Consider the following 57671-nt stretch of genomic DNA (forward strand, 5'->3'; position numbering starts at 1 on the left):
CTTGGCCCATCTGTTGGGCTACACCAAGGAGATTTCACCCCGGCTGCTGAAGAACCTCGGCGACTATTATCAACCCGGCGATATCGTCGGTTTCAACGGCATCGAAGCGGCGTACGAAGATGAACTCCGGGGACACAAGGGCTACGGCTATCACACAGTCAATGCGCTCGGCAAGGTGGTCGAGAGTTTCGATCATGGCAGATCGGACATTCCGGCTGAGGAAGGAAGCGACCTCTACCTCACCGTCGACATGGATCTCCAGGCCTACGGGGAGCAGCTCATGCGCGGCAAACGCGGCGCCATCGTCGCGCTCGATCCGCGCAACGGCGAAGTTCTGGCCTTCGTCAGCGCGCCGGATTATGATCTCCAGGATTTTTCTGGCCGCATTCCCGTCGATGTCTGGAATCAGCTGCGTGACGACCCTGCATCACCACTGTACAACCGCTGTTCGATGGCGGCGTATCCCCCGGGATCCACCTTCAAAATGCTCGTCGCCGCCGCTGCCCTGCAGGAGCATATCATTGATCTCGATACGCGTATCAGCTGTCCCGGCTCGTATATGCTCGCGGGACAGGAATTCGGCTGCCACGGAGCGCACGGCGATATCAACGTCGTTTCCGCCATCGAACATTCGTGCAACGTCTTCTTCTACAAACTGATCTTCAAACTCGGGTTCGACAATCTCAAGAAATACGGTGCGATGTTCCATTTCGGCAGGACGACGGGAATGGACATCAGCAATGAGAACAGCGGGATTCTCCCATCCGAGGAATATTACAACAAGAGATACGGCACGAAATGGAACATTGGCTATCTCGTCAACCTCGGTATCGGACAGGGTGAAATCAATACGACCCCCCTGCAGATGGCCGCGTATACCGCGACGATTGCCAATGGCGGCACCTATTACACGCCGCATGCCGTGCGCGCTACCCGCGCCCGCATGGACGATGAACCGGTAGAGCTTCCTATACACGGAGAGAAGCTGCCCATTCGCAAGGACGTGCTCGACATCATTCACCGAGGCATGTATCGCGCCGTCAATGGGTCCGGTACGGGATACGCCGCACAGGTTGGTGGTACGCGTGTTGCGGGCAAAACCGGCACCGCCGAGAATCCCCCCAATCCGGACCATGCCTGGTTCGTCGGCTACGCCCCGTTTGACGATCCGCGCATCGCGGTCGCCGTAATCGTGGAAAATGGAGGGTTCGGAGGTACGGCAGCTGCCCCACTTGCTGGTGCAATGATTCGGCGCTTTCTCTTTGGTGCACCGGTGTACAACGCTCCCGCATCCGATTCAATCCGCGTATCAGCATCCCATGCTGCCGCGAATCCGTCTCCTGCCACCAACCCGTCTGCCGCGGCGGGGCCGGAGGACTGATGCCAACCCGTTTTCTGACTGGGATCATCAAACGCATCGATCTCGGGATTCTGCTTCCCGTCCTGTTGCTCGTTGGTGCTGGACTGCTTTCGCTTTACAGCGCGACACATGATGCTGCGATTTTCATCAAGTTTCAGAAACAGGTATTCTGGTCGATCCTCGGATTTCTATCGATCATTCTCATCCTCTTTGCACCTCCGCGCTTCTTCCACTACAGCGCGTATCTGGTGTACGGCGTCTCCATCATCTTTCTTGTTCTTGTCCTCATCTTCGGCAAGACCATCGCCGGAAACGCCGGATGGTTCGGCATAGGCAGCTATGGGATTCAACCTTCTGAATTCGCGAAACTGGCCGCCATCCTCGCGCTGGCACGTTTCCTGAGCGACAGTACCACCAGCATGAGTTCGTTCGCGGATCTGATCAAGGCGATCGGTATCGTTGCCCTCCCCTGGCTGCTCATCCTTCTGCAGCCGGATTTCGGAACGGGACTCGTGTACTGGGCCGTATTTCTCGCCATGATATTCTGGGCCGGGGCGGAAATGGTACTTCTCCTCACGCTGCTCTCGCCCGTCCTTGTCGTGGTGCTTTCCATCATCAACATCTGGTATTTCCTCGGGGCAGCAGTACTGGTCAGCGCGCTGTTTTATATTTTCAAGCGCAACCTCGGTATCGCGTTGATGTTCCTCGCCATCAATTTGAGTATCGGCTTCGGCGTGCAGTATTTCTACGATCACCTGCCCGCCTATCAGAAGGCGCGAATCGCCGTGTATTTTGATCCGACCGAAGCCCCGCTGAGCGCGGGGTACAACGTCATCCAGTCGAAAGTCGCCATCGGATCCGGGGGACTGACGGGCCGTGGGTATCTGCAGGGATCTCAGACACAGCTGCGTTTTGTGCCGGAACAGTGGACAGATTTCATCTTCTGCGTTCCCGCCGAGGAATTCGGATTTCTCGGGGGCGGACTCATCCTCCTGCTCTTCGCACTACTATTCCTGCGCGGTATTTTTCTTGCGCGCGCTATCGAATTCCGTTTCTCCAGCCTGCTTGTCATCGGCATTAATGCGATGTTCCTCTTCCACGTCTTCATCAATATCGGCATGACGCTGGGTCTGATCCCCGTCATCGGTATTCCCCTCCCCTTCATGAGCTACGGGGGCTCTTTCTTCCTGACGAGCATGTTCGCGGTCGGCGTGCTGCTTCATGCCAGTATGACACGCGGCGAATACACCTGAGATAAAACGAAAAACACATGCCGGAGGGAGATTAAAGGGTTGTTTATCCTCTGTCCCTTCGCTAATTTTACTACGATATGGAAATCGGGGAATCACCGATCATTACCAACGAAAGAAAGGCCCGCAGAGGCTGCCCGCCTTTGAACGCACATATCTTTCTTCCAATAATCCCATACTACGAATCACCATTCCACGCTGTCAACCGATCAGCCCGGTATGAAACGGAGTGAACAATGCCTGACCAACCGATCTCACTGAAAGATCTCGAACAGGAAATGACGATGATGCCGCAGAATTCGACGACCCGCATTGAATATGTGGGACTCGTCGGTGGCGGTGTCATGGGGCGCGGACTCGCCCAGACATTATCATCAAATGGCATCAACGTGCTTATCGTTGAAAAAGACCAGAATCGTGCAACCATGTGCCTCGATGGACTCAGTGAAAACATGGATCGTGAGATCCAGCGCTGGGCCATGACCGAAGGGGAAAAGCGCGCACTGCTCAGCCGCATCAAGGTCTCCACCGACATCAATGAAATCGCCGGTACCGACTTTGTCATGGAAGTCGTTGACGAACAGTTCGAGCTCAAGCAGGATCTACTGATTCGTCTCGACAAACTCTGCGCGAAAGAGACGATCATCGCTTCCAACACATCCACACTCAGCCTGACCAAGATTGCGCGTCCCGTGATGTCTCCCGGACGCATCATCGGGCTGCATTTCGCCAATCCCGTTCCGAAAACACCGCTTTGTGAAATCGTGCGTGCCTTCCACACGAGTGACGAGACCTTCCAGGCCACACGCGAGTTCATCCAGAGCATCGGAAAGACGACGGTGGAAGTCTATGAATACCCGGGCTTCATCACCACGCGCGTCATCATCCCGATGGTCAACGAAGCCATGTACATCCTCATGGAAGGGGTAGCATCCGCAGAGGATATCGACACTGCGATGCGCCTGGCCTATAACATGCCGATGGGGCCGCTCGAGCTCGCTGACAGCATGGGCCTCGAGGAATTACTGGCATGGATGGAGTCCATGTTCCAGGAACTCGGTGACTCCAAATATCGTCCCTGTCCCCTGCTCCGCCGCAAGGTTCGCGAGCAGAAGTACGGCAAGAAGGTCGGAGAAGGCTTCTTCCGCTACGACGAATCCGGAAAGCGCATCACAGTGAATCAAGCGGAAGGATAAGACATCATGATGAACATTCTCGTTGTCAATTGCGGCAGCTCATCCATCAAGTACCAGTTTATCGAGGCGGAGAGCAATACGCGCCTCGCAAAGGGACTCGTCGAACGCATCGGTATGAGCGGCGCAGTTCTTACCAACACCCGTCATGACGATGATACCATCAAGCTGACCGGGGAAATCCTGGACCACGGCATGGCGATCGAATACGTGCTCGCCGTGCTGCTCAGCAAAAACCACGGCGTTATCAAGGACAAATCCGAAATTCACGCCGTTGGACATCGTGTCGTGCATGGCGCTGAAGATTTCGCTGGTTCCGTGCTCATTACCGAGGAAGTGCTGCAGTCTCTGCGTGACAATATCGAGCTCGCGCCGCTGCACAATCCGCACAACATCCGTGGTATCATGGCGTGCCGGCAGCATCTGCCCGAGATCCCGCAGGTTGGCGTCTTCGATACCGCGTTCCACCAGTCCATGGATCCCCACTCTTTCCTCTACGGCATTCCGTACGTCTTTTACAAAAAGTACAAAATCCGCCGCTACGGCTTCCATGGCACATCGCATTTCTATGTCTCCAACCGCGTGGCGGATAAACTGGAGAAGCCGATCACCGATCTGAAGATCATCACCTGTCACCTCGGGAACGGCTGCAGTATGGCAGCAGTGAAGGATGGACAGTCGGTCGACACCACCATGGGATTCACACCGCTTGAGGGACTCCTGATGGGGACACGCTCGGGTGATCTCGATCCGCAGCTCATTCTCTACATCATGGGCAAGGAAGGCCTCTCTCTTGCCGAAGCGACGACCCTGCTCAACAAGCACAGCGGACTGATGGGCGTATCCGGTGTCAGCAGCGACATGCGTGAAATCGAGCAGGAAACCGAGAAGGATCATGATCGCGCGAAGATCGCATTTGAAATGTTCTGCTATCGCGTGACCAAGTACATCGGCGCCTATGCCGCGGCGATGAACGGTGTCGACGCAATCGTCTTCACCGGAGGTATCGGTGAAAACAGTACCCTGGTCCGTGAACGCGTCTGCCGCAACCTCACGTATCTCGGTGTGGATTTTGACGAAAAGAAAAATGAATCCGGTCCGAAAGAACGTTTCGTGACCACCGACAACTCTTCCGTTGCCGTGGGCGTGATACCCACCAACGAAGAACTTGTTATCGCACTCGATACCATGGCGATCGTCAACGGCGAAGTACCGCCCTCGATGCGCAACATGATCAGGAACCGGACGCTCGATCCGGTAGACTGAGAAAGGACATTTATGGGACGCTCAAGAACTGCAGAGATTTCGCAGCGCTACCCGGCACTGCTTGAGCGTCCCATACAGTCCCTCCTCGTCATCAAGCCCCGCGCTATCGGCGATGTGCTGCTCAGCACCATTGTCACGCCGAATCTCCGCAGCGCCTTCCCGGACGCCCGCATCGATTTCCTCACGGAAAAAGCTTCCGCCGACGTCATTCGCGACAACCCCTACATTGACAACGCCATTATCTTCGACAGCAAGCGCGATGCATTTACACGCCTGCTGTACGACCTTTACAGCACCGGGTATGACCTGGTCTTTGATCTGTTCTGCAATCCCCGCAGCGCGCAGATGACAGCGGCAACACGCGCTCCGCTGCGCGTGGGATACCCGTTTCGAGGCAGAGCGTGGGCCTACAATTTTCACCTCGAGACCCGCGCTGACCGCGTACACAACACGCAGTTCAATCTCGATGCGCTGCGACAGCTCGATATTCCCATCATCAGCGAAACCGTGGTGTTTCCCCTGCCGGAAGATGTACGTGATCAGATGGCTGAAACCGCACGGGGACTGCGAAAGCGCACGGGACCGCTGATCGCCCTCAATCCGAGCGGGACCTGGGAAACCAAACGCTGGCCTCTTTCGCAGTTTGCGCAGCTGGCAGACAGGTTAATCGCAGAGCAGAATGCCAACATCGTCATTCTCTGGGGTCCCGGTGAACAGCCTGACGCGGAACAGATCGCACGGGAAATGTCACAGGAAGCTTTGCTCGCTCCTCCCACGAGTATTCGTGAACTCGGGGCGTTTCTCTCGGTATGTGACTATACCATCAGTAACGACGCGGGCCCAATGCATATTTCGGCCGCTGTCGGCACTCCCACACTCGGGATTTTCGGTCCGACCAACCCGGAATTACAGGGTCCGTGGCATCCCGGCAGCAGCTGGGTCCGCCTGGAAGAACTCGACTGTCTTGGCTGCAACCTGACAAGTTGCGATATTGACAATATCTGCATGCGCAACCTTCCCGTCGAGCGTGTGTATGATGCCTTTACGGAATTACAGAAAAGGCCACGCGCATGAGACGATCTCACACCCCCCGCAGTATACATCAATTCATTCCCTTCGTTCTTTCCCTGAGCATTCTGGCCGGTGCGCTTTCGGCATGTGAAGAACCAAGTTCGCCTGATACGGTTATCAGTGTTCGCATCACACAGCCCACGGACAGCACTGTCATTCGTGACACTGTCCTTCGTATCCTCACGGAAACCAGCTCAAGTTGCGGTTGCCAGGCCTACGTAGAATTTCACGTCGACGGCAACCACCGCTACTCCGATTATCTCCCGTTCTTTTCGTATGACCTGGATATTCGCGACATGCACGGGTGGCATGTCATTGCAACACGCGTGGTGGTCGGTACCCGCGGTGATGCATGGGACACCGTTCATGTCCTCCTCAACCCCATCGACAGTCTGAAACAGGACAATCACACAGACCCCTTCTGAGAACAGGGTAATCCTATTTGGGCTATTCCCCAGTGGGGTATTCCCCTGTAACGCAATTCTTCACTTTTCCCCCGATCACACACTGCCGCCGCGAAAACCGTCCTGCGGCTGAAATTAATTCTGATTGACGTCTTCGAGCAGTACTTCCCTTCCGGCAGACTGGATTTTCTGCTGCAGCACCGGACCGTCACCGAGGACAACAGTTGTCAGACCATCATCGAAAAGCGCCTCTGCAGTGTGCTGGACCTGTGCACGTGTCACCGCCGCGATATGGGTATGGAGAAACAGTGCTTCATCAAGTGGAAGCGCGTAAACGAATGCTTCTTTCAGCAGTTTCAGCAGTGCCCGATTCGATGAGAATGTCAGATCCGCATCACGAAGCAGGGCGGATTTCGCTCTGCGCAGCTCTGCGTCGGAAACGCCGTCTGCGAGGAGCTTCGCGACCTCCTGCTGTGTAATGACAAGCACGCTGTCCACGAGTCCGTTCGAAACAGAAGCGGTCATCATCAGGTATCCGCAGTCGCGCGAAAACCCGAGTGCCGTGGTAAAATTCGGTGTAATGACATGGTGTCCCCAGAGAGCGGTCCCGATACGTGAGGTATCCATGTCACCGAGTATGCTGTTCAGCACCAGCAGCGCCGGCAGATCGACAGCATCGCGCGGAGGTGTGCGCACGCCCATGCGGACAAATGCGAGTCCGCTCTTCGCCGCGGTATCGTTCAGCACGACCACCCTGTCATCGATAGAGGGATACTCGGGTGCCAGCGGAGCCGGAGCGTTTCCCCGCTGCCAACGTCCGAAGACCTCCAGCAGCAACGTACGGACAAACCGGTAATCGAGATCCCCGCTGATGATGATGGCACTGCGTTCCGGTGTGTAATACAGGTCATGAAAGCGGGCGAGGTCGTCGCGTCCGAACTTTTCGAGGTCGGCTGGATCAGGCATCAGGGGACGCGTGAGAGGATGCATGCTGCCACACAGCAGCTGTACTTCCCGCACCGAGGCTTTTTCCGCCGTCGATGACGGCAGCTTTGGGATTGCCGTGGGAGCGGCCTCCTGGTATTTCTTCAACTCCATCGAAGGGAATCGCGGGCTCACGAAAGCATCAGCCATAATTTCAAGCGTACTGCGGAAGTTCCTGGCAAGCGTTTTGCCGTAGAGCTGTGCGAAGTCATAGTGTGCGTACGGGAGAATCACGCTCCCGAGTTCATCGAGCCGCCGTGAAATCATCCCGGCATCCCTGTCGGAGCTTCCTTTCAGGAGCTGGTTGGCGACGAGATGCGAGAGTCCGTGTTCATGTTCCTTTTCCCGCGACGTCCCTGCGTCGACAAGAATACTGACTTCCGCCAGCGGAATGTCGTTGACGTGCGTAAAGTAAATGCGCAGTCCGTTTCGCAGCGTATCCGTTATCACATCCGGTGACCATTCCCCCTGCGCGCTTCCCTGCGCGTGTAGCTGCGATGGTGGGAAGAGCGAGAGCGTCAGGAAGAGAATGAAGGAATACGGTACGGCTTGAGTATGCATGAATTTCACGTGTGTCTTGCGAATGTGAGGGTTGGGAGATTATTCCGCTGCCAGGGGTGCATCCCTTACGCTCAGCTCGAGGAAACGTTCCTTGTCTGCAATATCACTGAGCAGCTCGAGCGTCTCTTCGCCAGCGGAAAATTGAAAGCTGTTCGCGATCTCACCGGGTTTGACGATTTCGACATCATAGCGTCCTTCAAGGTCGAAAAGATCGACAATCCCTTCGGCGACACCGACGCCGGGAAGGAGTCCCTTTGCTTTGAGTCCTTTCAGTGCGAAAGCCAGTTTCCCATCGCCCGCCGTTTCTTCAATGGCGATATGGTACTGAAAGTGGCTGAATTCTTCAGCGGTGCGGAAGTGGAAGCGAATACAGTCACGCTGCTGTTCCGTGTTATAGGCCCGGTAGATTTCGAGTGAATACTCGATGGGGCCTTTATCGATTCTGGGAAACATCAGCTGTTCTCCTGCTTGTCTGAATTATGCAGAATCTGCATAAAGTAATCTGTCAGTTTTTCAAACTCAACGCCCTCCTGCGTTCCCTCCGCCATGTCTTTCACCTGTGCGGTGGAAGCAGCCATTTCCTCTTCTCCAACGAGCACGACGTAACGGCTGTTGAGACGATTGGCCTCACGCATCTGCGCTTTCACGCTGCGTGCAGCGTAATCGAGCTCTGCCGGAATGCCCTTGCCACGCAGCTGCACGGCGGTCTGAAAGGCCCAGGCCCGACTGTTGTCGTCCATTCCGACGAGATACACCAGAGGGACGCTTTCGGGAAAGTCGTAGCCGTTTTTCTCCAGCACCATGAGCAGACGCTCCATGCCGGCCGCGAAGCCGACGGCAGGTGTCTCCTTGCCCCCGAGCTGCGTGACCAGTCCGTCGTATCGTCCGCCTCCTCCCAGCGCATCCTGCGAACCGAGATCCGTGCTGACGAATTCAAAGGCGGTCATGGTGTAATAGTCGAGTCCACGCACGAGTCGCGGATCCACCTCATACGGGATGCCCATGCCATCGAGCAGTGCAAGAGTTTCCTCGAAATGCGTGCGGCAGCTGTCGGACAGGTAGTCGAGAATGACAGGTGCATCCGCGGTCAACTCCCGGTCACGCTCGTCTTTCGAATCGAGAACGCGCATGGGATTTGTTTCTGCGCGGCGCTGACTCTCGGGAGAGAGTTTGTCGTGCACGCCGTGAAGAAATGCCTGCAGCGCTTCCCGGTACTGCGGGCGGCAGGACGGATCGCCGACCGAGTTGATTTTGAGAGTGAAATGCACGCCCAGGCGGCGATAAATCTCTGCCGCCATCATGATGATTTCAGCGTCGCAGATCGGGGACTGCTGTCCGATGCTTTCAAAGCCGAACTGATGAAACTGACGGAATCTTCCCGCCTGGGGACGTTCCTGCCGGAACATCGGTCCGATATAGTACAGCTTATTGAGCGATGTCTGCTCGCCCATGCTGTGTTGAATGAATGCGCGGATCACCGGCGCCGTCATCTCCGGGCGCAGTGTGAGGCTGCTGCCTCCCTTGTCCTCGAAGGTATACATCTCCTTGCCGACGATGTCGGTTTCCTCACCGATACCGCGGGCAAAGACGGAAGTGTCTTCGAACATGGGCGTGCGGATTTCTCCGTAGCGGTACTGCTGCATGACGTCGCGGATGACCGCTTCGACATGCAGCCATGCGGCGGTGTCGCCGGGCAGCAGATCTTTCGTGCCTTTGACCGATTTAAATGCCATGGCTTTCCCCTGTCATTCTGGTGCATGCATGGAAAAGGCACGCCGCGGCATGCCTTTTTCCACAATGATCAATGCGTGAAATGTCCCTGTCAGACATCCAGATAATTCATCTCCTCTTCCTTGAGGATCTGAAGAATCTCGGCCGAGCTGCCCGCCTGCAGAAGCCTGCTGCGCAGGTCTTCCTTGTTCATCAGTCGCGAGATTCGGCTGAGCAGCTTGATATGCGCTCCAACGAGGCTGTCTTTCCCGATGAGGAGAAAGAGCAGACGCACGGGCTCATGATCGAGAGACTGGTAGTCGATGGGTTGTTCTGTCACGCCGAACGCGGCCACGATATCAGTGACGGCGTCGGTTTTTCCATGCGGTATGGCAAAGCCTTTGCCGACACCGGTGGACATGATTTTTTCACGTTCAAAAATGGCCTGGCGAACTTTCTCAACATCCTTGATCTTCTGCGAGCTGGCAGCGAGATCAATGATGGCGTTGATGACATCGTCTTTCGTTCCGCCTGGAATATTGACCTTGATCAGGTCTTCTGTAAGAATGCTTGTAATTTTCATTATCGCGTTTGCTATGGACAGCCTTCGTTATACGTCCGCTAAAGTTACGCATTGTCACGCCATTGAACAACTTTTTGCTCGTATTCAGCAAGCAGCTGCATGGCGCCATCCGGGGTCTCCGCTTCCACCATTACGGTGAACAATTCATGTTCTTTGCTGGGCAGAAGCAGTACCCAGCTGTTCTCGCTGAAAATGATCTTGATGCCGTCGACAAGCTGACGCTGCTTCCCTTCGCTTTCGTTCATGGCGAGGCGCATGACGCGGCCTTTTGCCTGCCAGGGACAGGGGATGTCTTTCTGCAGACGGTGCAGGCGTGGCAGCTGGGCGTCGACCTCACCGAGTTTCCACCCCGTCACCGCCATCATTTCGAGGATTTTCGCGACACTGTACATTGCGTCGGTGGCAAAAAGGAAGGCGGGGAAAATAAATCCGCCGCGCGTGCCTACAACGTATTCAATGCTGTCATCGGCAAGGACGGCCTGCATCATTCCTCCATGCGTATTCTGCGTGCGCAGGAGTTCCACACCGTATTCGCGCGCAACGTGGTCCATTTCAGAGGAGGCTGAAATGGGACAGGCCATTTTGCTGATGGGTTCACCCATGCGCTTCCGGGCCTCGAGATACATCTTGCTTACGACGGCGGGGACACGCTCCTCAGGGATGAAATTCCCCTGTTCGTCGGCGATGAACACTTTTTCCGCACCGGCGTCGAGCAGGATCCCTATGTTGGACGAAAGGCTGCGTACGATGCTCGAAACATGCTGACAGGCGAACTGGAATTCCTCCTTGTCCCTCGTCAGCCTCGTGCGATCGATATACGCATTGAGCGAGACAACCTGCGCTCCCATTTTCCCGAGAATATTCGGAAAGATCGAGGATGCGATCCCGTAGCTGTAATCGACCACCACGTTGAAGCTTTTCGTGGAAATCAGCTCATGATCGACGGTGGAAAGAAAACGCTCGCGGTAGGCTTCCGTCGTGCGTTCCGGGAAATACATCGAACCGATGCTGTCATAGTTGGCGCGGCGGAAATCTTCGGAGAAGAACTGCCGCTCGATGGATTTCGTCCGTTTCGTGGGAAGATCCTGGCCGTCGGCGTCGAAGAAAATGATATCCATCGCCTTCTTGTCAAGCGGCGATTTCCTGACATGGAAACCGGCGGCATATTTCCCGCTGCGCAGAATCTGACGGACGAGAGGAATGGACGTCGACTGCATGTCATGCACATTGACACCCGCCGACATGAGTCCCGCTGCAATCGCGCGTTTGATCATGCGGGAAGCGTTGTCCGGATCCCTGCTCGAAAGCACCTGGCTTCCCTGTCCGAGCATGGCGCCGAGTGAGGTACCAAGCTTGGCACCGAACTCCGGGTTGATCTCAATATTGGCCGTTCCGCTGATACGCGCATCCGCAAATAACTCGCGCAGCCATTTATCCTCCCAGACCAGGCTTTTCGACAGGACGGCACCGTCCTGCACCACCTTCTCCGGCCAGAGCTTGATATTGGAAAGCAGCGAGGCCGATTGCCCAATGTTGCATCGGTCACTGATGAACACATTGTCGGCAACAGTGGCACCTGCATGGAGAATGCTCTCGAAACCGACCACGGAATTCGAGATGTGCACCTGCTCTTCGAGTGTGCAGCCGTCCCAGATCACCGAATTCAGCACCTGTGCGCCATCGTGGATGGTCACATTGTCGCCGATGACGGAATTGATGATTTTTGCCGAATCAGCAATACGTGAATTTTTCCCGACAACGACCGTCCCGCCCCAATCCTCACGTCGGGCAGGAACGATGCTCTCCTCGCCGAGTATGAGGTTGCCATCTTCCGTGCCATCGAAGACGACGTGAACCTGCCGGCCGAGGCAATCCATACTTGCTTCGTGGTATTCACCGAGATTCCCGACATCACGCCAGTACCCTTCCGCGATATAGCCGCAGAGCTTCTTTCCTTCCTGCATCATCATGGGGAAAAGATCCTTGCTGAAATCGAAATCCTCCTTGTACGGAATCATCTGGAGGATTTCGTTTTCGATGATGTAGATGCCGGTGTTGATGGTATCGCTGAATACCTCGCCCCAGCTCGGCTTTTCGAGAAAACGCGTGATGTTGCCGTCGTCGTCGACGATCACCACGCCGAACTGCAGGGGATTCGGAACGCGGGTCAGGACCAGCGTCGCGTCCGCCCCCTTCTCCTCATGAAAGCGAATGGCATCGGTCAGATCGAAATCCGTGAGTACATCCCCACTGATAATGAGGATGCGGTCATCGCCGATCTTCTCGTATGCGTTGCGCACGCTCCCGGCGGTACCGAAATCCGCTTCCGCCTGCATGTACTGCATGGAAATCCCGAACTCACTGCCATCGCCGAAGTGATTCCGAATGGCTTCGGGATGATAGTAGAGGAGCGAAATAATGTCATGAAAACCATGCTGCTTGAGCAGATCGACGATATGCTGCATCATGGGACGATTGACCATCGGCACCATGGGCTTGGGGATATTGCAGGTCAGGGGACGCAGACGCGTTCCGAAACCGCCTGCCATAATGACTGCTTTCATAGGGTCGTGGGAGGCTGATTGAGGAAAAGTTTCAGGACATCAACCTAAGAAAATGGCATGCAGGTTGCAACAAACACAGAGGTTAAATCTCTATTAGAAGGGTTGCGGGGGGAGGTTGTAAAAATCAACGGTGATGTCGATACCCTCGACAAAGGAGCCGCTGCCGAGGTCTACGGGAGATGGTTTACTGACGTCTCCTGTCAGCGTGTAAACACCGACGGCACGCCAGTCCTGGAACGGATCGTCTCCATAATTCTGTGCGACGACGATATACGCAAAGGCGCCGTCGAGTGCGGGATCCTGCACGGCGTACTGAATCTCCGCATCGCCATAAGGCAGCTCATCCGAAAACACGGCGCTGCCCAGGACGACTTCAGAGAGGATGTCTTTCGGCGGATAGTTGCGGAACGCGACCACACGGAAATCTTTCACACTGTCGACGGGAGCCCAGGGACCGCTGATGCGAAGGGTTCCCGAGAAACCGGGGTCCACTTCAGCGTCGTCGGGCGAGAGCCCGTGATCGCAGGCAGCAGCGACAAACAGAAACACGACGGAGAGGTAATATGTGGCGTATCGTCGCATCATCTGTCCTTATTTCACCACAGCGCCGTCGGATAGATCTGTCATCGGTGTGAGCAGCACGGGCCCCTCTTCCTCAGAAGAACCGGCAAGGAGCATGCCCTGCGACTCAATGCCGAACAGCTTCGCGGGTTTGAGATTGGCCACCATGATAATGTGCTTTCCGACCAGATCGGCCGGATTGTACTGTGTGGCAATCCCGGCGACGATCTGCCGTTTTTCGGAACCGATATCCACCTGCAGCTTGATGAGTTTCTTCGATTTCGGCACGCTCTCGGCTTCGATAATGGTACCGGTGCGCAAATCCACCTTCATGAAATCATCGATGGTGATCTGCGGCTTGAGTGGTGGATACTCCTTCTCCTGCCCCGCTTCCTGCAGATCGCCGAGCTTGGCCATCTCTGCTTCGATGGTGTCATCGTCGATTTTCTCGAACAACAATACTTTCTCGCCAAGCTGATGCCCCGCTTCAAGCAGTGCCTTTCCGGGTGCGGACCACCTCAGCAGCTTCTCATCACTGATATTGAGGTATTTACGAAGTTTTTCCGCCGTGAACGGCAGAATGGGCTCGATGAACACACTGAGAGCGTAGACCGCCTGCAGACTGCAATTGAGTGTCGTCGCGCACACCTCCCTGTCCGTCTTGATCGACTTCCACGGCTCACGATCATTGAAATACTTGTTGGCCGCCCTTGCGAGGTTCATTGTCGCCACGACCGCATCACGGAAACGAAAACGCTCATAGAAATCCGCAATCGTCGACGCGCTGCGTTCGAATTCCGCCAGGAATGTGCGATCAGCATCGTCAAGTGCGCTTGCCTCGGGAATTTTGCTCTCGAAATGCTTCTCAACGAAATGCGCCGTACGATTGACGAAATTCCCGAGAATATCTGCGAGTTCGTTGTTGTTGCGCGCCTGAAAATCCTTCCAGTAGAAGTCACTGTCCCTCGACTCCGGCATATTCATTGCCAGTGTATACCGCAAAGGATCGGCCGGATATGTATCGAGAAACTCGTTGAGTTCGATAGACCAGTTCTGGCTCTTTGAGAATTTCTTCCCTTCCAGGTTGAGGAATTCGTTGGCGGGGACATTGTCCGGGAGCACGAAATCACCACGGGCCATGAGCATCGCGGGAAACATCAGGCAATGAAACACGATATTATCCTTCCCGATGAAGGCGATATAGCGCGTATCGTCGCTTTTCCAGTACTTCTCCCACAGCGTTGGGTCGCCCTGTGCGCGCGCCCATTCCTTTGTCGAGGAAATGTACCCGAGAACGGCCTCGAACCAGACGTACAGAACCTTTCCCTCCTCCTCTTCCGGCACCTGCACGCCCCAGGTCAGATCCCTGGAAATGGGCCGGTCGCTGAGTCCCGCCTTCAGCCAGGATCGCACCTGCTGCAACACATTGTCTTTCCAGTCCCCTGCATGGGATTCCACATAGGCTTCCAGTTTCTCCTGGAACGCACCCAGCGGAAAATGCCAGTGCCGCGCCTCGCGCACAATGGGTTCGGCATCGCTGAGCAGGCTTTTCGGATTGATCAGTTCCGTCTGGTCATAGTACTTGCTGCAGTTTTCACATTGATCGCCGTAGGCGCGCTCGTACTGGCAATGGGGACAGGTGCCGATTACGAAGCGGTCGGGCAGAAACATTTTCACTTCGGGATCGAACAGCTGCTGTTCGGTGCTTTCCGTGAGGATGCCCTTCTTCTTGAAGTCGAGAAACCAGTCCTGCGCGGTTTCGTGATGCACAGGGAGCGAAGTACGGGAATAGTTGTCGAAACTCATACCGACACGTTCGAACGCTCGTTTGTTCAGTTCATGATAGCGATCGATGATGGCCTGGGGTTCGACGCCTTCTTTTTTCGACGAAATGAGAATGCTGACGCCATGCTCATCGGAACCGCAGATAAACAGCACATCCTTTTCACGCAGGCGCTGGTAACGCACATACATGTCCGCCGGCAGATATGCACCGGCAAGGTGACCGAAATGAATTGCGCCATTGGCGTAAGGAAGAGCAGATGTGACGAGAATGCGGTTGGGTTCCATGTGCGTGTGAAGCTGCAATTGATGATGTCTGACTGTGCTGCCTTACGGCAGCGGGAAAAGCATTATAGGAAATTCACTGTGTATGAACAATACGGACGCCATGGGATAGGGATTAAACCTGCCACCTTCCCTCGCTGTCCAATCCCTGTATGCGTAGCAGGACAGTTTCACACTGCATCCCTGATCCCTTACGCAGCAAGACATGAATCATGAAACCAGAAAGCCGCTACCGTTGAGTACCCACGCTGAAGCCATAGCGACTGATCGCGGTGGATTTCGTACATTTTCGAAAGCAATGCCGCAACGAAGCGAAGCAGATATCGTCGCATCATGCCGTGCGGGTGACCGCAGCGCTTTCAACCAGATCGTGCGAACCTACGAAGAACGCGTGTACTGGGTCATCCGGCGCATGATTCGTGATCACGATGAAGCACTCGATCTGACGCAGGATGTTTTCATCAAGGCGTATGAGAAGCTCGACGCCTTCCGAGGGGACGCGCAGATATACACCTGGCTGTATCGCATTGCGGTCAACCTCAGTCTCAATCACGTGCGAAAGAGCAAACTGCGTCATGTGCTTTCTCTCACCTCACATGAAGAGATGATAGAGGACGAATCCGCGACGACGGAGGACAATCTTGAACGCCAGGAAATGCGCAGGCTTATCGAGGCCGCCATTGCCACGCTTCCCGATAAACAGCGCGCAGTGTTCGTGCTCCGGTATTTTGAAGAATTACCATACGAAGAGATTTCAACGATTTTAAAAACCACGGCAGGAGGCCTGAAAGCGAATTACCATCACGCAGTCAGGAAAATTGAACGCTATGTCAAAGCACACATGTAATTCCATGCGCGAGAATATCCCGGATTATCTCGACGGGAAACTTTCGCCAGCGCAGTCAAGCGAACTGCAGAAGCACTGCGCTCAGTGTTCGGCATGCGCCGAAGAACTCGAGCGCCTGCGTCCCTTCATGCAGCATGCACTACAGGAATTGCGTGAGCAGCCGGAGAATGTCGACTGGGCGCGTTTCTCGGTCGAACTCAATGAGAAAATCGATCAGAAAGCGCAACGAAAACGCAGCCTGACACCGATACTCACGCTCGTCCCCGCCGCCGCTCTCGTCCTCCTCGTCCTGACGGTGTGGATGTTCAACCCGTCGTCGAAACAGGACGACAATACGGGCGAGTACGCACTGACACTTTCCCCGGGTGAGATCAGCGACATTGCCGATGACGGCGTGAGCGCCCTGATTCTGAACCAGCCCACCGTGATCGAAGGCATGGAGCCAGGTCTGACCGCAATCACTTCAACGGAAGAGCCCGTTTTCATTGAAAACGACGATGTCACATCCGAGTTGCAGGCTGCACTTGCGGAAAGTCTCGGGGTCGGTGATATCGTGGAAGCCTCCCTCGATTATTTCAGCACTGATGTCGTGTTGGAAGCGATCAGCGAGGATGACGCTGCACTGCTTGCATCCGCGCTGGAAATTCAGGATTTTGAGCTTCGTTAGAGGTCATCATGAAACACACTGGCATCACCATACTGCTCCTGCTCCTGCTCGGCACCCTTCCGGCGGCAGCGCAATTCGGTCCCCCGGACGATGATGAGGGTCCCCGTGGCCGTCTCGAAGAACTGAGGCGGTTGAAAATGATCGAAGCGCTCGATCTGAACGAAGAACAGGCTGTGCGTCTTACGGTCAGAGAGAAAAAATTTCGTGAACAGGAAGAAAAGGAACGCGGAAAGCGTGACGAAGTTCTTGAAGAACTGCGCTCTCTGGTGAAGGACAAAGCGTCTGACGCCGAAATCATGAAGACTGTGGAAAAGCTCGAAGAACTGGGCATGGGTTTCGTGAAACGGCGACAGGACTATCTGCGTTCACTCACTGATTTTCTCAGTGCCGAACAGATTGCCAGGCTCGTTCTCTTCGAACATCATTTCGCAAAGGAAATCAAGCGAATACTGGGAAAGGCGCGGCGGCCACACCCCCCGAAACGCTAGCCGAATTCGATTATATTTCTCACGACAGCCCCTTCGAGGGGCTGTTTTCGTATAGGAAAAAAAGCCCCAGAATCGTAAGTTTTGGCAATGAAACAGATCGCACAGCATATCAAATCAGGGGCCATGAAAGTGGCCGATGTGCCGCCTCCCTCGCCGGGTCGCGGCATGATACTCGTCAAGAATTATTTCTCTGTCATCAGCGCCGGCACGGAAAAAACTTCCGTCGATTCGCGTAAATCCTCGCTCGTGCAGCGCGCACGCAGCCAGCCCGATGAGGTACGGAAAGTCGTCGAGGAAGTTCGTCGAAACGGCCTGCAGCGCACGTACAAGCGCATTATGAGCAAGCTCGATTCCTTCGCAGGACTCGGCTACAGCAGTGCAGGCGTCGTGCTCGCGGTCGATGACAGCGTGCGAGACATCGAGGTCGGTGACCGTGTGGCCTGCGGCGGTGCCGATTATGCCCTGCATGCCGATGTTATCGCCGTCCCCCGTAACCTGGTCGCCAAAATACCGGACGGGGTGTCGATGGAGTCTGCCGCCTACACCACCGTGGCAGCCATCGCTCTGCAGGGGGTCAGGCAAACGGCGCCCAGTCTCGGTGAAACCGTGGTCGTGATCGGACTCGGCCTGCTCGGCCAGTTCACCGTCCAGTTTCTGAAAGCCAACGGATGCAGGGTTATCGGCGTTGATCTCGATCCCGGTGCTGTTGCGCTTGCCCGCAAATCCGGCGCGGATTATGCCCTCGAGCGCAAAAACGACCCGGTGGAATCCGTCGTGCAGTCCGTCAGTGGCGGCCATGGTGCCGATGCCGTGATCATCACGGCAGGAACCAGCAGTAACGACCCCATTGAACTTGCGGGTCGCATCACACGCGAACGCGGTCGCGTTGTCGTGGTCGGTGCCGCCGCGATGAACATTCCCCGCGGACCGTTTTACATGAAGGAAATCGACATCCGCATGTCGCGCAGCTACGGTCCGGGACGCTACGACAGCGACTACGAGGAGGAGGGGCTCGACTACCCCATCGGATTCGTACGCTGGACCGAGAATCGCAATATGATCGCCTATCTCACCCTGCTTGCACAGGGCCGCGTGAACACCGATATCCTCACGACGCATCGCTTTACGGCGGATGAGTCGCTGAAAGCCTATGAGATGATCGGCGGGGAAAAGACGGAACCCTATGTGGGCATCGTCATTTCCTATGACGATCTCGACGAGGAGGAACTCAAGCAGATTTCGCATGCAGAAAACAGGGTATCCACTCCTGTCATTTCTCCGGAACGCAGTTCACTCACGCTGGGCTTCATCGGTGCGGGCAGCTTCGCATCCGGTTTCCTCCTCCCCCATCTCAAGGAAATGGAGGATGTCACGCTCGATACGGTCTGCAACCGCAGCGGACTGACAGGGGCGGACATGCGCAACAAATTCGGCTTCAAGAAGTCGTCGACAAATGTTGACGACGTATTGCAGGATAAGACCATCGGCACGGTATTCGTTGCGACGCGTCACGGACAACATGCCCCTTACACCTTCGAAGCGCTCAGGCATGGGAAGCATGTCTTCGTCGAGAAGCCTCTCGCGATGAGTGAAGAGGAGCTCTCTCCCATTGCCTCTCTCCTGCTCGATAACCCCGAAATGCGCGGCAAACTGCAGCTGATGGTAGGGTTCAACCGCCGCTTCGCCCCTCTGGTCAAAGACATGCAGGCGTTTTTCGCGACGATGGAAGAACCTTCGATTGTGCACTATTACGTCAATGCCGGTTTCCTTCCGAAAGATCACTGGACTCAGCATCCGGAAGACGGCGGCGGCAGAATTGTCGGCGAGGTCTGCCATTTCATCGATACCATTCAATTCCTCACCGGAGCGCATCCGCAGCGCATCAGCGCAGAATGCATCTCTTCCGACAACGAGGCAGTCACCAATTACGACAATGTCAATATCACGATGCGCATGTCGGATGGTTCGGTAGGCATCATCACATATGCCTCCAACGGCGACAGCTCGATTCCCAAGGAACGCATCACCATGTCCGCGGGAAACAGCACCGCGGTGATGGACAACTTTCAGTCCCTCACCCTCGCGCGTGGTGGAAAGCTGAACCGGAAAAAAGGCAGCGGCGATAAAGGGCATCGCAACGAGGTCATCGCCTTCATGCAGGCGATTCGGAAGAAAAGCGACCCCGTCATTCCACTGGAAAGCCTTCTGATTACGACGCGTGCAACATTCCGCGTCCTTGAGGCGCTCAACAGCAAGCGCACGATCGAACTCGGGTCGCTCGGGGAGAACGCCGGCGATCTATGAGTCTTTTCCAAGCCATTGTTCTGGGAATCGTTCAGGGACTGACCGAGTTCCTCCCTATCAGCAGCACGGCGCATTTGCGCATCGTCCCTGCCCTGCTGGGCTGGAATGATCCGGGTGCAGCCTTTACCGCCGTGACTCAGATCGGAACATTGATCGCGGTGTTCATTTATTTCTGGCACGATATCACGAAACTCGCCGGCGCGTTCATGCGCTCACTGCTCCACCTGCGTCCCTTTGAAACCTCCGATTCCAAAATGGCGTGGTGGATCATGTTCGGCACCATTCCGATCGGCGTCTTCGGCCTGCTGTTCAAGGATTTCATTGAAACGGATTTCCGCTCCCTCCATGTCATCGCCGGCAGCCTCATCGCGCTTGCCGTCATCCTTGCCATCGCCGAACGGAGCGGAAAGCGCAATCGCGATCTTTCTTCGATGAAATGGTGGGATACGCAGATCATCGGGCTGTCGCAGGCGCTTGCGCTCATTCCAGGATCCTCTCGATCCGGGACCACGATCACGGCCGGACTCTTCCTGCACCTCAAGCGTGAGGATGCAGCACGATTTTCCTTTCTGCTCAGTATTCCCGCCATCACCCTGAGCGGACTGTTCGAACTGTATCAACTGCGCGACCAGCTTGCCGGCGACCTCGGGGTGGCGCTGTTCGTGGCGGTTGTGGTCTCGGGCATCGTAGGCTATCTTGCCATTGAATTCCTACTGCGATATCTGCGATCACACAGCACAATGCTGTTCATCGTCTATCGCATCGCACTCGGCATACTGATATTTATTCTGCTTGCAACAAACATGCTGTAACCATACAGGAGAAACCACATGAATCGCACTCGTTTTCTCATCTTCACCCTGCTCCTGAGCGTTGCCGCCGTGTTCACGGCCCGCGCACAGGCGAGCGACAACACTAACGCAAAGGAGGATGCTTCCGTGGATAAGGAAATCGCCGTCATCGAAACCAACTATGGTCCCATTGAAATAGAATTTTTCCGTGAAGCAGCACCGAAAACCGTGGAAAACTTTGTCGAACTGGCAAAGCGCGGATACTATAACGGCGTGCTCTTCCATCGCGTCGTCAAGGGTTTTGTCATCCAGGGCGGCGATCCCACCGGAACCGGCAGTGGCGGCGAAAGCATCTACGGCAAGACGTTCGAAGACGAAATCGACAAGAGCTCCCCACTTTATGAAGCAGGCTACAAGCGCGGAATCGTCGCCATGGCGAATCGCGGTCCCAACACGAACAGCAGCCAGTTCTTCATCATGCATCAGGACTACAATCTTCCGCCCAGCTATACGATCTTTGGCCGCGTGATCAAGGGAATGGACACGGTCGATAAGATTGCGGAAGTGCCTGTACTCGGTGGCGCCAACCGTCCCAAAGAAGACGTCATCATGGAAAAAGTCACGATCAAGTAAGCGGAATACACCTTACGTAAACGCCGCAATGTTTTGACTGACAACGAATTAGTAAAGCAAATCGAAAGCAGATCCTTCCTCCCCGTATATCTCCTCTACGGGGAGGAGGATTACCTCGTCGAGCAACGCGCGAAAGAAATTGCGCAGGCCGCTCTCGGGGATGGGGATGCCTCGTTCAATTACGACGTCTTCCGTGGTACGGATCATCAGGCGGAAGACGTTACCGTCGCCGCCAATGCCTTTCCGTTCATGTCGGACAAACGTGTTGTACTGGTGCGCGAAGCGGATGCATTCCTGAAAAAACCCGTTCTGGCTTCCTACGCCGAGCATCCATCCCCGGACACGGTACTCATACTCTGTGCAGGGGGACTCAAACCCTCTCGTCGCAAAAAGGCGCCGGCAAAGAAATCCGCGGCAGCCGACGTCCTTTTCACCCTGCAGCAGCTTTCGCGGGGGAAATCGCCCCTTGCCGCCGTCGTGGAATACAAGGCGCTGAAAGACCGTGAAGCGCAGCATTGGATCAGCCAGGAAATGCAGCGCCAGGGCAAACGCATCAGTCCTGAAGCCTGCACCATCATGCATGCGCTCCGTGGAAACAACAGTCGTGAACTGGCATCTGAAATCGAAAAGATCGTCACCGCGCTTCCGGAAAAGGATCACATTGAACCGGACGATGTGTATACACATCTCGGCGCCTCGCGTCAGTACAATATCTTCGCCCTGACCAACGCCATCATGGCACGTGATGCGCGACAGGCGCAGGAAATCGTCTCACATCTTCTTGGAAGCGAGGAACCGCTGATGATCGTCACCATGATCGCGCGGCAGATGACCTCCCTCTGGCGTGTGCGAGCACTGGGGATCACGGGACGTGCGACCGACGAAGACGCACGGTCTGCAGGGCTCATCTGGGCCTGGCAGGTAGATAATCTGCGCAAATACGCAAAAAACTTTCCCGATTCGACGTATTTTGAGCGCTGTTTTGAATATATTCTTGAAGCAGACCTCGCAATGAAATCCGCTCCGACAGACCCTTCAGTCGCTGTCATTCGCCTTGTCAGCGAATTGACGCAGGATTGACACCAAAGGAAAAACAATTTTTATGGCGGGAATGCAGGAACATTCTCTTGAAACGCGGGTAGAAGAACGTATTGAGGCTGGTAAACTGGACCGTGCCACCCTCGAGACGCTCTCTGATGAAGAGCTGATGCTTTTGTTTCAGCGCGATGTTCATGCCGCATTCGATATCCTGGTGGAGCGTTTTCAGGATCCCCTGATGAATTTCATCTTTCGTTTCACCGGCAGCATGGACGATGCCGCAGATGTGCTGCAGGACACGTTTGTACGCGTGTACAAGAAAAAGCACCTGTACAAAACAATCGCGAAGGTATCGACCTGGATTTACACCATCGCCGGTAACCTCGCAAAAAGTGAACTACGACGCGGACATCGAAAGTATACGACAAGGCTGGTACAGAAGCGCGATGAAAATGAGGAGTACACACTCCCGATTTCCGACGGCGACCCGCTCCCCGATCGCAGTGCTGACAGCAGCATCGTCTTCGAGCGCATACAGGAAGCCCTCACAAAACTACCCGAGGTATTTCGCGAAGCCGTCATTCTCCGCGATATCCAGGAACTCAGCTACGAGGAAATCGCAGAAATCATCGACATGCCGATCGGAACCGTGAAATCACGCATCAGCCGCGGCAGACTGCAGCTGCAGGAATTACTGAAAGACATTTATGACTAATTGCGCCAGCGACTCCCATGTCTGAAACTCAAGATCCCCGGAACCTGCACGAAGATGTGCCCGAGGAGCAGCAGCGACTGCTGAAGGATCTTCGTGCCATGCCACGAGTGAGTGCGCCGATGGATTTTTCCGCGCATCTCGCCCGTCGTATCGAAGATGAAACCCGAGTCGAGGCACTTCCCTGGTGGCGTCGTCTTTTTTTATCCCGTGCTGACGGTGGATTCCGCATTCCTGCTTACGCCTATGGCGCTGCAGCAGCATCCGTGGTGCTCATCGTTTCCGTCTACGTGTTTCAGACGACGGATGTTCAGCAGGAACTTCGTGAGGAAGGTCTTAAACAGCAGCAGGTACTTCCGCATGAACAGCGCCTCGACGATGCTGAAGAGACAGCACCTTCCACCAGACAGACAGACCAAGGCAGTGCAACGGCTGCTGGACGCTCGGAGACCGGCGCCGCCGTGGATGCACCTGCCGACGCAGTGAGGCGAGAAAAGGCAAGACAGGAAGCAGAGCAGGACGTCCTGCCCGCTTCTCCCGCACCCGCGCAGGTAGAGCGGAAGGATGTTGATTCAAAAATCCGCCTTCAGAAAGAAAACGTGCCTGCACCTTCGTTGCGGCGTGCAGGGTATCCTCCCGCCGAGAAATCCGAAGAAGTGCGCAGCGACAATGATTACGCCCCGATGACGAGAGGAATTCTCGACATGCAGCAGTCGCTGCAGCCTCTGGCGGTTGACAGTGCTGCGGTGAAGGATTCCCTGCGCAAGCTCGATTCCCTGCGCAAGTTGCGCCCGTCGCAGAATCTCGGGAGTCCCAAACGCTCCGAACAACAGCCGAAGCCCTCCCCACAGAACGATCCTCGCTGATCTTCATGGTCACTCCCCCGGAAATACCTCTCGCCGAGCGCATGCGTCCCCGCGAGCTGTCAGGCTATGTGGGTCAGCGCCACCTCGTCGGCAAGGGGAAACCGATCTTCCAGATGATCTCCCGTGGAACACTGTTCAGCATGATTTTCTGGGGTCCCCCAGGTTCAGGAAAAACCACGCTCGCCCGTCTTCTCTCGCATAACATCCGTGCACATTTCGATCAGCTCTCCGCCGTATCTTCGGGAGTAAAGGATGTTCGCAAGGTCATCGAACAGGCCCGCAGCCGGCGCTACGAGCTGGAAATGCTGCAGACCGTCCTTTTCATTGATGAGATTCATCGCTTTAACAAAGCCCAGCAAGATGCGCTCCTGCAGGCAGTTGAGCAGGGAGACATCACGCTGATCGGAGCAACGACGGAGAATCCTTCCTTTGAGGTCATTCCTCCCCTTCGTTCGCGGGCGAGGACGTATGTCCTCAATCCCCTGACGATTGAGGAACTCTCCCTGCTGCTCGACAGGGCCCTGGAAGAAGATGATTATCTGAAGAAACTCGAAGTCGCGTTTGATGACAGGGATATGCTCATCGCCTACAGCGGCGGTGATGCCCGGAGCATGCTGAACGGACTCGAGATGTGCTGCCTGCTGGCTGAGGAGGACGGAAAGGTCACCATAACACAGGAAATTCTCGAGGAGGCCTTCCAGCGCGCATTTGCCAAGTACGATAAAGGCGGCGAAGAGCACTACAACATCATTTCCGCTTTTATCAAGTCCGTCAGAGGCAGCGATCCGGATGCAGCGGTGTACTGGATGGCACGAATGCTCGAGGGTGGAGAAGACCCGTTGTTCATCGCGCGCCGCCTTATCATTCTCGCCTCCGAGGATATCGGCAACGCAGATCCCAACGCGCTGCTGCTGGCGACTGCATGTCATCAATCCGTCCACGCAATCGGCATGCCTGAAGCGCGTATCGTGCTCGCACAGACCGCTACATACCTCGCCAGCACGCAGAAAAGTAACGCGGCGTACCTGGCAATAGACGGCGCACTGAGCGATGTACGCAACTTCCCTCCCTACCCCGTGCCCCTGCATCTGCGCAATGCACCGACCAAGCTGATGAAGTCCGAAGGCTACGGCAAGGGTTACCGCTATGCGCATGACTTCCCCGGCCATTTCGTCGAACAGAATTATCTTCCCGAAGAACTCCAGCAGAAGCAGTATTACAAGCCGACGGATGAGGGACGCGAACAGCGCATCCGTGAACGACTGCGCCAGCTCTGGAAAAAACGGAACTACTGACCTTCCAGCCATCCGTTTTCAGCAAAACTGACGTATTTATTTCCGCAGATGATGATGTGGTCATGCACCGGGATATCCATCAGTTGTCCGGCCTCGACAAGCTGCCGCGTAACGAGATGATCCTCCCTGCTGGCTTCCCGCACACCGCTGGGATGATTGTGCAGGAGAATAACCGATGACGCCAGTTCGGTGACAGCGGCATGGAATACTTCACGGGGATGTACCAGGCTGGCGTTGACCGTTCCTTCCGATATCACGCATTCCTTGATGATATGTCCCGCATTGTCGAGCAAAAGCGCCATGAAGCGTTCCCGCTGCAGATCCCTCAATCGCGGGATATACAGCGACGCGATGTCTTCAGGACTCCCGATGACACCGTCGGGCTGATCCGGGACGGCAGCGTGGCGTCTGCCGAGTTCAAACGCGGCATGCAGTGTTACTGCTCGAGCATGACCGATGCCCGGTACTCCACAGAGTTCACGCACGGTGCGTCGTGCGAGCTGCCGCAGATTCTCATACCGATGCAGAAGATCGCGTGCGATGTCAAGGGCGGAACGTCCCCCGCTGCCGGAATTGAGAATGATGGCCAGCACTTCGGAGTCGCTGAGGACCTCAGCGCCCCGCGCCAGCATTTTTTCCCGTGGACGTTCGGTTTCAGGCCATTGTTTCATGGAAACGGTCGTTTGACCGTCGCCATGTTCGGCTGCATTCTTCATCACATCTCTCCCTTTGACGTGAATGTGAAACGAGATTGTTACTTCGCGAAAAAGCTTTCGAGCTGTCGTATGCGTCCGTTGGAACAGCACAGGATATTTATGGCCGTATTGATCCGGCTCTGCAGAAAATTCACCGGCGCACGCACGCCATGATGAATATTATGCAGTTTCTGCATAATCTGCGTCCGGTCCGTCGCACCGTCCTTCAAAAGGTTGAGCACGAGATGCATCGCATCGTAGCCGAAGAGAAATTCCGGACTCATCATCTGGTGACGTCTTCGCAGCGTTCTCCGCAGATTTCTCATCTCCACGGTGTTGCTGTCCGGCGCGACATCGGCCTCGAAATACACGGTGAGCCCGGCTGCTTCTCGCTGCAGCAGGTCTGGATGGTTCCAGTTTCCCGCGCCGATGATGGTCTGTACACAACCGCTGTGCCGCACTCCCTTCAGCACTCTGACAATATCATCCCTGCTGCGCACAGGTGCAAAGAGGATACGTTTTTTTGCCCCGGTCGGGCGTTCCAGTCGTTTGCAGGTCTGTTCGAGATCATTATCCGCCCGACTGTAATACACAGGGTCAGCGATGTGCAGTCCCAGTTTTATTCCCCGTTCGTAAAAGGCCTCCGCCATCTCCCGCGGCCATGAATCATCCGGTGCAAGGACGACAGCTTCGGCGGCATCAAGCTCGAGACAGGCGAAGTCGGCGAGCAATCGCGCCCGCTCCTCCATCGGTGTATTGAGCTGAAAAATGTTTCTCCCCATGCGTGTGAGTCCGTCCGATGTCGCTGTAGGCAGCAAAACGGGCACATCCCGCTCGGCTGCCACCTCGCAGACGCGTTTTGCATCGCTGCTGAAGGCGCCGGCGAGCAGCGCTACAACCTGCGGATTCTGGAACAATGCATCAAGGCTGGTCGCAAGCGTATCGCTGGCATCGGAATGCAGCACGCGAATGCGCACTGATGGCTGCTTCCCCTCAGCGTAAAGATCGCAGGCCGTACGCATACCACGGAGGAGATGCTCCACCATTGCGCGTTTGCGCTCATCCTTCTCGCGTCCCGGAACTGCAACGGCCACGATGACTTCCTCCACCGCTTTTTTGGCTGCGCGCTTTTCCTTTCCCTGAGGCTGCCCATCTGGTGTCGGGTCGACAGCTCCCCCGCGTTGCCGTCCGGCCTGCACCTGCGTCAGCTCGGGTCGTAATCCAAGTACTGCGGCCAGTTCCTCACCTGAGGGAATACTTTTGAGGAGGGTTTCCGTTTTGCGCGTGTCATACGGAGAGAGTACGGGCTTCTGCATCTCAGCCAGTTTCCGGCGCAGCAGCAACGTATCGGAAAAGCCGGTGATCCATGCACGCAGATAGCATTCTACTGCGCGCGCACTGCCCCCTGCCAACCGCGTGGCATCCCCGGAAATCAGCCAGCTCTCAGGGACATATGCACTTTCTGCATATCTGTCTCTGAACTCCTCGAGCAGACGCAAACCGGGTTTTGGATTCCCGGCGAACAGATACGCACGCGCTGCCATGATGTAGGATGCGGTGGTACGCTGATGCAGTGTCTGCTGCCTGGCGAGTTTCCGGAACGATTCGGCTGCCGCTGGATACTGCTCCGCGGTGAATTCCTCGAGTGCCTGCCTGAAGCGTGCCTCCTCTTCCTCCCCGTATGGAATGGGCACCTGTGCGCGCGCAGGCATTGCAAGGAAAACAAGGACAAGGAGGAAAAGACTACGGGGAAACAGGTTTATCCTGCGGTGTAAAATATCGAAGCTGTTCCAGTGCATCTTCATTATCTGCATCGATGTCGAGGACGTTGCGGAAATATTCTTCCGCGCGTTTTCGGTTGGATTTCAGCAGGGCGAGCTTGCCGAGTGAAAGCAGGGCGGGTACGGATTCCTGATCCTGGAGCAGCGCTTCCTTGAGCACGAGCTCGGCATTGTCGAAATCACGAAGTTTCATGTATGCACCGGCCATGGCGACGCGTGCATCATTGTGTTCCCGATCGGTGAGCAGCAGTGTGCGGAACGCGAGAACTGCTTCCTCCCACTGCTCTGCGGCCATGCGTGCGCGTCCGAGCACGAACTGCACCTGCACATCGCGTGGTGCGCGGGCAGCAGTATTTGCGAGCACGGTAACGGCGTCATGGGGTTTTCCGGAACGCAGCAGTGTTTCCCCGAGTGCCAGGGCTGTCCCGGTATTGTCAGGTTGAAACTCCAGGCTCAGCCGCAGGTGCCGTTCGGCGTGTGCCAGTTCGCCCTGCCGCCAGTATATGAGTCCGAGCGAATAATGCACCTTCGGCAATTTCTGTCCCGCAAGCTGCTGCATGTAAAACAGCGCACGATCGAGGTCATCACTCTGATAGCAGGCGATGCCGAGGGAGTAAAGGATATCGGGATTGTGTGCGTCGTGTCGCAGTGCCTGCAGCAGGATCACTTCCGCAGCCTGGAGATTCCCCATTTCGAGATACACGTTCCCGAGCCTGATGCGAAGATCGAGACGTTCGGGAAAGGTATCGATCAGGCGCTGATACACCTGCACGGCATGCAGCCACATGGCGTGATCCTCATAGTACCGGGCTTCGTCAAGAAGCTGACTGACACGGTGTTCGTTCACGCTTATTCCCACTCGATGGTTGCTGGCGGCTTGGAGCTGATATCGTAAACAACACGGTTGACACCGCGTACTTCGTTGATGACGCGGTTGGAAATCCGCTCGAGCACATTGTAGGGAACACGTGCCCAGTCGGCGGTCATGCCGTCGAGACTGGTGACCGCGCGCAGCGCGATCGTGAATTCATAGGTGCGCGCATCGCCCATGACACCAACGGATTTGACAGGCAGCAGCACGGAAAACGCCTGCCAGATATTATCATATTCCCCTGCCTTTCGGATTTCCTCGAGATAGATTTCATCCACCTCGCGAAGCAGGTCGAGCTGCTCGCGATCAATCGCGCCAAGGACGCGGATTGCGAGTCCGGGACCGGGGAACGGGTGCCGTTCGAGAATATGTGCAGGAATGCCGAGTTCTCTGCCGACACTGCGCACTTCATCCTTGAACAGTTCGCGGAAAGGCTCGATGAGCTTGAAGTTCATACGCTCGGGGAGTCCGCCGACATTGTGATGCGACTTGATCGTGGCTGAGGGACCCTTGAAATTCACGGATTCGATAACATCCGGGTACAGTGTACCCTGCGCGAGGAAGGCTGCATCGCGGAACTCGGCGGCTTCTTTCTCGAACACTTCTATGAAGGTGTTGCCGATGATCTTGCGCTTCTGTTCGGGATCGGTAACACCGGCGAGTTTATCGAGGAAGAGATCGGTGGCATCCACGAATTTCAACGGAATGTGGAATTCGTCGCGGAAGGTTTCAACGACCTGGGCGCTTTCGTTCTTCCGCATCACCCCGTTGTCGATGTGGATGCACTGCAGCTGATCGCCGATCGCTTCATGCAGCAGGACGGCGGCAACCGCGGAATCGACACCACCACTCAGCGCACAGATGACGCGCTGATCACCGACGGTGGATCGGATGTCTTCGATCGACTGTTCGATGAAGGACCGTGGGTTCCAGCCACCCTTCGCACCGGCGATCCCATAGACGAAGTTTTTCAGGATTGTTTTTCCTTCCGCCGAATGCACCACCTCGGGGTGAAACTGCACACCGTATTGTTTTTTTGCGGCGTTGCGGATCGCACAGATCGGTGCGTTCTCCGTATGCGCGATCACTTCGAAATCCGATGGAATCTTCGAGAGCGAATCGCCATGACTCATCCAGACCACACTGTCGGTTGCAACGCCCGAGAACAGGTCGTCCTGGTTGTCGAGCTTGAGTTCCGCCTTTCCGTATTCACGCCGCGCCGCGGGATCAACGGCACCATCATGATGCACCGCAATCAGCTGCAGTCCGTAGCAGATGCCAAGAACGGGAATATCGAGTTCGAAGATATCTTCGGAGACGCGCGGCGCGCCCTCCTCGTACACGCTGTTGGGTCCGCCACTGAGAATGATCCCGACGGGACGGTTTGCCTTGATGGCGTCCATCGCGAGATGAAAGGGGTGAATCTCACAGTACACACCGAGTTCCCGGATGCGGCGCGCGATGAGCTGGGTATACTGAGACCCGAAATCCAGAATACAGATCCATTCAGGGTGATGCATGACATTTCCGCGGGAGGTGAAAAAAACGCTGACCGGACGGAAGCTTCCTCCATCCGGTCAGCACAATTGTGAGGGTGTGACTACTGTCCGATCAGTGCCTTGTACTTCTCAACGTCAAGCAGTCCATCGAGATCACCTTCATTGTCGATGCTCATCTTCACCATCCAGCCGTTGCCGTAGGGATCCGAGTTGACGATTTCCGGGCTTCCCTCGAGCTCACTGTTGATTTCGGTAATCGTACCTGCGATGGGAGCGATCAGGTCGGATACAGTCTTCACTGCCTCGATGCTGCCGAAGCTTTCGCCTGCTGTCACAGCGCGTGCTTCGGGAATATCGACGAATACCACGTCTCCGAGCTCACCCTGTGCATACTCGGTGATTCCGATGGTGGCAACGCCGTCTTCGACCTTTACCCACTCATGAGAATCGGTGTACTTGAGATTTTCGGGGAAATTCATAGATCACTCCTTGAAAAAAACCGGTGATATTGCTTGTCTGAATTATTCGAACGATTCGAGGAAATGCGTATCGAAATCGCCTTCCCTGAATTTGCTGTTCAGCATGACTTTTTTGTGAAACGGAATGGTGGAGCTCACGCCTTCGATGATGAACTCCTCGAGCGCCTGCCGCATGCGGTCAATAGCCTCTTCCCGGTTGCTGCCGTAAACGATGAGCTTTGCGATCATCGAGTCGTAATACGGTGGGATGCGATACCCTTGGTACGCGTGGGATTCAACGCGCACACCGAGTCCGCTCGGCGAATGCCAGGTCACGATGCGGCCCGGAGAGGGACGAAAATCGTGATCCGGGTCCTCGGCATTGATACGGCATTCAATCGAGTGTCCCTTCGGTGGCGCGTAGCCTTCCTCCGGCAGCGCTTCCCCGGCGGCGATCCGTATCTGTTCACGAATAAGATCGACGCCCGTCACCTCTTCGGTTACGGGGTGTTCGACCTGAATACGTGTATTCATTTCCATGAAATAGAAACTGCCGCTGGCATCGAGCAGAAACTCGATGGTGCCGGCGCCTTCGTAGTTGATACTCTTTGCGGCGGCAACGGCGGCGTCTCCCATGCGCTGACGCAGCTCGGGCGTTACCGCGGGAGACGGTGATTCCTCGATCAGTTTCTGATGCCTGCGTTGAATCGAACAGTCACGTTCCCCGAGATGCACGACATTGCCGTGCTGATCACCGAGGATCTGCACCTCGACGTGACGGGGACGCTCGATGTATTTTTCGATGTACAGGTCGCCGTTGTTGAAGGAAGATTCCGCTTCCGCCTTAGCCATACGGAACTGACGGTCGAACTCCTCCTTATCACGCACGATGCGCATGCCTTTGCCTCCGCCTCCGGCCGATGCCTTGATGATGACCGGCATGTCCATTCCCTCGAGCACGGCATGCGCCGCGTCAAGGTCTTTCACCACACCGTCACTGCCGGGCACCGTCGGAACGTTGGCCTCCTGCACCGTGGCCTTGGCGAGGGATTTGTTTCCCATGCGGTTGATCATGTCTGGCGAAGGACCGATGAATTTGATCCCCGACTCCTGGCATATTTCTGAAAACTCGGCGTTTTCAGCGAGGAAACCGTACCCGGGATGAATGGCGTCGGCACCGGTAATTTCCGCAGCAGCGAGGATGCGGGGAATGTTGAGATAACTTTCGCGTCCCGCCGGGGGACCGATACAGACGGCTTCGTCCGCAAAACGCACGTGCAGGGAATCCTCGTCCGCCGTGGAATACACCGCGACGGTGGGCACACCCATGACTTTGCAGGTGCGGATAATACGGAGAGCTATTTCGCCTCTGTTGGCGATCAGAATTTTCGAAAACACGTGGGAACCTCGATTTCGGTTAGCGTCCCTCGAGGGAAGCGGTGTTAAGAAGGATCAATGACGAAAAGCGGCTGGTCGTATTCCACCGGCTGTCCGTTCTCGACGAGAATCTTCTTGAGGGTGCCAGAGACATCGGCTTCGATCTCGTTCATGATTTTCATCGCTTCGATGATGCAGATCGACTGTCCCTTGGTCACGCTCTGGCCGACTTCCACGAAGGGTGCGTCTTCCGGTGACGGTGCGCGGTAGAACGTACCAACGATGGGACTCCGCACCTCGTGTCCGCTTTCCGCTGCAGCCGGAGCAGCCTCCGCAGCCGCTTCCGTCGCCGGTGCAGGTGCTGCCGCGGGGACAGGTGCGGCCACAGGTGCTGCCGGGGCGGCGGCAATCTGTGCGACAGGCATTTCGCTGTAATGCGTACGCGTGACGCGCAGACGCATGCCTTCCTCTTCGACTTCAAGCTCGGCTATCTGGCTGTCTGTCACGATTTTTACGAGTTTCCGAATTAACTGTACGTCCATTTCGGCTCCGTGTATAATAGAATCATTAGCGTATTACTTGACGCGCTCGAGATACTCACCGGATCGTGTATCGATCTTGAGCACTTCACCTTCTTCAATGAAGAGTGGGACGTTCACCGTCGCACCGGTTTCCACAATGGCTTTCTTGCTGCCACCCTGTGCGGTGTCGCCACGCACGCCGGGTTCGGTCTCCGTCACCTCGAGCTCCACTGTGATCGGGAGTTCTCCGGAAATGGCGGTTTCACCATCCATCAGAATCTCGCACACTTCTCCTTCCTTGAGGAAACGCACGGAATCTCCGAAGTTTTCTGCAGAAACATGAATCTGGTCATAGGTTTCCTGATCCATGAAGCAGAGGTATTCGCCCTCGGGGTAGAGGTATTGAAACTTCCGGCGTTCGACGCGCACGACGTCCACGTTCTCACTGGGACGAAAACGCTGTTCGAAGCTTGCGCCCGTGCGCATGTTTCTGAGTTTGGTCTGTACCATGGCGCCGCCCTTTCCAGGCTTGTGATGGCGCCATTCAACGATTTGATGCAATTCGCCGTTGAAGCGGATGATCAATCCGTTCCGAAAATCCGTCGTTGAACCCATAAATTCCGTTTACTTATACTGATGTGGATGAGTGGAAATCAAAGTAAAATCAAAGTTAGGGCGGGTGTGAAATAAAGTCAAGGTCATGCGCAGGAGAGAAGAACTGAAAACGCATGTAAATGCTCTGTTTAGTATATCCCCTGCCGGACTGTCAGGTTTGCGTTTCCCGGCCCGCTCGAGGGATGTATTTCTCTGCTCAGGCCTTTTCACTATCTTTCAGGGATATGAAAAATCAGAACACAACAAACAGCTCAGCTCCGGAAAATCGCGATGCGCTGCATGGTGGGGTTGCCGTGGGAACGCGCATTCTCCTTCTTGTTCTGCTCCTTCTTCCCTTCGCTGGCTGCGGCAAGGGCGACAAGGCGATTCCAAAGGAGGAAACCGGAGAGCCCAATGCCATTTCTCCGGAATTGCAGCTGTATAAGGACGCCCGCAGCACGTTTCGCGACTGGGTGACGCTGTTCCAGCGTCCCAGGGAAACTGCTGGTCCTTTTAGGGACCTGTCCGCCGTGAGCCGCCGCCGTCTCGCGGCACGGGGCGTGAAGAATGCGAAGGAGTTCGCGGACTGGATGCAGCGCGAGGAGGATCGCGGCAGGGCTCCGTTCATATACGAATTTTCGCGTTTTGACATTCTTGACATCGATGTGCGCGACAGCAGCAAGGCGGTGATCACGGCGAGTTTTCTCGTACACCGGCACCAGAACACGTTTGAAAGCGTGAGTTCGTTTTTCCTCGTCCGCGAGAATGGCACATGGCGCGTACCGTTCGCGGAGTCCGGCAATTTCGAAACGTCATGGTGGCAAAAGGAAAAAAACTTCCTCTCACGGCTGCGGGAGGAAGGCATGGCCCATTATGTGGAAGATGATATAGGACTGAGTTTCGCCTACCCGATGACCTGGGATATCAACGACCACGTCTCCGTCGGTTTCCCCGGTGAAGGAACACATGAGGGATACGAGCTGCAGTACATCGACCCCACAACTCTTACTCCTGCCGCCATCGTGCGCATAGCGGTGCTCACACCTGATGGGACCATGATTACGGACACGCTTTCAGGCTCCGCTGAAGCTGATTCCAGCCGGGGTCTGATCATGGAGTCACGCCGGGTCGTGCAACCGGAACAAGCCTCCCCCATGGCAGGTACACTGCAGGTGCTGCGCTCGGCAGAAGATGGCCGGCGCGTGCTTTTCTACACGCTCTTCGCCGGCGAAGGCGAGAGCAGCCGTTTCGATCAGACCTTCAAGAGCATACGACAGTCCATCATTCTCCACAAGGAACAGATTCCCTGATGCGCATATTCCTCGTCTTCTCTCTCCTTTTCCTTGGCTTCATTACCGCCTGTGGTTCGGATACCCGCGATCACGAATCCGCCACCGATGGCGGCAATGCATCAGCTGCAGCGACGGACTCCACTCCCGCCGCTGAGCCGGCATCTGCCACACCTTCGAATCCCATGCAGCGCGCGGAACTGGGATATCATCCCGATCCCGCTCTCAAGAAGCAACTGCAGGCGGAACTGCTCGATATTGCAACCACGAGGAAGCAGAATGAAAGCGATGAGCAGATTCCTGCGATGATCAATGAGCTCACGAGTCTCTTCCGCTCCCTCTCCGTCACGGCCCGGGCGCTCGATCGTCACGGCGATTTCCAGAAGGAAATCAATACGGAAATCTCGCGGTTTCGACAGGCGGAAGTCGAGAAAACGGATGATGCGGCAAAAATCATGAACGCCATGAGCGGTGTGTACCAGATGTACGCCCTGCTTGCGAAGATGAAATTCCTCGGGCAGCCGGAGAAGCAGGAAGAAATTCAGAAGATCAACGATATCACCGTGCAGAATCTGCGTCCCGGCTCACAGGCGGTGGAAGCGGCTGCATCGATTGCGGATGCCTGCTACAACCTGACTTCGATGATCATGCAGGATATTGATTCTGAAAACCGTTTCGCGAAGGCATTCGAACAGATCGAACGGCAGTATCAGCAGGGAATACGCGTTGCGAAAAAGGAAGAAGACCATTACATCAACGGGATGTTCCGCACCTTCGAGGTCTCGCAGCTCTGGGCCCTGAGCCTGAATCCTGAGCGGGAGAAGGACGTGGCGAAAATGAACAAGGGTGTTTCCGACGAAAGTGCGGAAGCGGAAACCGTTGGCACACAGATGAATGTCGCCACACGGTATCTCTTTTTCATTTCGTATATCATTGCGGAAGATACTGTCGAACTCACGCTCTGAGCCCTGCTGACATGAGCACGTGCAGCGTACACACCATACAATTCGCCGAGCAGCCGGAACTGTGGCAGCAGTTGCATACGGATGCCGGGAACCGGACCGTATTTTCCTCGCTCCCCTGGCTGCGGATTCTCGCCGAGCTGTTCGAGAGGGAAGCGTCCGCCGTGCTCCTGCTCAGAGGAGATCGTCCCGTCGCCGGGATTCCTCTCATGATGAAACGCCGGGGTTTTCTTCGCGCCACACCGCCGCTTCCGATTACGATGTATACAGGTCTGCTGCTTGTGGAAGACAGCAGGTTGTGGATGGAAGATATTCCCCTGCTGCTTCGTGCTGTTGAACGCCGCTGTCATTTTGCTTCACTTTCGACCGTATTACCCGAGCAGCTCCGGCAGCAATTCGTGTCGAGGCAATGGGATGTGAGGCGCATGCAGAACAGGACCCTGCAGCTGCATGACAGCGATACGCTGTGGCAGGGATACAGCCAGTCTCTCCGCAGGAAAATCCGACGCACCTCGGAAACGGGACTGCGCATCGACAGTGAAGCAAATCCGCAGACGCTGGCCGAGTGTTACAACGAAAGCTACAATCGCCACGGCATACTCCCCCCCATTCCCCCTGTACGCATTCAGGAATGGCTCACGAAGCTGCGGCGGCAGGGACTCGTGGATATGTATGCGGCGACCCGGACGGATGGACGATGCGTCGCCACACGCGCAATGATACGGGATGGCGACACGCTGTATGACTGGCTTGCCGGTTCCAATCCCCCGCTCGCACCCTCCGGTTCGCACTGGCTGCTGCATCAGCTGCTTGAAAAATACCACGCCGAGGGATGCACGCGTTTTGATTTCATGGGCGCAAATACTCCGGGCGTCTCCGACTTCAAGCGAAGCTTCGGCGGCACAGTGCAGAATTATGAAGAACTCGAATGGTATCGTCCGGCACTGCTCAAACAGGTGAATGCACTGCGCGGTCGCCTTCGAATGCGGCAGAGGGGACTGACATGAAAATGACCTTCATCAGTGCCGCAGCTGTTGCTGTTGTCCTCCTTGCCGGATCGCTTTTCGCCCAGGAGCTTCCCGCCGACACCGTGTCCCACGGAGCCGACACATCGCAAACGGTTGCACCTCTGCCCCTCTCACACGCAGATAGTCTGTCAACCGACAGCCTGAGCACAGACAGCCTGAACGAAGGCTTGCACACGGCTGCCGCTTTCGACAGCACTGTGGTCAGCGCAAAGCCAGGAAGGATTCTTCCCACCCTGCATGATTTCGGATCCTGGCGATGGAGCAGGGATTCACTCACCCTGCTTCCCTACCAGCGTGCTGCGGATGTTTTTGCTCTGCATCCCTTTTCGCATCTGGCCGATCTCGGCAATTTTGGTCAGCCCCACGGCATTTCCTTCGCTTCCGGATTGCCTTCCGCCTCTTCGGTGTCGCTGAACGGTGCGCCTTTTGATGATATTCTCACCGGTATGACATCAACGGACATGCTGCCGCTGCAGGATCTGGCATCACTGACTGTCTATCCGCAGTACCAGGCGTTCTGGTACGGCGCACCGGGCGATGTCTTTGCCGCGGATCTCAAGCAGCGCAAGTGGGATGCGCCGCGTCCCATTACCCGCCTTCGCCATACGGAGGCTGCAAACGAGTACCTCTTCACCGATGCCATGTTCACACTCAATACGGGAGAGAAGAGCAATATCTATCTCGCCGGCACACGTGTGACCATCGGTGGGGCCTCCGGAACACGGGCAGCACGCTTTGTCAACACTGTCGCCGAGTCCTGGAATCTCCGGGGCAGGTACCGGGAACAGATCAGTGATATTTTTACCATGTCGCTTGCGGTCCGCTACAACGATGATCTGACATACCAGAATGGTGGGATTGCTGCAATCTACGACGCCACGCTCGGCAGCTACACCTATCCGGTCAAAGGCAGCACCGCGTTTTCTGATGATGCCTTCGATCCCCTCACCGCCGAAGTCGCGAATACGACAATCGAAGCACATCGTCAGCGGTACACCGCGACCGGCGCACTGGAGATGCTGTGGACAGAGGATTCCTCACAGGTGACCACCGTGCAGGTACAGGCGATATCCGACGTGCGGCATTTCGTAGACACGCTGGTTACACAGTTCTCGTACCCGGCGCTCGAGCCGCTGGGACACCTGACGGATCACTGGACGATGTACAGGGCGCAACTGGACCACGAAACCACGCTGCCCTGGGCGCGTCTGCGATTGCGGGGGCACCTCGCACGATTTGCCATCGACAAAGGCGGCGAGGCGCTGACGGAAACCGGACTTGAAAGCGGCGTCCGTGGACGCCTGGATCTGCTGCTCGGTCCGGTCGCACTGTCAGGATTCGGTGCACTCGACTATCGCTATGATCAGACGGCCATCAGTCTCGGTGCAGGCGGTGAGCTGCCTCTCGGACCGATCGCCCTCTGGGGCGGTGTCTCATTCTCGCCCCGCATTCGCTCCTTCCTGGCGACAGCTTATCAGCCGGCGTTGCTGACGACCGTTGGCGACAGAACGCCCGATCTCGACAAGGTCAGCATCGCGGAAGGCGGTCTCCGACTCTCCACAGACGTGCTTCATGCCGATCTGCGGGGATTCGTCCGACATGAAGACCGATATCTTCTGCTGCAGTCCGCTGCCTACAAGGATTCGCTTACCGGACGTTTTCCGCTGACGATTACCGAAATTGAAGGCGGTGCCACGCAGACGATAACTGGCGCATCCCTCAGCGCGGAACTCGCACTCTGGCGTTTCCGCATTGATCAGCAGGTGACCTGGCAGCGCACTGACGGTGCGATATCCGCTCTCGACCAGGCGCTTGCTCCCGAATTGCGCTATAACGGCTCGCTGTATTACCGGGGGTCGCTGATCGAAGGGACGCTCGACCTGAAGGTCGGCGGCCAGTTTACCTACAGTGACAGCTATCTGCCTCTGGTCTGGAATCCTGAAGCAGGTATATTCACTCTGCCGATCGACTTCAGCGACGGCGCTTCGAGTTATACCGACATGCAGCGCGTGGATCTTTTTCTTTTCGCAACCATCAAACAACGGGCGACGCTGTCAGTGGTGTTTTACAACGTGCTGAACAGCAATTACATTACCACTGCATTTTATCCGATGTACGACCGCGCCCTGCGCATCGGAGTAGATTGGATTTTCTTTGACTGAACGCGGGAGTGCTTACGTTCCCTGCCAGCACCATACAACGTTTTCCTCGTTCCCGCCGAGGGAATTCTTACCTGGAGGTTTTCCTGTGAAAGACATTCGTAAAGCATCAATTGAAACGCAGACTGTACATGCCGGTATCGACGAAAACGAATACGGCGCAGTCGTACCACCTATTTACCAGACCTCGACCTTCAAGTTCCAGAACGTCGAACACGGTGCCGACCTGTTCGCGGGACGCGGCGACGGCTTCATTTACACCCGCATGCGCAATCCAACCGTGGAAGCAATGGAAAATGCCATTGCCGTGCTCGAAGGCGGAGCGAAAGGACTCGGATGCGGCAGCGGTATGGCAGCCATTCACACAGCGTTTGCTGCCACCGTCAAGGCAGGAGATCACGTCATCTCGAGTGAGTCGGTGTACGGTCCGACCAGCACCCTGCTCAAAACCATCATGCACAACTTCGGTGTCGAGAGCTCCCTGGTCGACACCTCTGACCTCGACGCCATCCGCAACGCCTTGCAGCCCAACACGAAGGTGATTTACGTTGAGACACCGGGAAATCCGACGCTCGTGATCAGCGACCTCGACGCCATCGCCAAAATCGCGCATGATGCGAATGCTTTGCTGATCGTCGATAATACGTTTATGGGACCCGTGATGCAGCGTCCCATCGAACTCGGGGCGGATGTTGTCGTCCACAGTCTCACCAAGTCCCTCAACGGACATGCAGACGTGGTCGGCGGTGTCATCGTCGTCAAGGATGAGGAAATGTACCCCACCTTCCGGAAAACGCTCAACCAGATTGGCGGCGTCATTGATCCATTCAATTCCTTCCTGGTGCATCGCGGACTGAAAACACTCGCATTGCGTGTGCAGCGCGCATCGGAAAATGCAGCGAAGGTCGCCACGTTTCTCGAAAATCACCCGAAGGTCGCGTGGGTGCGCTATCCCGGACTCCCCTCCCATCCGCAATATGAAATCGGTCAGAAGCAGATGAGCGGCGGCGGCATGATGATTTCGTTTGAGCTGACGGGCGGACTGGAAGCCGGCAAGAAACTGATGGACAACGTCAAGCTGGCGCTTCTTGCAGTCAGTCTCGGAGGCGTGGAATCCCTCATTCAGCATCCGGCAAGCATGACGCATGCCGGCATGGGCAAGGAACAGCGCGAAGCGGCAAAAATCACTGACGGACTCGTACGTTTTTCTGTCGGGATCGAACATGTCGATGAAATCATTGCAGACCTCGAACACGCGCTCGAGCAGTGCTGACAGTTCTGCTCCTGTAAACCATGAAAGCGGGCCAGGGCCCGCTTTTTTTTATGTGTCAAAGGCTGTTTGATCAGGAAGCGGCCGGTGAGGCCACACTGCTGTTTCTGCGGGAAAGGAAACGCATGACGAACGGCCAGGCGATGAGTACGCAGAGGAATTCCGTGACACCGGCCGAAATGAATGCGACCTGGTAACTGAAAAGATCACTGATCACTGCACCAGCGAGTGGTCCGAGTGCAAACCCCAGCGACCCCGCTGCATTGAACCCACCCATGGCGGAAGCGCGAGACTCGACCGGAGCCACATGCGCAACGAACCATAGACTCGGCGCATACATCGCCGCGGCAAAAATCCCGCACAGCACCATGACCGGGAAAAACCACCCCGGGGAAAGGAGTCCGACGCCCAGTACTGCCACACCGTAGAGCAGCGACGCGCCCAGAATCAGACGCGCACCGCCCCATCGGTCAGACAGGCGGCCAAATGGGTAGATCAAAAGTGAGAACGGCAGCAGGTAGCCAGTCAGCAGCATTCCCGAGGCACGTGCATCCATTCCGAAAGCCGTGGCCACATAGAGCGGAAATGTAACGGCGAAAAAACCGACGGTAAAACGGTCGACAAATGTGAACGCGTACGGAATCGCGAGAGACGGACTGCGCCGCAATGCCTTTGTCGCTTCCCGCAGGGAGCGCACGGTCTCGAACCGACCCTCCTCAAGCTGTTGCCAGGCCAGCAGAGCACAGAGCAGCAGTATCACTGCCCCGATCGAACAGAGCAGCACCATTGAGGAAGCCCCGATTGCGCCCCCGATGGGAAACGCCAGCGTGGTGCCGAGCGACACTGCGGCACCGACTGCCCCCATGACGCGACCGTAATTACCCTCCCGTGCCCTGTCAACGGCCATGGTCATGACCATGGAGAAGCCCAGAATCGAAAACGCGCCCTCACCGAAACGCACGATCAGCAGCATGGGATACGTGGATATGAATGGCAGGGCGAAGTGGAACGCGGCAGTGATAACATACCCTATAATGAGCAATCCCTTCCTTCTCCCGATTCTGTCCGATACCGCACCCCACACGAAGGCAAACACCACGTGAGGAATCAGGTAGGATACCGCAAAAAGCGAAGCCTGGGTATCGTTCAGTACAAATCGGTCCCGCACGAAACTGCCGATGTTCGGGAACACCACAGCAGTGGAGAAGGTACTGGCGAACGCCAGTACCGCCAGAATCAGTATCTGACGCTGCTGCTTCCGCGTATCGATATGCTGCTCTCGCTTTTCTGCTGATGTTGCGGGTGTCGATGGCATACGTGTTTAACATCCGGGCACCGCAAAGTAGTTCTGTTGTGAAGCAAGTTTTCCGAAAATCTGCTATTCCCTTTCATGCGCTTTCCCCGGATGGGCGTCGTAATCCCCTGCACTTCCGCATCCCCGGCTTGACTTACTCGACACTTCGTGTTATTTTGGAAATCTGAATTCTAATTGATTGACTTACAACCAGTTAACAGGAGATATACTTGATCGGCATTATTGTTCAGGAAAATGAACCCATCGACCGCGCTATCAAGCGTTTTAAGAAGAAATACGAACGTTCCGGCATTCTGAAAGAATTCAAAAAGCGTACGTATTACACGAAACCTTCCGTCAAGAAGCGCATGAAAAAGCAGAAGGCCGTCCGCCGCGCAAAGCGTACGTCCGACGATTCCTGAGAGACCGTCTATTCTGCTGGGAGTAACACGGCGTCCATCGTCGTTCGTTCGTAACCCAACAACGTCTTATCTCACAGCCGGAACTGGATGCGGTTTTGGATTATCATTTCTACTACCACACCATGGCCGACGGCACGGTCAAACAGGTCAACCCGTTTTCGGGGGTTGAGGTATGGTCGGTACCAGGTCGGGGAAGCAAACCGCTCAGTGAAAGCTTGAAAGGCTACGCACCGGCACCTGTAGAGAAACAGGAGCCTGAGGCGTATTGTGCTTTTTGCAAAGGACGCATGTTCGAGACAGCACCCGAGAAAGCGCGCGTCATCAGGGAGAAGCAGAACTTTCGCACACTTCATCGCATTCCCCCCTCATCGTACCATGAAACCGAGCCGCTGTTTCGCCGCGTCTCGAATCTCTTTGAAATCCTCTCCGTTGATTATTGGCGGCAGAATTACAATTACAAAATGTCCTCTCGCAACCTGCAGTGGAAGGAAGACTATCTTTCCGACCCCGTAGGCTTGAATCATGTGATGGACATTCTGGATTACAAACTGCGGCGCAGTGGCCGATCAGACGAGGAGATCGCACGCATTTCGATGGAAGAAAAATTTGTAATGGCCGATGCGTTCTTCGGCGGCGGTCATGAAATGGTCATCGTTCAGCCGCATTACAGGCAGAATGCGCGGAACGCGCGCGACCTGTTTTCCACCAGCGAACTCAACGAGGAAGAACATTTCCAGTATTACAACTTCATCATCGACGCGATGAAGGATATCACCGCGAACAACCGGTATGTCCGTTCGCTGAGCGTGTTCAAAAACTGGCTGCCACCCGCGGGGGCCACCTTTGATCATCTGCATACGCAGATCGTCGCCATAGATGAATGGGGTGAGGCGATGGAGCGGAAAATCAAGATGGTGGTGCAGGACAAGAACGTCTGGAACACATACGGGCCGAACTTTGCAGGGTACCAGAATCTCGTTTTCGCTGAAAACGATTATGCGCTTGCGTACGTCGGCATCGGACACCGTTTCCCCACGGTTGAGATTTTTTCGAAATCCGTCAATGCACGTCCGGGTGATCACAACGAAGATGAAATTCGCGGCATGAGCGACCTCGTGCGCGCGGTGCATGCCGCTGTCGGGGGCGAGATCTCCCTGAACGAGGAATGGCATCACACGCCCATCGATTCAATTTTCAAAATACCCTGGCACGTTTTCATCAAGCTGCGGATCAACACGCCTGCAGGATTTGAAGGTGGAACCAACATCTTCATCAATCCCCTCACCCCCACGGATCTGCGCGACAAGCTCGTCCCGAAACTCTATACCCTGCGAGCTGACGGCAATATTGCTTCGAGCATCCGCGTCGCGGAAGAATGCAACCTCGTCCCCAATCCCCTTCAGTATTACAAAACGACGTGACCCCGGTGACAGTGCTCGGCATAGAATCTTCCTGTGACGAGACTTCCGCTGCTGTGGTACGCAACGGGACGCTGTGCTCGAATATCATTTCCTCGCAGCTCTTCCACAGCGAGTACGGCGGTGTGGTACCGGAACTGGCCTCACGCGCACATCTGCGCGCCATTCTCCCCATCATACGCAAGGCACTCGATGACGCGCAGGTGTCGATAGAAGATGTGGATGCTGTGGCGGCAACACAGGGACCGGGTCTGATCGGATCGCTGCTCGTCGGACTCAATACGGGGAAAGGCATTGCCATCGCTCGTGATATCCCTTTCCTGCCGGTGCATCATATCGAGGCGCATCTGTTTTCTCCCTATCTGCATGATCCGCACCCGGAACCTCCGTTCCTGGGCCTCGTGGTGTCGGGCGGACATACGCTCCTCATTCTCGTGCGCAACGTCGGGAAGTACGAATTGCTCGGAACCACTATTGACGATGCAGCCGGGGAGGCTTTCGACAAAGTGGCCAAAATGCTGGATCTCGGCTACCCGGGTGGACCGGTCATCGACGCCCGTGCTGCCAGGGGAAACCCCAATGCCGTAACCTTTGCGCGTCCCCTCCTCGACAGCAAGGACTATCGTTTCAGTTTTTCCGGCCTGAAGACATCCGTGCTTTATCATTTGCGTGACAGAGCGGAAAACGGTGTGCTGCGCCTGAACGAAGACGAGGTCGATGACATCTGTGCGTCCTTCCAACGGGCGGCGACAGACGTTCTCGCGAGCAAGGTGCTGCGCGCAGCAAAGGAATATGACATCAGGGATATTGCTGTGGCAGGCGGGGTTTCAGCGAACAGCGGACTCAAGCACGCGCTGCACACTGGTGCAGAGCGCATCGGACGAAAAGTGTTCATTCCCGATATTGCGTATTCCACGGACAACGCCGCGATGATTGCCATGCTCGCCTCACTGCAGCTTCAACAAGGAGCGCAGGGCGGTTTGCAGTCCCCGGCATTCGCCAGAATCGCAGACAGCATGTTCCAATGAATAAACGCACCCTCCTTCTCCTCGCTGCCGTACTACCCATCCTGCTCGCGGGCATTGCATGGATGCTCATCTCTTCACCGTATTCGGCAGAACACGATGAGCCACTGGAAATCCCGAGAGGGACATCCCTCCGCGGCATTGCGGAGCTGCTCGAAGACAACGATGTCGTGCGAAATGATCTCCTGTTCATCGCAGCCGCCAAACTGACCGGAAAAGACGGCCGGCTGCAAAGCGGACTGTACAATTTTCCGGCCGGAGCATCCACGCTCGATATCCTTACCATACTGGCGGACGGGAGTCATCAGGCGTACCGGAACATCACGATTCGCGAGGGACTGACAATCCGCCGCATAGCGACGCATCTCGATACGTGCTGCGGGTTCAGTGCGGACACTATCCTCAAGCTTTCACGTGACCCGTCATTCATCTCATCCTTCAAACTTGATGAACCGTCTCTCGAAGGCTATTTGCTGCCAGAGACCTACCGTGTGCGCTTTGACATTTCGGCGAGAGAGCTGCTCGGCATGCTCGTACACAACATGCTTGACACATTCAGTCCAAAAGACCGGGATCAGATGAAACGCACGGGTCGCGACATGCATGAAATTCTGACGATGGCTTCGCTTGTCGAAGGCGAGACCCGTCTCGATCGCGAACGCGCGCGCGTGGCAGGTGTATACTACAACCGGCTCAGGCGCGGGATGCTGCTGCAGGCAGACCCGACGATTCAATACATCATACCGGATGGTCCGCGCCGCCTGCTCTATCGTGATCTCTCGATCAATTCTCCATACAACACGTACCGCTATCCCGGACTCCCGCCCGGACCGGTGAACAATCCCGGGAAAGCTTCTATACATGCCGCTCTGTATCCTGAGACGCATGATTTTTACTATTTTGTCGCTGACGGCAGCGGCGGTCACCGGTTCTCGCGAACAATCGAGGAACATAACCGAGCCGTTGCCGCGTATCGAAGACTACGACGCTAACGAATCATCCATGCGTATCAAGGCTGTATTGCGTATTCCTTCTTTTTCCCCCCGACTGTGGCAGGCCATCGCGTTCCTGCTTCTCGTCGGCTGTGCCTCACAGCGTCCCCCGGAAGGCGGACCGAAGGACACAGAACCGCCGGTGATTCTCGAGAGTACTCCCGTCAACGAGAGTACCCGTTTCGATGGACAGGAGGTGACGCTGGAATTCAGCGAATACGTGCAGCGGCAAACGTTTCTCGAAGCAGTACATATTTCACCTCTCCCCGCAGTCGAGCCGGAGTATGAATGGTCCGGCAGTGAAGTGACCATTCTATTCCAGGACACGTTGCGCGCAAATCGCACCTACGTCATCACGGTTGGTACGAAAGTCAAAGATGTCAACGCCGGGAATGCAATGGCAGAGACCTTCCATCTCGCATTTTCCACTGGCGACAGCCTCGACCGCGGCACTTTCAACGGGACCATCATTGACGATGAGCCTTCGGGAGTTTCAGTGTTTGCGTATCTCCTCGAACCCGGGAGAGCCGATACACTGAATCCAACGAAGGACCGACCCGATTATCTCGTCCAGAGCGCGGATGACGGCAGTTTTCATTTCTACAATGTGACTCCGGGCAGCTACCGGGTGTTTGCTGTTCGTGACAAGTTCAACAACGTTCTGTACGATGTGGAGGCGGACGCCATCGGTGTGCCGTTCACGGATATCCTTGTTCAGGACAGTATTCCTCCTTCCCCCCCTCTTCGTTTCAGACTGTTTACCGAAGACACCACACGTCCTTCGATCCAGCGCATCGACGCGCTCTACAGCCATCGCGTCCGCGTGAAGTTTAATGAAACGGTCTATCCGCAGCCGTTCCCGCTCACCTGGATTCATGTCACCGATTCCATCTCCGGTGAAGACCTCGCGCTTATCGACGCCATGGCTCCTCCGGGAGAGAATTACGCCTGGGATTTCTTCACCGTCGATCCACTTCCACAGAGAACGCTGATATTCAGTGCCGACTCACTGCGCGACGCCGCATTCAATACCCTCGCACTCCCCGACAGTGCACTGATATTCACAGGCGTGAGTGAACCCGATACCACGCGTCCTGTCATCCGGAACCGTTTTCCCGAGGCCCGCGCACGGAAGACGGAGCCTGACAGTAATTTCGTGCTGCTCTTCGACCGTCCGATGTCCCGCACTGCCGCGCTTCGACTGGAGGATTCCACCGGTACGGATGTCCCGCTCCAACTCATCTGGGTTTCCAGCTATGAGCTTCAGGTATCGCATCCAGCGCTTATGGACGAAGCGCAGTATTCCTTCTGTACCGATCTCTCCTCACTGCGTGATTCCATCTCCGGTCGCAGCGTGGCGGACACGACATACTGCATAACCTTCACAAGCGGCATTCTCGACCGCTTCGGTGTTGTCGCCGGGAGTGTGCGCAGTGATGATTCAACCGGACAGTTCGTCATTCAGCTGAGGGAGGCGAAAAAGCATGCGAAAACGCGCAAAACCCGGGCGGATGCAAAAAAGGAGTACAGGTTTGACCGCGTGCTTGAGGGACATTACCTCATCGACGCATACGAAGACAGCAACAACAGCGGCAGGTACGACCCCGGCAAAGCCGTGCCGTTCTCGCCTCCGGAACCGTTCGGGGTGCAGCGTGATACATTGCGCGTGCGTGCGCGCTGGGAAACAAACGGCGTTATCATTCCCGTACAGCCCTAGCACACTGCCCGGGCATTTCCCTGCAATTTCATCCCAACCTCTGGCATTTCTCTGATGCCGTGACATTTCTTGACATCTGTTTACGGGCGCAAAACAACTCTGAGATCCTCTGCGCGTAGATTGGACCATACGACATCCAACAACGCTTTTAGAGAGGACGACATGAAACGCTATCTGCCATTGCTCATCACGCTGCTCTTTGTGACCGTTCACCTTTCCGCCCAGCAGCCAGTGGGCGAGCAGCCGGCCATGCCCAGGCTTGGTGCAGCGGATAAGCCATCACTCGACCTCGCAGCTGCGAACTACGCCCTGGCCCTGCAATCGGACAATGATGGACTCGTCGAATCAGCGCTTTATTACCTCACCTGCATGCGCCTTGCCTACCCCACGTACAATCTCGATGAAGTCAGCACACTGGTCGATTCGCTGGTGACGGAAGGAAAAACGGAAAGCATCCGATTCAAGGCCTATCTCACCAGCGCAGTGTTCGATGCCCCGGCATCCGTCGATTGTGAGCAGCTTCGCAGCACCGATGACATCCTTGCATTTTTCGTTTCCATCAGCAATCAGCTTCAGCATCGTCTGCTGGTTCAGAAAAACTGAGACGTACACAGCACAGTGAAAAAAAGTCCCTGCACGGAGCATGCGCAGGGACTTTTTCTTTCATCACATCCGTGAAACCTTATTCCGCCTTGACACGCACCTTGTGCTGGACACGGTCTCGTACGACCCAGGCTTCAGTCATACCGCGTTCATGAAGCAGAGCGCGGACGGAATCGGCCGGGGGACGAAGCAGAAAATCCCCCATACGCAACTTGTAATACGGCGCATCGAAGGTCAGATCAAGCCGTCCCACCTGCATATCGAGAGAATCAAGCCTGTCATGAAAACGCGTAATCTGCCGCTGCGCTTCATCCACGCTGGTGGTAGAATACAGCTGGATACGATATCCCATCGTCTTCTCGATGCGCTCAGTCCATTGCGTCTCTTCAGGGATATCGGCGCGTTCGGAGGGTTTGACCTCCGTCGCTTCCTTTTCCTCGGGTTTCCTGTATTTTGCCGGATCGAATTCCTTTTCGTGTTCCTGCATCGGCTTATCCTCCTGCTTGACAGGTGTCACGTCAGAAGACGCCGAACAGCCGGTGAGAAAAGCTATCCCGAGCAGTACTGCGATGACAGAGGCGTTTCGAAGGTGTGAATTACGTACTCGCATGAATTAGCGTGCAACCTCAACCGTGAATGCATCCGGGTAACCAAGAGACTGTACTTCCGCTTTGAAGGAAGCGGCCTCATCACGCTTCTGGAAGGAGCCCAGCGTAACCTTGTAGTAACCGGTCGCAGCATCATAGCGCTTGTACACCGGCTGATTGAACTTGTTTTTGAGTTCGTTGACGAGTTCGAAGGCACCGGATTCGTTTTTGAACGCACCGAGCTGCACGCTCCACATCATACTGCCGCTGCGCGGTGCCACGTTTGCGGGCTGCGTTTTCTCCACGGGCGGCGCCTCCTGCTTTGCCGGCGGCTCAGCTTCCGTAGCCGCTGCCGGTTCCTCATCCCTGATGGGAACAGGTTCGACCTCGGCCTCCCCTTCATCTTCCACAACTTCGATTTCAACGGGTTCATCCGTTTCCGGGATGATCGATTCTTCCTGGTCGACTTTCTGGAAACTTTCGTCCCCCTGCGCGCCGTCCTTGGAGTTCACTTCCTCACTTGAACTGCATGCCGCTACGAACATCAGCGATGCAAAAATGAACATGAGGGGGAAAAATTTGCGATGCAACATGGTATGCTCCGGATAAGATTTCAGAGACGAACAATTTCAATACCGGCACTTGCCCCGATACGGGTGGCTCCCGCATCGATCATGCGTAAGGCGGTGTCACGGTCACGGATGCCCCCGCTGGCTTTCACGTCTGCGCTTTCCCCTACGGTACTGCGCATCAGCCGGACAGCCTCAACAGTGGCGCCTCCACTGCTGAACCCGGTAGAAGTCTTGACAAATTCCGCGCCGGCGTTCACCGCGAGATTGCAGGCTTCGATAACTTCCGTATCGCTGAGCAGGCATGTTTCCAGGATGACCTTGATAATGGCTTCATCGACGCTTTGCCTGGCAGCGTGCGCAACGGATGCGATATCGTTTTCGACGTAGGCATAGTCGCCTTCGCGTAGTCTGCCGACATGCAGCACCATATCGAATTCTCCGGCGCCATCCGCTGCCGCGTTTTCAGTTTCCCGGACCTTGACGTCTGTTCTGTTTGCGCCAAGCGGGAATCCGATCACCGTGCACACACGCGGTGCGCTTTCCTGCAGCACATTTGCACAGAGACGCACCCATGATGGATTGACACATACGGAGGCAAATCCATATTGACGTGCCTCATCGCAGAGCCGGAGAATATCCCGCTCTCCGGCCTCCGGTTTAAGAAGGGTGTGATCAATTCTGCCCGCGAGTTCCGTATCGATGCGATGTTCCTGCATGTGTTTCTGCTCCCGTATCAGATTCCGAAGCGAAGCGCCACCGATGCCCTGATTACATTGATTCTCCAGTCGGCGTTTCCGTCTGTCACAGACGTTACCGGTATGTTGGCCTGCAGTTCAGGGGCCAGGGCGGCGCTTCTGCCGAGAGGCAGGTCGAATCCTATCCCCAGAAGAATAGCGGCACGAAGCCCGGGATCTCCAAAGTCCTCGAGCGCGCCATCCTTGTACACCATCTTGTTCGTTCCGGAGCTGGGAAACGTATAGCCCTCGGTTTTCAGGTAAATCTCTTCGGTGAGTGTTCCTGTCGTATAAAAACCGGCGCTCGCGCCGGCGATGAAATACAGTCCCCCGGCACCGGTAAACCAGAGTGCACTGAACGATGTCGTGATGTACTGGAGTGCGACATCCGAACGCTGCTCGAACTCCACGGGGACAGTGCTGCCATCGATTGCAATCATCTCCGCATTGCGATTGGTGATGTACTCGGTACTGTGATCCTGAAAAAGTCCTTCCAGGCGCAATCCCAAATAGCGATTGATGAAGAAATCGAGCTGCAGTCCGGCATGATACCCCGCACCGTCGCCATTGTCATATTCACAGTTGCAGTCGGCTCTGGGACCGCTGACGCCGAGATTGTAATTGCCGCCACCGACGATCCCTATGGCAACGGATCCCGGATACGCCTGGCGGAATCCATGGCTCTGACGGTAGCGCTGCGCGGAGGCAGGCAGAGTAAGCATGACAAATGAAAGCGTGGCAGCGGTCAATGCGAGCAGGATGAGGCGAGACTGGAAACGAGCATGCATGGTACTTCTCCGCAGAGTGTTCATATGGCGAAGCGCAGATATATCTGTGCGCGGAACGCATTGAGCCTCCAGCTCTGATAGTTGGAGGCGAGCGGCGTCTGTCCCAGTGAAAAGGAAAGCTCGGGGGCCAGTTCAAGTCGCTCGTGCAGAGGAATGATGTATCCGAGCCTTGCACTGAGTGCAAGCTGATAACCGCTGTCGTCATAATACTGCGACAGTCCGTCGTCCATCACGACCTGCTCGCTGCCCCCGTTTGTATCATAACCTATCCCAGGAGTGGTAATGGTTTCCACTTCTTCGATATTGTCGGAAAACACCACACCGAGTTCCGGACCGGCGGCGACATAAAGACCGCGAAGCGGCAAATCCCATTTCGCGAGTACAGCAAATTGCAGCAGAGTCAGCTGAACGGTGCTTTCGAGATCGAAATTGATGTTGCGAAACTCCCCTTCCGCAGGTGGAATCTCGATATACTCCAGACGTGTCTGCGATTTCTCGTACACGGGTGTCATCGAACGCAATCCCACCGTCGCCATCACGGAAAAATCCCTGCTGAGGGGATAATCCGCAAAACCGCCAAGATCGAATCCCAGTCCGTTTCCTCCGTTGTATTCACAGTCGCAAAGTGTCTTGAAACTGCCACTTCCCGCTATCCAGGCACCACCGGCATAGGGACCGATGTGAAGTCGAAACGGGACGGGACGCAGAATATCGTCCTCTCCCCCGGGGGGATTACCCGCGGAAAGCGGCGTGGAGCTTAGAAGTAGGAGAGTAAGAATCAGGGCCAAGGTGCGCATATCAACGATGTGTATATGATGTATCCGGCATATTACAATCACCCTGCCTAAGATACAACCGCTCAAATGCACTCGGATGTGCTCAGATGTGCTCAGATACGCTCAGATACGCTCAGCGGCGGATCGCGGAATCCAGCCGTTTTTCCCGTCGGCGAGACGGATATGGTACATCTCCTCCCGTACCTCCAGGATCTGCACTTTCAATCCCTCATGTACCACGAAACTCTCGACTCCGGTGGCGTCGGGCGTACTCAGAACGGTGGTTTCATCAGGCATGATGATGGCATTGCTGTGTGCACTGATCTGCTCGAGACGTGTGCTGTAGAGGACAACGGTCAGAATGAAAAAGACGCCTGTCGCGATGCTTGCCACCAGTGCGATGCGGCGCAGCAATACGCGGCGGAACCCGAAGAAGAGAAACAGGGATGCGGCGAGCAGCCACAGGAAGGCGACCGACCAGCTGAAAAACGTTGCGGGCAGGTATGCGTTCTGCACATCATTCCACCAGCGAACGAAGAAAAGCAACGGAATCGGTTCGACGCGGTCGCGGGTCCGGGCGCGCACCACACGAATGTTATGGAGTACGTCCGCATTCCCCGGCTCCTGCAGAAGCGCCTTCTCGAAATACAGCATTGCTGCGCCGAGGTTTCCGTTCTTGTAATAGGCGTTCCCGAGATTGTAATACACCGGGAAAGAGGCATAGCCTTCATTTTCCAGATCGTGCAGCAGCTGTATCGCCTGTTTGTATTCGGCGTTGGAATAGGCGCTCGTTGCTTCGTCGAAGCGATCCCGTGGTTGCGCCTGCACGACGGCAACAGAAAGCAAGGAGAGGATTACAATGCAGAATATTCTCATCATGCGCTCCTCCGCATGGCTTCTTCGAGGGAAATGATGGCTTCACGTGTTTCGTCATACAGTGACTGCATCTCCTGCTCGTTCGCCCGTGTCGGCGAAAATCGTGCAAATTCCACGCGGTCGAGAGCTTTCTGTAATTGTGCACTGAGCGCATCATCAACGCCGTCCTTCCGAAGGGCATCCACAATTGCGGCCATTGTGGTGGCAGAGGTGGAGAGTCCCAGTTTGTCCTGCACATACCCCCAGAGCGCACGGGCAATTTCGAGATAGTACGTATCGGTTTCACCCTGCTCGAGATAACGTCGTGAATTCTGCAGGTGTTTTTCCGCGACACGGGTAGCGCGGCGGCGCTTCATTCCTGCGACATCACCTCTTGCGGCATCATACCGCCGCTTCCAGAGCAGCGCGCCGACGGTGGCGACAACCGGCATGAGGTAGAAGAGCGCCATGAGTGGCAACGGAATACCCGGATCCTCGCTGGAGGGCAATGGACCTGAGACGGTGCGTATCGGCCGCACATCTTCCGAAAGGTAGTCAATGTACTCCTGCTCAAGCTGTCCTGCCTGCTGCCGCGCGTCGCCTTCGGCGATATCGAGCTCGAAAGACGCGCTGTGAAGGGTGATATACTGCTTGCTCTCGAGATCGAAATAGCTGAAGGTCACCGGTGGTAGCGTGACCTTGCCCGCATAACGCGGCACCAGGATATACTCGAAGGTCTTGCTGCCTGTCATGGTGCCGCCTTCAGGATGCACATCCTCGCTTATGGTCGGATCATAATGATCCACTCCCGCGGGGAACGTGATCGACGGCTCATCGAGCAAACGGATATTTCCCTGTCCACTCAGCTTCACCGTCAGCGTTGCGGTTTCATTCGCCTTGAGCTTTCGCCTGTCCAACTGCACGTTCATGTCGTACGAACCGACAACACCCTTGAAGTTTTCGGGTTTGTCCGTTTCAGGGAGTGCGCGCACGTTCACATTCAGTTTCTGTGTCAGCAGCGATTTCTTCACGTTTTCATAACGATCGAAAAACGGATCGGAGAAAAAACGGTCAAATGCGTCATTCCCCCGTCGCTCACGCGGTTTGCGAACGCGTACAGTGGTCCCGACTTCGAAGGGATCAATCGTCAGCTTCCCGGTCTGCGTCGGGAAATACAGCACTTTACGCAGCATGAAAGTCTCGTACTGCCGTCCCTTGTACACTTCGACCCGTGGACGCAGCTGGGTCGGTGTTTCGACATCCTCGGACCAGAAGCCAACCATGCGTGGCAGTTTGATGGGATTATCGAGCTGAAAAGCGACGCGGGAATACAGCTTGTAGGTAACGGTGATCGGTTCACCGATATAGACATCGGATTTGTTCGCAATGGCACGAATAAACAGCTCGTCTCCCAGATCAATGTTGCGCGATTGTGTGCTTCCCCCCTGCTGCTGCTGCTGATTCCCTGATTGCGGAACGGCCTTCGTCACCTTGATACGCACGGTGTTGCTGCTGAGCCTGGAGCCATCGTAGTTGATGCTGGCGGATGGAACGGTGAAGCTGCCAACGCTGCGCGGTTGAAGAACGTAGCTCCACGAGATGGTCGTACTGACGCGTCCGTTGATGATCTGCATCTGCTGCGAGGTAGACGGACCGTGGAGCGTGAGGAAATTGCTGTTAAGGTTCGGTGCGTTGAAATCCGAGTAGCGGCGAAGACTCCCTCCAGACAGGGAATATGTCACCTGGAACTGCTCTCCCACGGCAACTTCCGTTCTGTCCACGCTGCAGGTGAACTGCACGTCCTGCGCCCACACCGCGGGTGCGAGCACACTGAGCACTGCTATGAACGCTATCAGCCGCTTCATGTCTTACCAGTCCTTCTCCACATTTGCGCGTGCGTTTACCTTGGCCCGCTTCTTCTTCTGCAGAGCTTTTTCCTCGCGTTCGAGTGCGCGCAGAATCTGCTCAGCCTGCTGCTTCGACATCTTCTGCTCCTGCTCGGGTTTGGACTTCTGCTGCTCGTTCTTCTTTGCGTCCTCTTTCTGATCCTGGTCTTTCTGATTCTGTTGCTGCTGCTGGTCCTGCTGCTGCTGATCTTTCTTCTGCTGCTGCTCGTCCTTGCTCTTGTCTTTCTGATCCTGATCCTTATTCTTGTCCTGCTTCTGGTCTTTCTTCTGATCCTTGTTCTGATCTTTGTTCTGCTGTTGCTGCTGCAGCTCTTCCAGCTTCTTTTTGGCGTAGGTCAGATTGTATCGGGCTTCTTCATCCGCCGGACGAAGCTTGAGCGCCCGTTTGTACATGTCAATGGCATGCAGATAGCCCTGCATACGCATATCCCCACCCTGTCCACCGGCCGCCTGCTGCAACAGTGGATTTTCCATCCCCTTGTCCGCTGCCTGCAGAAAGGTATTCCCGGCGTTGTAAAACGTCGTCGCCAGCTGATCGGGGTTTTCCACGCGTGTCCCGGCTTTCTCGTATGCTTCGAGAGCCGCCTTGATATCGTCTGCGCGATACGCTGCGTTCCCGTTGTTGAAATAGCTTTCAACGCGATCGGGCTCTTCGACGGACGCCTGTTCGTATTTCTCTCGGGCGCGGTCATATTCCTGCTGGCTGTAATATTCATTGCCCTCGTTTACCGTCGAACGGTACGACTGTGCCGACAGTGTTGCCGCAGTCATCGAGAGCAGTATGACAATGAGGATGCGCGTTCTCATATCAGCCCTCCGAATCTTGTGGTGGTGCAAAAATGGAAAAGCGGGAGAGGAACCTGTTCCGGGTTTCCGAGATGAGCAGTTCCCCGATCAGCAGCACGAGCGCGAGCGCGAGCAGATACTGAAAACGGTCTTCATAATCGGTGAACTGCTTCGTACCGAATTCCTTTTTTTCCATGCGTTCGATCTGCGCGAATACGGTGGCGAGATTGTCCCGTCCACTCAGCGCCTGGGTAAAGCTCCCCCCCGTGACTTTCGCGATTTCCCGCAAAGTTTCTGCATCGAGGCGGGAGAGAACGAGCTCCCCGTCTTCGGATTTCTTGAAACCCTGCCCGTTGCCGCCTACGGGGATCGGGGCGCCCTCGAGCGAACCCATACCGATGGTGTGAATGACGATTCCTTCCGCTGCCGCTTCCTTGGCAGCGCTGACCGGATCGTCTTCATGATTTTCACCGTCCGTAATTACGACCATCGCCTTGTATTTCCCTTCCTCTTTCTTGAACGATTCCCTCGCCAGGTCTATGGCGGATCCGATCGCCGTACCCGGTGTCGGTGCGATGCCTGTGGTGATCACATCGGTAAGCATGAGTGCTGCATTGTAATCCGATGTCAGCGGCAGCTGCGTATACGCATCTCCCGCGAAGACGATGATACCGATACGATCGCCCTTCAGATTGTTGATCAGGTTCTGCAATTCCTTTTTTGCGGCGCTGATGCGGTTGGGCTGAATATCTTCGGCATTCATACTGCTGGAGACATCGACCGCGACGATGAGGTCAATGCCGCTGCGGGTGACTTCTTCGAATTTGGTGCCGATTTTCGGATTCGCGTATGCCACGATGCATACCGCGAGAGCGAGAAGGAATATCGAACCCCGGAGCCAGAACTTGACTCGGCTCCTGCCGGGAGTCATGCGATGCAGCGTACTGCGCTCTCCGTACGCCTGCAGGCGCCGGCGCTTCAGAAACCAGGCAAACCACAGCAATGCCGCCACGGCGGGCAGCACGAGCAGGTAGGTCAGATATTCCGGATGGGCGAATTGAATCATGCGTATCGACGATGTGAAATGACTTTTTCGTGACTACGGGATTTTCCTGAAGACAAAGTTCGAAAGCAGTAACTCCGCGATCAGCAGAGCCATACCGAGCAGCAGATAGTCGTAGAACAGCTCCGTGTAACGATGGAACTCGGTTACCTCGATCTTCGTCCGTTCCAGCTTGTCGATCTCTTCGTAAATCTCCTTCAGCTTCTTGTTGCTCGTGGCGCGGAAATACTTGCCGTCCGTAATGTTGGCCACCTGCGTGAGCATGTCTTCATCGATTTCGACGGGCATGGGCTGATACTGAATGCCGAAGGGTGTTTTCACCGGGTACGGGGCCATGCCGCGTGTGCCGACACCGATGGTGTAAATACGTATTCCGAAGGTTTTGGCGATTTCCGCGGCTGTCGCGGGATCGATGGATCCCATGTTGTTGACGCCATCGGTAAGCAGAATCATCACCTTGCTTTTCGATTTGCTGTTCTTCATCCGGTTTACCGCATTGGCGATGCCTTCACCGATTGCCGTACCGTCCTGCAGATAGCCAGTCTTGACCTTGTCGAGCAGGTCGATCAGCACGGCGTAGTCCGTGGTGAGCGGACATTGCGTAAAGCTCTCGCCGGCGAAGATGACGAGTCCAATACGGTCGTTGATCCGGTTTTCGATAAAGTCTTCCGCGACGTTTTTCGCCGCCTCAAGCCGGTTCGGCCTGAGGTCCTCGGCGAGCATGGAACCTGAAATATCAAGTACGATGGTGATGTCGATACCCTCGCGGTACACTTTCTCTCCGCGTGCGGATGACTGGGGACGGGCGAAGGCCACGATAATCAGCGCAAGGGCGATCATGCGCAGCGCAAAGGGCAGATGCCGAAAACGCACGCGCAATCCAACGGGAAGCGAGGCAAACGGCTTGATCGATGAATGCCGGAGAGCCGCGGTGAGCCTCCCCTGCTTGAACACGTACCAGATCAGCAGAAGCGGAATAAGCAGAAGCAGCCAGAGCAGCTCAGGATTCGCGAACTGTGTGATATGCTCAAACATGCGCATCACCTCCTTTGGCTTCCGTGGAGGGATGTTCTTCCGTGGACTGCACCGACTTCCTGGTCTCTTCGACGAAATGCGTGGCCAGGGCCATGGCACGCTCGTGCTCGTCCGCAGTCGGCACATAGCGGGCAAACTTGCTCATGTCGGCGGTCCTCAACGTACGTTCGAGATCGGCAACGAGTGCCGGCGTGAGGCCGAGCATCGCCACATCGGGCATGAGCTCGCTCGTCGGATGCTCCAGTGCGGGAACTGCAAACCGCCGTTCGATATATGCGCGCAGAATATCCGTAAGCCGCGCCTGATACATCTTATGTTCGCCTTTCTGCCAGAGCGCCTCCTGCCTGAGTTGTTCCAGGGCCCGCAGGGCGATGACATCCGCCGGCAGATCGGGTTCCGGCTCGACCTCTTCCTCCTCACCGTTGTCGCGATCGCGATACCAGCGGTAGCCCAGCCAGCCAAGCACGGCGAGCAGCAGCACAATGCCGGCGTACATGAGGTAATCCCAAATCGTCAGTGGCACATGCATCACGTCACGGATATCCTTGAACGTGATATTCGTGTCGAGCGCGACCGTACTCACGGTGAAATCAATCGGTGCGCTTCTGAGCGCGTAGGTGGTCGTATCACCCGGACGCATGAAATGCAGGATGGCGGAAACGGGGATGCGCCCGGTATCGAAAACCGTCACGGTGAGGTTCTGCTCAAACTGCTGTCTGCCGCCCTTCCTGCTGCGTTCCGCTTCTTCACCGGAAACGAATTCCGCATTCTCGAAATCGTCATCGGTGGCGGGAAGTATGAGCTTCCACTCGGCTGGAGCATCTACCTGCAGGTGCAGTGGTATCCACTCGCCGATCAGGTAATTTGTCGAATCGGTATGAATCGTAATCGTTGCGTCCGCAGAGCCTTTCGTTTCTGCTGCTTCCTGACCTTCTACTTCCTGCGCGTGCAGGCTTTCCTGCGCGTGCAGGGACGCAGCTGCAAGCAGGGACACTGCCGCAAGCAGGAGGATAAACGCCTTCAAGTATTTTTTCTGCTCCATCAGTACCGCCTCTCCCTCATGCGGAAAAATTCGACCAGCGGCTGGATATATCCTTTCTGCACATCAATACGAATCGCGTCCACGTTCGAGGCAAGGAACATGCGCTCGCGTTTCGTGATCCGGTGCTCCCATGCCTGTTGGTACGCATTCCGCACGGCTTTCATAGACGTGTCGACCCAGCGCTCGGCTGCGCTCTCCGCATCGCGCAGCTTGACGAGTCCGACATCCGGCAGTTCCCGCTCTCTCGGATCGTCGAGCTGTACGGCGATCAGATCGTGCTTTCTCGCAACAATTTTCATGGGCTGTTCATATTCGTCATCCATGAAGTCGGAAACG

Annotated in this window: 55 protein-coding genes (2 of these 55 cut by a window edge); 27 read left to right on the plus strand and 28 right to left on the minus strand. The window is 55.7% G+C overall.

Translation table 11 applies throughout. The annotated features are described in order from the left end of the window. From mrdA to KQI65_06245, 6 genes are all read left to right on the plus strand, one after another. On the plus strand, nucleotides 1-1381 hold the 3' portion of the coding sequence (mrdA, locus tag KQI65_06220) for a penicillin-binding protein 2 (GenBank protein MCB2204328.1). The gene continues 476 nt to the left of window position 1, outside the view; only the last 1381 of its 1857 coding nucleotides appear in the window; the start codon falls outside the window, past its left edge; it ends in the stop codon at nucleotides 1379-1381. Further along, entirely contained in the window at nucleotides 1381-2613 is a 1233-nt protein-coding gene (gene rodA, locus KQI65_06225; GenBank protein ID MCB2204329.1) for a rod shape-determining protein RodA, read from the plus strand. Before mrdA ends, rodA begins: the two co-directional genes overlap by 1 nt. 233 nt (nucleotides 2614-2846) lie before the next feature. Continuing rightward, nucleotides 2847-3806: a 3-hydroxybutyryl-CoA dehydrogenase gene (locus tag KQI65_06230; protein ID MCB2204330.1), complete on the plus strand. Its 960-nt coding sequence runs from the start codon at nucleotides 2847-2849 to the stop codon at nucleotides 3804-3806. Between the two features lie 9 nt (nucleotides 3807-3815). Then, the gene (locus KQI65_06235; GenBank protein MCB2204331.1) at nucleotides 3816-5069 is read left to right on the plus strand and encodes an acetate kinase; all 1254 of its coding nucleotides are present in this window, start codon (nucleotides 3816-3818) and stop codon (nucleotides 5067-5069) included. A gap of 12 nt (nucleotides 5070-5081) precedes the next feature. Next, the gene (locus tag KQI65_06240) at nucleotides 5082-6143 is read left to right on the plus strand and encodes a glycosyltransferase family 9 protein (GenBank protein MCB2204332.1); all 1062 of its coding nucleotides are present in this window, start codon (nucleotides 5082-5084) and stop codon (nucleotides 6141-6143) included. Then, nucleotides 6140-6565 (plus strand): hypothetical protein, encoded by a 426-nt coding sequence (locus tag KQI65_06245; GenBank protein ID MCB2204333.1) that lies wholly within the window; start codon nucleotides 6140-6142, stop codon nucleotides 6563-6565. Before KQI65_06240 ends, KQI65_06245 begins: the two co-directional genes overlap by 4 nt. Before the next feature lie 114 nt (nucleotides 6566-6679). On the opposite strand, the gene KQI65_06250 is transcribed toward KQI65_06245, so the two are convergent. The 7 genes from KQI65_06250 to metG form a co-directional block, all read right to left on the minus strand. Beyond that, complete coding sequence (locus KQI65_06250) at nucleotides 6680-8089, minus strand: insulinase family protein (GenBank protein MCB2204334.1); 1410 nt, start codon at nucleotides 8087-8089, stop codon at nucleotides 6680-6682. A gap of 39 nt (nucleotides 8090-8128) precedes the next feature. Beyond that, a complete protein-coding gene (locus KQI65_06255; protein MCB2204335.1) occupies nucleotides 8129-8542 on the minus strand; it encodes a hypothetical protein in 414 nt (137 codons plus the stop codon). Then, entirely contained in the window at nucleotides 8542-9822 is a 1281-nt protein-coding gene (hisS, locus tag KQI65_06260; GenBank protein ID MCB2204336.1) for a histidine--tRNA ligase, read from the minus strand. The genes KQI65_06255 and hisS overlap by 1 nt, the downstream gene beginning before the upstream one ends. A gap of 89 nt (nucleotides 9823-9911) precedes the next feature. Beyond that, nucleotides 9912-10382 (minus strand): PTS sugar transporter subunit IIA, encoded by a 471-nt coding sequence (locus KQI65_06265; protein ID MCB2204337.1) that lies wholly within the window; start codon nucleotides 10380-10382, stop codon nucleotides 9912-9914. A gap of 44 nt (nucleotides 10383-10426) precedes the next feature. Then, nucleotides 10427-12946 carry an NTP transferase domain-containing protein gene (locus KQI65_06270; GenBank protein ID MCB2204338.1) on the minus strand — a complete coding sequence of 840 codons (2520 nt, stop codon included), beginning with the start codon at nucleotides 12944-12946 and terminating at the stop codon, nucleotides 10427-10429. Nucleotides 12947-13039: 93 nt separating this feature from the next. After that, nucleotides 13040-13528 carry a hypothetical protein gene (locus tag KQI65_06275; protein MCB2204339.1) on the minus strand — a complete coding sequence of 163 codons (489 nt, stop codon included), beginning with the start codon at nucleotides 13526-13528 and terminating at the stop codon, nucleotides 13040-13042. 9 nt (nucleotides 13529-13537) lie between these two features. Further along, the gene (metG, locus tag KQI65_06280) at nucleotides 13538-15577 is read right to left on the minus strand and encodes a methionine--tRNA ligase (GenBank protein ID MCB2204340.1); all 2040 of its coding nucleotides are present in this window, start codon (nucleotides 15575-15577) and stop codon (nucleotides 13538-13540) included. Nucleotides 15578-15872: 295 nt separating this feature from the next. Here metG and KQI65_06285 point away from each other — a divergent pair, with 295 nt between their 5' ends. The 10 genes from KQI65_06285 (at nucleotide 15873) to KQI65_06330 (ending at nucleotide 25215) form a co-directional block, all read left to right on the plus strand. After that, nucleotides 15873-16421, plus strand: a complete 549-nt coding sequence (locus KQI65_06285) for a sigma-70 family RNA polymerase sigma factor (protein MCB2204341.1) — start codon at nucleotides 15873-15875, stop codon at nucleotides 16419-16421. Between the two features lie 4 nt (nucleotides 16422-16425). Beyond that, nucleotides 16426-17088 carry a zf-HC2 domain-containing protein gene (locus KQI65_06290; GenBank protein ID MCB2204342.1) on the plus strand — a complete coding sequence of 221 codons (663 nt, stop codon included), beginning with the start codon at nucleotides 16426-16428 and terminating at the stop codon, nucleotides 17086-17088. An 8-nt stretch (nucleotides 17089-17096) separates the two neighbouring features. Beyond that, nucleotides 17097-17576, plus strand: coding sequence for a hypothetical protein (locus KQI65_06295; GenBank protein MCB2204343.1), 480 nt, complete (start codon nucleotides 17097-17099; stop codon nucleotides 17574-17576). An 87-nt stretch (nucleotides 17577-17663) separates the two neighbouring features. After that, nucleotides 17664-19880: a bi-domain-containing oxidoreductase gene (locus tag KQI65_06300; GenBank protein ID MCB2204344.1), complete on the plus strand. Its 2217-nt coding sequence runs from the start codon at nucleotides 17664-17666 to the stop codon at nucleotides 19878-19880. Further along, a complete protein-coding gene (locus KQI65_06305; protein MCB2204345.1) occupies nucleotides 19877-20692 on the plus strand; it encodes an undecaprenyl-diphosphate phosphatase in 816 nt (271 codons plus the stop codon). Before KQI65_06300 ends, KQI65_06305 begins: the two co-directional genes overlap by 4 nt. Before the next feature lie 18 nt (nucleotides 20693-20710). After that, entirely contained in the window at nucleotides 20711-21304 is a 594-nt protein-coding gene (locus KQI65_06310; GenBank protein MCB2204346.1) for a peptidylprolyl isomerase, read from the plus strand. 33 nt (nucleotides 21305-21337) lie between these two features. Further along, nucleotides 21338-22384: a DNA polymerase III subunit delta gene (holA, locus tag KQI65_06315; GenBank protein MCB2204347.1), complete on the plus strand. Its 1047-nt coding sequence runs from the start codon at nucleotides 21338-21340 to the stop codon at nucleotides 22382-22384. A 31-nt stretch (nucleotides 22385-22415) separates the two neighbouring features. Continuing rightward, complete coding sequence (locus tag KQI65_06320; GenBank protein ID MCB2204348.1) at nucleotides 22416-23057, plus strand: sigma-70 family RNA polymerase sigma factor; 642 nt, start codon at nucleotides 22416-22418, stop codon at nucleotides 23055-23057. A 17-nt stretch (nucleotides 23058-23074) separates the two neighbouring features. Beyond that, nucleotides 23075-23920, plus strand: a complete 846-nt coding sequence (locus tag KQI65_06325; protein ID MCB2204349.1) for a hypothetical protein — start codon at nucleotides 23075-23077, stop codon at nucleotides 23918-23920. 5 nt (nucleotides 23921-23925) lie between these two features. After that, nucleotides 23926-25215, plus strand: coding sequence for a replication-associated recombination protein A (locus KQI65_06330; GenBank protein MCB2204350.1), 1290 nt, complete (start codon nucleotides 23926-23928; stop codon nucleotides 25213-25215). Here KQI65_06330 and radC read toward each other — a convergent pair. The 8 genes from radC to efp form a co-directional block, all read right to left on the minus strand. Next, nucleotides 25209-25931 carry a DNA repair protein RadC gene (gene radC / locus KQI65_06335; GenBank protein ID MCB2204351.1) on the minus strand — a complete coding sequence of 241 codons (723 nt, stop codon included), beginning with the start codon at nucleotides 25929-25931 and terminating at the stop codon, nucleotides 25209-25211. The two genes, KQI65_06330 and radC, sit on opposite strands and share 7 nt — an antisense overlap. A 38-nt stretch (nucleotides 25932-25969) precedes the next feature. After that, on the minus strand, nucleotides 25970-27622 hold the full coding sequence (locus KQI65_06340; protein ID MCB2204352.1) for an ABC transporter substrate-binding protein: 1653 nt from the start codon (nucleotides 27620-27622) through the stop codon (nucleotides 25970-25972). A gap of 31 nt (nucleotides 27623-27653) precedes the next feature. Next, complete coding sequence (locus KQI65_06345; protein MCB2204353.1) at nucleotides 27654-28538, minus strand: tetratricopeptide repeat protein; 885 nt, start codon at nucleotides 28536-28538, stop codon at nucleotides 27654-27656. Between the two features lie 2 nt (nucleotides 28539-28540). Then, nucleotides 28541-30082, minus strand: a complete 1542-nt coding sequence (gene guaA, locus KQI65_06350; GenBank protein MCB2204354.1) for a glutamine-hydrolyzing GMP synthase — start codon at nucleotides 30080-30082, stop codon at nucleotides 28541-28543. A gap of 80 nt (nucleotides 30083-30162) precedes the next feature. Continuing rightward, on the minus strand, nucleotides 30163-30540 hold the full coding sequence (gcvH, locus tag KQI65_06355) for a glycine cleavage system protein GcvH (protein ID MCB2204355.1): 378 nt from the start codon (nucleotides 30538-30540) through the stop codon (nucleotides 30163-30165). A gap of 42 nt (nucleotides 30541-30582) precedes the next feature. Beyond that, nucleotides 30583-31917 (minus strand): acetyl-CoA carboxylase biotin carboxylase subunit, encoded by a 1335-nt coding sequence (gene accC / locus KQI65_06360; protein MCB2204356.1) that lies wholly within the window; start codon nucleotides 31915-31917, stop codon nucleotides 30583-30585. Between the two features lie 44 nt (nucleotides 31918-31961). Then, nucleotides 31962-32438 (minus strand): acetyl-CoA carboxylase biotin carboxyl carrier protein, encoded by a 477-nt coding sequence (locus KQI65_06365; GenBank protein MCB2204357.1) that lies wholly within the window; start codon nucleotides 32436-32438, stop codon nucleotides 31962-31964. A gap of 33 nt (nucleotides 32439-32471) precedes the next feature. Beyond that, the gene (gene efp, locus KQI65_06370; GenBank protein ID MCB2204358.1) at nucleotides 32472-33032 is read right to left on the minus strand and encodes an elongation factor P; all 561 of its coding nucleotides are present in this window, start codon (nucleotides 33030-33032) and stop codon (nucleotides 32472-32474) included. A 224-nt stretch (nucleotides 33033-33256) separates the two neighbouring features. Between efp and KQI65_06375 the strand changes: the two genes are divergently transcribed. The 5 genes from KQI65_06375 to KQI65_06395 all read left to right on the plus strand — a co-directional run bounded on the left by KQI65_06375 (nucleotide 33257) and on the right by KQI65_06395 (nucleotide 39722). After that, nucleotides 33257-34321 (plus strand): hypothetical protein, encoded by a 1065-nt coding sequence (locus tag KQI65_06375; GenBank protein MCB2204359.1) that lies wholly within the window; start codon nucleotides 33257-33259, stop codon nucleotides 34319-34321. Next, a complete protein-coding gene (locus tag KQI65_06380; GenBank protein ID MCB2204360.1) occupies nucleotides 34321-35265 on the plus strand; it encodes a hypothetical protein in 945 nt (314 codons plus the stop codon). The genes KQI65_06375 and KQI65_06380 overlap by 1 nt, the downstream gene beginning before the upstream one ends. A gap of 11 nt (nucleotides 35266-35276) precedes the next feature. Beyond that, a complete protein-coding gene (locus KQI65_06385) occupies nucleotides 35277-36269 on the plus strand; it encodes a GNAT family N-acetyltransferase (GenBank protein ID MCB2204361.1) in 993 nt (330 codons plus the stop codon). After that, nucleotides 36266-38452, plus strand: a complete 2187-nt coding sequence (locus tag KQI65_06390) for a hypothetical protein (GenBank protein ID MCB2204362.1) — start codon at nucleotides 36266-36268, stop codon at nucleotides 38450-38452. The genes KQI65_06385 and KQI65_06390 overlap by 4 nt, the downstream gene beginning before the upstream one ends. Nucleotides 38453-38537: 85 nt before the next feature. Beyond that, a complete protein-coding gene (locus KQI65_06395; protein ID MCB2204363.1) occupies nucleotides 38538-39722 on the plus strand; it encodes a PLP-dependent aspartate aminotransferase family protein in 1185 nt (394 codons plus the stop codon). A 70-nt stretch (nucleotides 39723-39792) separates the two neighbouring features. Here the strand turns inward: KQI65_06395 and KQI65_06400 are convergent, their stop codons facing one another. Further along, on the minus strand, nucleotides 39793-41034 hold the full coding sequence (locus KQI65_06400) for an MFS transporter (GenBank protein MCB2204364.1): 1242 nt from the start codon (nucleotides 41032-41034) through the stop codon (nucleotides 39793-39795). A gap of 209 nt (nucleotides 41035-41243) precedes the next feature. Here KQI65_06400 and rpsU point away from each other — a divergent pair, with 209 nt between their 5' ends. The 6 genes from rpsU to KQI65_06430 all read left to right on the plus strand — a co-directional run bounded on the left by rpsU (nucleotide 41244) and on the right by KQI65_06430 (nucleotide 47190). Continuing rightward, nucleotides 41244-41435, plus strand: coding sequence for a 30S ribosomal protein S21 (gene rpsU / locus KQI65_06405; protein ID MCB2204365.1), 192 nt, complete (start codon nucleotides 41244-41246; stop codon nucleotides 41433-41435). A 95-nt stretch (nucleotides 41436-41530) separates the two neighbouring features. Beyond that, nucleotides 41531-42856 (plus strand): DUF4921 family protein, encoded by a 1326-nt coding sequence (locus KQI65_06410; GenBank protein ID MCB2204366.1) that lies wholly within the window; start codon nucleotides 41531-41533, stop codon nucleotides 42854-42856. Continuing rightward, entirely contained in the window at nucleotides 42811-43881 is a 1071-nt protein-coding gene (gene tsaD / locus KQI65_06415; GenBank protein ID MCB2204367.1) for a tRNA (adenosine(37)-N6)-threonylcarbamoyltransferase complex transferase subunit TsaD, read from the plus strand. The genes KQI65_06410 and tsaD overlap by 46 nt, the downstream gene beginning before the upstream one ends. Next, entirely contained in the window at nucleotides 43878-44870 is a 993-nt protein-coding gene (gene mltG, locus KQI65_06420) for an endolytic transglycosylase MltG (protein MCB2204368.1), read from the plus strand. Before tsaD ends, mltG begins: the two co-directional genes overlap by 4 nt. After that, nucleotides 44764-46587 (plus strand): Ig-like domain-containing protein, encoded by a 1824-nt coding sequence (locus KQI65_06425; protein MCB2204369.1) that lies wholly within the window; start codon nucleotides 44764-44766, stop codon nucleotides 46585-46587. The genes mltG and KQI65_06425 overlap by 107 nt, the downstream gene beginning before the upstream one ends. Before the next feature lie 162 nt (nucleotides 46588-46749). Beyond that, a complete protein-coding gene (locus tag KQI65_06430; GenBank protein MCB2204370.1) occupies nucleotides 46750-47190 on the plus strand; it encodes a hypothetical protein in 441 nt (146 codons plus the stop codon). Nucleotides 47191-47269: 79 nt separating this feature from the next. On the opposite strand, the gene KQI65_06435 is transcribed toward KQI65_06430, so the two are convergent. The 12 genes from KQI65_06435 to KQI65_06490 all read right to left on the minus strand — a co-directional run. Further along, a complete protein-coding gene (locus tag KQI65_06435; GenBank protein ID MCB2204371.1) occupies nucleotides 47270-47677 on the minus strand; it encodes an SPOR domain-containing protein in 408 nt (135 codons plus the stop codon). A gap of 126 nt (nucleotides 47678-47803) precedes the next feature. After that, nucleotides 47804-48370 carry an SPOR domain-containing protein gene (locus KQI65_06440; protein ID MCB2204372.1) on the minus strand — a complete coding sequence of 189 codons (567 nt, stop codon included), beginning with the start codon at nucleotides 48368-48370 and terminating at the stop codon, nucleotides 47804-47806. Between the two features lie 20 nt (nucleotides 48371-48390). Then, nucleotides 48391-49050 (minus strand): deoxyribose-phosphate aldolase, encoded by a 660-nt coding sequence (gene deoC, locus KQI65_06445; protein ID MCB2204373.1) that lies wholly within the window; start codon nucleotides 49048-49050, stop codon nucleotides 48391-48393. Nucleotides 49051-49082: 32 nt separating this feature from the next. Then, complete coding sequence (locus tag KQI65_06450) at nucleotides 49083-49871, minus strand: PorT family protein (protein ID MCB2204374.1); 789 nt, start codon at nucleotides 49869-49871, stop codon at nucleotides 49083-49085. Between the two features lie 20 nt (nucleotides 49872-49891). Next, nucleotides 49892-50668 (minus strand): outer membrane beta-barrel protein, encoded by a 777-nt coding sequence (locus tag KQI65_06455; GenBank protein MCB2204375.1) that lies wholly within the window; start codon nucleotides 50666-50668, stop codon nucleotides 49892-49894. Nucleotides 50669-50770: 102 nt separating this feature from the next. Then, nucleotides 50771-51526, minus strand: coding sequence for a tetratricopeptide repeat protein (locus KQI65_06460; GenBank protein MCB2204376.1), 756 nt, complete (start codon nucleotides 51524-51526; stop codon nucleotides 50771-50773). Further along, nucleotides 51523-53367 carry a BatD family protein gene (locus tag KQI65_06465; GenBank protein ID MCB2204377.1) on the minus strand — a complete coding sequence of 615 codons (1845 nt, stop codon included), beginning with the start codon at nucleotides 53365-53367 and terminating at the stop codon, nucleotides 51523-51525. The genes KQI65_06460 and KQI65_06465 overlap by 4 nt, the downstream gene beginning before the upstream one ends. A 3-nt stretch (nucleotides 53368-53370) precedes the next feature. Next, complete coding sequence (locus KQI65_06470; GenBank protein MCB2204378.1) at nucleotides 53371-54216, minus strand: tetratricopeptide repeat protein; 846 nt, start codon at nucleotides 54214-54216, stop codon at nucleotides 53371-53373. Between the two features lies 1 nt (nucleotide 54217). Continuing rightward, complete coding sequence (locus tag KQI65_06475) at nucleotides 54218-55261, minus strand: VWA domain-containing protein (protein MCB2204379.1); 1044 nt, start codon at nucleotides 55259-55261, stop codon at nucleotides 54218-54220. Nucleotides 55262-55294: 33 nt separating this feature from the next. Further along, nucleotides 55295-56293 carry a VWA domain-containing protein gene (locus KQI65_06480; GenBank protein MCB2204380.1) on the minus strand — a complete coding sequence of 333 codons (999 nt, stop codon included), beginning with the start codon at nucleotides 56291-56293 and terminating at the stop codon, nucleotides 55295-55297. Continuing rightward, nucleotides 56286-57335 carry a hypothetical protein gene (locus tag KQI65_06485; protein ID MCB2204381.1) on the minus strand — a complete coding sequence of 350 codons (1050 nt, stop codon included), beginning with the start codon at nucleotides 57333-57335 and terminating at the stop codon, nucleotides 56286-56288. Before KQI65_06485 ends, KQI65_06480 begins: the two co-directional genes overlap by 8 nt. Beyond that, nucleotides 57335-57671 carry the end of a DUF58 domain-containing protein gene (locus KQI65_06490; protein MCB2204382.1) on the minus strand. The gene runs 539 nt beyond the window's last position, so 337 of the gene's 876 nt are visible here — the last part of the coding sequence; its start codon lies beyond the right edge, outside the window; it ends in the stop codon at nucleotides 57335-57337. Before KQI65_06490 ends, KQI65_06485 begins: the two co-directional genes overlap by 1 nt.

The sequence above is a fragment of the bacterium genome, assembly GCA_020444325.1.
GTDB lineage: Bacteria > Bacteroidota > Ignavibacteria > SZUA-365 > SZUA-365 > BM516.

Excerpts from the sequence above, each read along its gene's own strand:
- rodA (MCB2204329.1), top strand. The coding sequence starts at position 1,381 with ATGCCAACCCGTTTTCTGACTGGGATCATCAAACGCATCGATCTCGGG.
- KQI65_06230 (MCB2204330.1), top strand. The coding sequence starts at position 2,847 with ATGCCTGACCAACCGATCTCACTGAAAGATCTCGAACAGGAAATGACG.
- KQI65_06235 (MCB2204331.1), top strand. The coding sequence starts at position 3,816 with ATGAACATTCTCGTTGTCAATTGCGGCAGCTCATCCATCAAGTACCAG.
- KQI65_06240 (MCB2204332.1), top strand. The coding sequence starts at position 5,082 with ATGGGACGCTCAAGAACTGCAGAGATTTCGCAGCGCTACCCGGCACTG.
- KQI65_06245 (MCB2204333.1), top strand. The coding sequence starts at position 6,140 with ATGAGACGATCTCACACCCCCCGCAGTATACATCAATTCATTCCCTTC.
- KQI65_06250 (MCB2204334.1), bottom strand. The coding sequence starts at position 8,089 with ATGCATACTCAAGCCGTACCGTATTCCTTCATTCTCTTCCTGACGCTC.
- KQI65_06255 (MCB2204335.1), bottom strand. The coding sequence starts at position 8,542 with ATGTTTCCCAGAATCGATAAAGGCCCCATCGAGTATTCACTCGAAATC.
- hisS (MCB2204336.1), bottom strand. The coding sequence starts at position 9,822 with ATGGCATTTAAATCGGTCAAAGGCACGAAAGATCTGCTGCCCGGCGAC.
- KQI65_06265 (MCB2204337.1), bottom strand. The coding sequence starts at position 10,382 with ATGAAAATTACAAGCATTCTTACAGAAGACCTGATCAAGGTCAATATT.
- KQI65_06270 (MCB2204338.1), bottom strand. The coding sequence starts at position 12,946 with ATGAAAGCAGTCATTATGGCAGGCGGTTTCGGAACGCGTCTGCGTCCC.
- KQI65_06275 (MCB2204339.1), bottom strand. The coding sequence starts at position 13,528 with ATGCGACGATACGCCACATATTACCTCTCCGTCGTGTTTCTGTTTGTC.
- metG (MCB2204340.1), bottom strand. The coding sequence starts at position 15,577 with ATGGAACCCAACCGCATTCTCGTCACATCTGCTCTTCCTTACGCCAAT.
- KQI65_06285 (MCB2204341.1), top strand. The coding sequence starts at position 15,873 with ATGCCGCAACGAAGCGAAGCAGATATCGTCGCATCATGCCGTGCGGGT.
- KQI65_06290 (MCB2204342.1), top strand. The coding sequence starts at position 16,426 with ATGCGCGAGAATATCCCGGATTATCTCGACGGGAAACTTTCGCCAGCG.
- KQI65_06295 (MCB2204343.1), top strand. The coding sequence starts at position 17,097 with ATGAAACACACTGGCATCACCATACTGCTCCTGCTCCTGCTCGGCACC.
- KQI65_06300 (MCB2204344.1), top strand. The coding sequence starts at position 17,664 with ATGAAACAGATCGCACAGCATATCAAATCAGGGGCCATGAAAGTGGCC.
- KQI65_06305 (MCB2204345.1), top strand. The coding sequence starts at position 19,877 with ATGAGTCTTTTCCAAGCCATTGTTCTGGGAATCGTTCAGGGACTGACC.
- KQI65_06310 (MCB2204346.1), top strand. The coding sequence starts at position 20,711 with ATGAATCGCACTCGTTTTCTCATCTTCACCCTGCTCCTGAGCGTTGCC.
- KQI65_06320 (MCB2204348.1), top strand. The coding sequence starts at position 22,416 with ATGCAGGAACATTCTCTTGAAACGCGGGTAGAAGAACGTATTGAGGCT.
- KQI65_06325 (MCB2204349.1), top strand. The coding sequence starts at position 23,075 with ATGTCTGAAACTCAAGATCCCCGGAACCTGCACGAAGATGTGCCCGAG.
- KQI65_06330 (MCB2204350.1), top strand. The coding sequence starts at position 23,926 with ATGGTCACTCCCCCGGAAATACCTCTCGCCGAGCGCATGCGTCCCCGC.
- radC (MCB2204351.1), bottom strand. The coding sequence starts at position 25,931 with ATGAAGAATGCAGCCGAACATGGCGACGGTCAAACGACCGTTTCCATG.
- KQI65_06340 (MCB2204352.1), bottom strand. The coding sequence starts at position 27,622 with ATGCCTGCGCGCGCACAGGTGCCCATTCCATACGGGGAGGAAGAGGAG.
- guaA (MCB2204354.1), bottom strand. The coding sequence starts at position 30,082 with ATGCATCACCCTGAATGGATCTGTATTCTGGATTTCGGGTCTCAGTAT.
- gcvH (MCB2204355.1), bottom strand. The coding sequence starts at position 30,540 with ATGAATTTCCCCGAAAATCTCAAGTACACCGATTCTCATGAGTGGGTA.
- KQI65_06365 (MCB2204357.1), bottom strand. The coding sequence starts at position 32,438 with ATGGACGTACAGTTAATTCGGAAACTCGTAAAAATCGTGACAGACAGC.
- efp (MCB2204358.1), bottom strand. The coding sequence starts at position 33,032 with ATGGGTTCAACGACGGATTTTCGGAACGGATTGATCATCCGCTTCAAC.
- KQI65_06375 (MCB2204359.1), top strand. The coding sequence starts at position 33,257 with ATGAAAAATCAGAACACAACAAACAGCTCAGCTCCGGAAAATCGCGAT.
- KQI65_06380 (MCB2204360.1), top strand. The coding sequence starts at position 34,321 with ATGCGCATATTCCTCGTCTTCTCTCTCCTTTTCCTTGGCTTCATTACC.
- KQI65_06385 (MCB2204361.1), top strand. The coding sequence starts at position 35,277 with ATGAGCACGTGCAGCGTACACACCATACAATTCGCCGAGCAGCCGGAA.
- KQI65_06390 (MCB2204362.1), top strand. The coding sequence starts at position 36,266 with ATGAAAATGACCTTCATCAGTGCCGCAGCTGTTGCTGTTGTCCTCCTT.
- KQI65_06400 (MCB2204364.1), bottom strand. The coding sequence starts at position 41,034 with ATGCCATCGACACCCGCAACATCAGCAGAAAAGCGAGAGCAGCATATC.
- tsaD (MCB2204367.1), top strand. The coding sequence starts at position 42,811 with ATGCAACCTCGTCCCCAATCCCCTTCAGTATTACAAAACGACGTGACC.
- mltG (MCB2204368.1), top strand. The coding sequence starts at position 43,878 with ATGAATAAACGCACCCTCCTTCTCCTCGCTGCCGTACTACCCATCCTG.
- KQI65_06425 (MCB2204369.1), top strand. The coding sequence starts at position 44,764 with ATGATTTTTACTATTTTGTCGCTGACGGCAGCGGCGGTCACCGGTTCT.
- KQI65_06430 (MCB2204370.1), top strand. The coding sequence starts at position 46,750 with ATGAAACGCTATCTGCCATTGCTCATCACGCTGCTCTTTGTGACCGTT.
- KQI65_06435 (MCB2204371.1), bottom strand. The coding sequence starts at position 47,677 with ATGCAGGAACACGAAAAGGAATTCGATCCGGCAAAATACAGGAAACCC.
- KQI65_06440 (MCB2204372.1), bottom strand. The coding sequence starts at position 48,370 with ATGTTGCATCGCAAATTTTTCCCCCTCATGTTCATTTTTGCATCGCTG.
- KQI65_06450 (MCB2204374.1), bottom strand. The coding sequence starts at position 49,871 with ATGCATGCTCGTTTCCAGTCTCGCCTCATCCTGCTCGCATTGACCGCT.
- KQI65_06455 (MCB2204375.1), bottom strand. The coding sequence starts at position 50,668 with ATGCGCACCTTGGCCCTGATTCTTACTCTCCTACTTCTAAGCTCCACG.
- KQI65_06460 (MCB2204376.1), bottom strand. The coding sequence starts at position 51,526 with ATGATGAGAATATTCTGCATTGTAATCCTCTCCTTGCTTTCTGTTGCC.
- KQI65_06465 (MCB2204377.1), bottom strand. The coding sequence starts at position 53,367 with ATGAAGCGGCTGATAGCGTTCATAGCAGTGCTCAGTGTGCTCGCACCC.
- KQI65_06470 (MCB2204378.1), bottom strand. The coding sequence starts at position 54,216 with ATGAGAACGCGCATCCTCATTGTCATACTGCTCTCGATGACTGCGGCA.
- KQI65_06475 (MCB2204379.1), bottom strand. The coding sequence starts at position 55,261 with ATGATTCAATTCGCCCATCCGGAATATCTGACCTACCTGCTCGTGCTG.
- KQI65_06480 (MCB2204380.1), bottom strand. The coding sequence starts at position 56,293 with ATGTTTGAGCATATCACACAGTTCGCGAATCCTGAGCTGCTCTGGCTG.
- KQI65_06485 (MCB2204381.1), bottom strand. The coding sequence starts at position 57,335 with ATGGAGCAGAAAAAATACTTGAAGGCGTTTATCCTCCTGCTTGCGGCA.